Origin of the sequence: Mycobacterium intracellulare ATCC 13950 (genome assembly GCF_000277125.1) — a bacterium.
GTDB classification, from domain to species: domain Bacteria; phylum Actinomycetota; class Actinomycetes; order Mycobacteriales; family Mycobacteriaceae; genus Mycobacterium; species Mycobacterium intracellulare.
In genome coordinates this window covers 1,189,707-1,247,377 of sequence record NC_016946.1, presented here as the reverse complement: position 1 = coordinate 1,247,377, position 57,671 = coordinate 1,189,707, and the positions used below count along the sequence as shown (strand labels likewise).

The window sequence follows — 57,671 nt, the reverse complement described above, 5'->3', positions numbered from 1 at the left end:
GGGCTAACGAGATTTTGAAGTCAGCGTCTGCGTTTTTTGCCGCGGAGTTCGACCGCCCCGCGACGAAATGATCGCCTACATCGATGCTCATCGCGATCAGTTCGGGGTCGAGCTCATCTGCCGAGTGCTGCGGGCAGCTATCCCCGGATTCCTCACCTCGCGGGGTTATCGGGCCGCGCGGACCCGACCACCGTCGGACCGGGAGATCCGCGATGAGCAGCTGATCGCCGACCTTGAGGCGGTGCACCGGCAGAATACTCGGTGTATGGGGTCAAGAAGATGCACGCGGCGATGACACGGCGTGGTTGGCAGCTGGGCCGTGAACAAACCCGCCGGTTGATGCGCAAGGCCGGGTTGCGCGGCGCCCAGCGGGGCAAGCCGGTGTTCACCACGATCAGCGACCCGGCCGCGATCCGGCCGGCCGATCTGGTCAACCGCCAATTCCGGGCTGCTGCACCGAACCGGCTATGGGTCGCCGACATCACGTTCGTGCGGACCTGGCAGGGGTTCTGTTACACCGCGTTCGTCACTGATGCGTGCACGAAGAAGATCGTTGGCTGGGCGGTCTCGGCCACGATGCGCACCGAAGACCTCCCACTTCAAGCATTCAATCACGCTGTGTGGCAGTCGAATACCGATCTATCCGAGTTGGTTCATCATTCCGACCGCGGATCCCAGTACCTATCGCTGGCCTATACCGACCGGCTGGCTGAACTGGGGATCGCGCCCTCGGTCGGGTCGCGTGGCGATAGTTATGACAACGCCCTCGCTGAAGCGGTCAACGCCGCCTACAAGACCGAGCTCATCAACCGCGGCAAGCCCTGGCGGTGCATCGATGATGTCGAACTCTCGACCGCCGAATGGGTGGCCTGGTACAACCAGGAACGCCTGCACGAAGGCCTCGGCTACGTTCCACCCGCCGAGTACGAGGCCGCCCTCACCGGCACCTCACACCATGCGAGCCAGCCGACCCCGGCCCTCGCAACCGAGTAGGAACTAAACCTGGGGTAGTTCACTGTTGCAACCAAACCTTGAAACCACCCGGCGTGTCGCCGCCGTAGGCTCACACTCGAAGCCGTGAGCGCACACTCAACGCGACCGGCTCAGCGCCCGACCAAAGCCCGCAAGAAGAACGTCAGGTTGGCGGGCCGCTCTGCCAGTCGCCGCATGAAGTACCCGTACCACTGCGTACCGAACGGCAGATACACGCGCACGTGGTTACCGGCCCCGGTGAGGCGGCGCTGCTCGTCGTCGCGGATGCCGTACAGCATCTGGTATTCGAATTCGCCGGCGCCACGGCCCGATTCGCGGGCAATGGCGCTGGCCGCGTTGATCACAGCCGGGTCGTGGGAGGCCACCATCGGGTAGCCAGTCCCGGTCATCAGCACCCGCAGGCAGGCCAGGTACGCCTCCGTCACCTCGGCCCGCCCGCGATACGCCACCGACGCGGGCTCGTCGTAGGCGCCCTTGCACAGCCGGACCCGGGCCCCGGACGCCGCGAACTCCTCGCAGTCGCCCGGCGTGCGCCGCAGATACGCCTGCAAAGCCACGCCCAGCCAAGGGAACTCGGCCCGCAGATCGTGCACGATGGACAGCGTCGACTCGGTGGTGGTGTGGTTCTCCGCATCCACCGTCACCCACACGCCCGCGCGCCCGGCCGCATCGCAGATCGACCACGCGTTCTCCCGCGCGATCTTGTGCCCGTCGCGCCCCAGCGTCTGCCCCAGCGCGGACAACTTGATCGAGACCTCCAGCGGCCGCACCACGTCGCCCCCGGCATCGAGGCGCCCCAGCCCATCGATCAGCTCCACGTAGACCTGCACCGCCGCGTCGGCGTCGTCGGCGCTCAGAACGTCCTCGCCCAGATAGTCGACACTGACGAGCCGGCCCGACGAGCGCAGCGCCGCAACGCCATTCAGCGCGGACCCGATCGTCTCCCCGGGGACGAAGCGGCGCACCACGCGACGGGTGACCGGCAACCGCTGGGCGGTGCGGCGCACCACGTCGCCTCGTGCGGCCGCCAGGATCGCCGGGCGCAGGGTGCTCGCGAACACTCCGGGCATCACTCGGCGCCCATGTGCGGGTAGGCGTGCCGGGTGGCCGGGACGAACGTCTCCTTGATGGTGCGGGCCGACGTCCAGCGCAACAGGTTCAGCATCGATCCGGCCTTGTCGTTGGTGCCCGAGCCGCGCGAGCCCCCGAACGGCTGGCGCCCAACGACCGCGCCCGTCGGCTTGTCGTTGATGTAGAAGTTGCCGGCGGCAAACCGCAGCCGGTGCTGGGCCGTCAGCACGGCGTCCCGGTCGTCGGCGATCACCGCGCCGGTCAGCGCGTACCGGGAACCGCGGTCGACGACGTCGAGGATCCTGTCGTAATCGTCGTCGGGATAGACGTGCACCGACAGCAGCGGCCCGAAGTATTCGGTGGAAAACGACTCATCGGTCGGATCATCGGACAGCAGGACGGTGGGGCGTACGAAATAGCCTTCGCGGTCGTCATATTCGCCGCCGACGGCGATGGTCACGTGTGGCGCGCCCTTCGCCCGCTCGATGGCGTCGACGTTCTTGATGAAGGCGCGCCGGTCGATCAGCGCGCCGCCGAAGTTGGCGAGATCGGTGACGTCGCCGTAGCGCAGCGCGGCCGTATCCCCCAAAAAGTCGTCACCCATGCGGCGCCACACCGACTGCGGGATGAAGGCCCGCGATGCCGCCGAGCATTTCTGCCCCTGGTAGTCGAAGGCCCCGCGAATCAGGGCCGTGCACAACACATCCGGGCGCGCGGACGCGTGCGCGACCACGAAGTCCTTGCCGCCGGTCTCGCCGACCAGGCGCGGATAGCTGTGGTAGTGGCCGATATTCGTGCCGACCTGATACCACAGCCGCTGGAAGGTGGCCGTCGACCCGGTGAAGTGAATGCCGGCCAGCCGCCGATCGGCCAGCGCCACATCGGAAACCGCGAAGCCGTCGCCGGCCACCAGATTGATCACCCCGGGCGGCAGGCCGGCGGCCTCGAGCAGCTGCATGGTCAGATAGGCCGACAACGTCTGGGTGATCGAGGGTTTCCAGATCACGGTGTTACCCATCAGCGCCGGGGCGGTCGGCAGGTTGCCGGCGATGGAGGTGAAGTTGAACGGCGTGATCGCGTACACGAAGCCGTCGAGCGGGCGGTACTCGCTGCGGTTCCACTCCCCCGGCCCGCTGATCGGTTGCTGCGCCAGAATCTGTTGCGCGAACGCCACGTTGAAGCGCCAGAAGTCGATCTGCTCGCACGGCGAGTCGATCTCGGCCTGATAGGCGGACTTGGATTGGCCGAGCATCGTCGCGGCGGCGATTTTCTCCCGCCACGGCCCGGCCAGCAGGTCGGCGGCGCGCAGGAACACCGCCGCCCGCTCGTCGAACGGCATTGCCGCCCAGCCGCTTTTGGCGGCCATCGCGGCGTCGATCGCCGCCGTCGCGTCGGCGTGCACGGCGTTGGTCAGGGTGCCCAGCTTCGCGGCGTGCCGGTGCGGCTGGACGACATCGATGCGCTCACCCTCGCCCATCCGGTGATCGCCGCCGATGACGTGCGGCAGGTCGATCGGATGCTCGGCGAGCGCGGTCAGTTCGGCGCGCAGCCGGGTGCGTTCCGGGGAACGCGGCGCGTAGTCGTGGACCGGCTCGTTGGCCGGCATCGGGACCTGAGTGACGGCGTCCATGACGCCAGGATCCTCGCGGCGATCGCGCATGGAGTTAGCTGATCGGACAATACCCGACTGAATTCATAGTAGAATCAGACAACATGGCCGGTGTGGGGCTGGGTCAGCTGTTGCTCGCGCTGGACGCGACCCTGGTCAGCCTCGCCGATGCGCCCCGTGGCCTGGACCTGCCGGTGGGTTCGGCCGCGCTGATCGACTCCGACGACGTGCGCCTGGGTCTCGCGGCCGCGGCGGGCGCCGCCGACGTCTTCTTCCTGTTGGGGGTCGCCGACGACGAGGCGATGCGATGGATGGGCAGGCAGGCGCGCGAGCGCGTGCCGGTGGCCATCTTCGTCAAAGAGCCCTCCCCCGCGCTGGTGAGCACGGCCGTCGCGGCGGGCGCGGCGGTGGTGGCCGTCGACCCGCGCGCCCGGTGGGAACGCCTCTACCAATTGGTCAATCACGTCCTCGAGCATCACGGCGACCGCGCCGACGCGATGGACGACTCGGGCACCGACTTGTTCGGGCTGGCGCAGTCGCTCGCCGACCGCATCCACGGCATGGTCAGCATCGAGGACGCGCAATCCCATGTCTTGGCCTACTCGGCGTCCAACGACGAAGCCGACGAGTTGCGGCGCCTTTCCATCCTGGGCAGGGCCGGCCCGCCCGAACATCTGGAGTGGATCGGCCAATGGGGCATCTTCGATGCCCTGCGATCGGGCACCGAGGTGGTGCGCGTCGACGAGCGGCCCGAGCTGGGCCTGCGCCCGCGGCTGGCCATCGGGATCCACCAGCCCGCGACCGACGCGCGGCGCCCGCGCGAATTCGCCGGAACCATCTGGGTGCAGCAGGGCTCACAACCGCTGGCCGACGACGCCGAGGAGATGTTGCGCGGCGCCGCCGTGCTGGCCGCCCGCATCATGTGGCGGCTGGCGGCCCGGCCCTCCACCCACGCCCGGCGGGTCCAGCAATTGCTGGGCCTGGCCGACGAACCCGTCGACGCCGCGATCATCGCCGGCGAACTCGGACTGGCCGCCGACACCACCGCAGCCCTGATCGGGTGGGACGCCGCCGACACTTCGGCCGGCCAGGCCCGGCTCGCCGACATAATTGCGCTGAGCGCCAGCGCATTCCGCCGCGACGCCCAGGTGGCCTCGAACGGTTCACGAACGTACGTGCTGCTTCCCGTGGCCCGGACCCAGACGCAGCATCGGTCGGTCATCTCCTGGGTGCGGGGCACCATCGGCGCCATGCGCGCCGAGCTCGGGGTGCAGCTGCGTGCGGCCATCGCGGCTCCGGTCGCGGGCCTGGCCGGGGCCGCCGCGGCGCGCGTCGAGGTGGATCGCGTGCTGGACAGCGCTGAGCGCCATCCCATTTCGTTCGGGCAGGTGACTTCGCTGGCCGAAGCGCGCACCACCGTCCTGGTCGACGAGATCGTGACCCTGGTCGGCAGCGACGAGCGCCTGATCGATCCGCGGATCGTGCAGCTGGGCGAAGACGATCCGGTGCTCGCGGAAACGCTGCGGACCTACCTGGACGCCTTCGGCGACATCGCCGCGGCCGCACAGGCATTGCGGGTGCATCCGAATACGGTTCGCTACCGCGCGCGGCGAATCGAGAAGCTGCTGTCGACCTCGCTGGCCGACCCCGAGGTCCGGCTGCTGTTCTCGCTGGGACTGCGGATCCTGGAACGGCGCCGACACACGGGCACGCCGGTCCGCGCCGACCGCCTTGGGACGATTTGACGACATTTGCTCGGAGGGGATGCAAGAATGTCACCCCGTAAGGTGATGACGACGCAGGAAGCCGGTGCGAATCCGGCGCGGTCCCGCCACTGTCATCGGGGAGCGAACCTCAACGGCCACGGCTGAAAAGCTGGAAGGCGAGGCGAGCGGCGATCCGAGAGCCAGGACACTCGCGTCATCGCGTACTGCGACCCGGGGCGGGTGTACCCCGAGAGAGCTGTCAACGTCCATGTTTCGTCCGGCATGGGTGGCCTTCAATGCCGCCGTCACAGCGGCGCGGTGCCGCCGCGCCCACTCCCGTCACACCGATCCGCGCGGCGGCGAGCGATGACCGCCCCGATCTGGATGGCCTCCCCTCCCGAGGTGCATTCGACGCTGCTCAGCAGCGGACCGGGGCCGGGCCCGCTGCTGGCGTCCGCGGCGACCTGGAGCTCGCTGAGCGTGGAATATGCCGAAACGGCCGACGAGCTGACCGCGCTGCTGGACGCCGTGCAGGCCGGCAGCTGGGACGGTCCGAGCGCCGCGGAGTACGCGGCCGCGCACGCGCCGTATCTCGCCTGGCTGGCGCAGGCCAGCGCCGACAGCGCGACCATGGCCGCCCAGCAGGACCTCGCCGCCACCGCCTACACCGTGGCCCTCGCGGCCATGCCGACGATGCCCGAGCTGGCCGCCAATCACGCCGCCCACGCCGTCTTGACGGCGACGAATTTCTTTGGCATCAACACGATTCCGATCGCGGTGAACGAAGCCGACTACGCGCGGATGTGGGTTCAGGCGGCCACGGTGATGAGCACGTACGAGGGCGTGGCGACCGCCGCGGTGGCCACCGCGCCGCCGGCCGAGCCGGCTCCCGAGGTCATGAAGGCCACCGCGCTGGCCGCCACGGCGGAGCAGTCGTCGTCGTATCCCCCCGACACGCAGGACCAGTGGATGGACTGGCTGGAGAAGACCGGGTTCGTCGACTTCTACAACCGGTTCATCCAGCCGTTGATCGACCAGCTGATGAACAATCCGTTCTTCCAGTCCATGTTCTCCGGTTTCGACCCGTGGCTGCCTTCACTGGGCAACCCGTTGAGCTTTTTGAACCCGTTCAACATCGCGTTCGCGCTGGGCTACCCGATGGACTTCGGTTCGTACTTCGCCTATCTCGGGCAGATGTTCAGCTTCGTCGCGGCGGACCTGGCGGCGGCATTCGCCTCGGGCAACCCCGCGACGATCGCGTGGACCATCCTGTTCACCACCATCGAAGTGATCGGCACGGTCATCACCGACACCATCGCGCTGATCAAGACGTTGCTCGAGCAGATGATCGTGCTGATTCCGCTCATCGTGCCGCTGCTGACCGTCGCCGTGGTCCCGCTGGTCGTCCCCACCCTGATCGGAGGCTTGGCGGGCCTGACGGGCCTGGCCGGGCTGCACGCCATCCCGATCGTGCCGATCATCCCGGCCCCGGCACTCGTCCCCGTGGCACCGGCACCCACCCCGCCGCCCACGCCGACCCCGGCGCCATCTCCGGCGCCCACGCCGGCCTCCACACCCGCCGCGGCTCCCGCGTCGCCCGCGCCCGGCGCCCCGCCGCCCACACCGGCGGGACCGCCGGTCGCGGCGATGCAAGGCCTGGGCTACATGGTCGGTGGCCTGGCCGCGGACGCGCGCCGGGCCGCGAGCACCAGCGCCCGCGCCCGAAGGGCGGCGGCGGCCGACGCCGCCGAGGCCGAAGCCGTGGCCCTGCCGGAGGAAGACGCGACGAAGAAGCGCCGGCAACGGGTCAAGGTCTCCCAGCTCGGCCGGGGCTACGAATACATGGATCTCGAGCCCGAGCCGGCGACGACGGCCTCGGACCGGCCCGCGCCGACGATGGGGTTCGCCGGAACCGTCCCCACGAAGACCGCCGCCGCACCGGCGGGATTGAGCGCACTCGTCGTCGACGAGTTCGACGACGGCCCCCGCACGCCGATGATGCCGGGAACCTGGGACACTGGCGCGACGGGTTCTAAAACGTAAGGCGCATAGGCCGTTTGGCCCGCCACGGTTTCTCGCACCCCGGGCCTCGCACGACCGTCATACGCGAAAGGGCCGAGGCGGTAACCTGGCCCGCATGCAACATACGTCCGTCGTCTCCCTGTTGCGGGAACGCGCCGGTCTGCAGCCCGACGAGTTAGCCTTTCGCTATACCGATTACGAGCAGGACTGGGCGGGCGTCACCGAATCGCTGACGTGGGCGCAGCTGTATCGGCGGACCCTGCACGTTGCGCACGAGGTCACGCGGCACGCCAGCAGCGGGGAGCGGACCGTGATCCTTGCCCCCCAAGGCCTCCCCTACATCGTGGCGTTCCTCGGCGCGATACAGGCCGGGCTGATCGCGGTACCTCTGATGGTTCCGCAGCCGGGCACGCACGACGAGCGGGTCAGTGCCGTCCTGGCCGACACCGGGCCGGCCGTCGTTCTCACCACCTCGACGGCTGCCGCGGCCGTGGACGAATATCTGCAGCGGCCGCACGGTGCGACCCCGGCCGTCATCGAGGTCGACGCCCTGAGCCTCGACGATCCGAATCCGCCGGGCATCCGCGTCAGCGACGCCCCGAGCATCGCGTACCTGCAGTACACGTCGGGCTCCACCCGCCTTCCGGCCGGAGTCATGGTCTCGCACCGGAACCTGCACGTGAATTTCCAGCAGCTGATGGCCGCCTACTTCCCGGATTTCAACGGCGTGGCCCCCCGCGACAGCGTGTGCGTGTCGTGGCTGCCCTTCTACCACGACATGGGCCTGATGCAAGGCGTCATCGCTCCGATCCTCGGCGGTTACCCCGGTGTGCTGACGAGCCCGGTGGCGTTCCTGCAGCGGCCCGCACGGTGGATCCAGGCGATGGCCCAGGCCGTTCCGGTCTTCTCGGCCGCACCGAACTTCGCCTTCGAACTCGCGGCGCGCAAGTCGACGGACGCGGACCTGGCCGGGCTCGACCTGGGCAACATCATCAGCATCGTCAGCGGCGCCGAACGAATTCATCCCGCCACGCTCGACCGGTTCTGTAAACGGTTCGCCCCGTACAACTTTCGCGAAGACATGATGCAACCCTCCTACGGCCTGGCGGAGGCGACCGTCTACGTGGCCAGCCGCGCGCAGGCCGGCGCCCCGAAAGTCGTTCACTTCGACCCGGAGAAGCTGGCCGAGGGCAACGCCCAGCCGTCCTCCACACGGACCGGCTCGCCGCTGCTGAGCTACGGCGTGCCACAATCACCAACGGTGCGAATCGTGGACCCCGACACCGGCACGCTGTGCCCGCACGGAACGGTCGGCGAAATCTGGGTCCACGGCGACAACGTGGCCGACGGCTATTGGCAAAAGCCGGAGGAAACGCAGCGCACCTTCGGCGCCGTCCTGGCCGACCCGTCGCCGGGCACCCCCGAGGGCCCGTGGCTGCGCACCGGTGATCTCGGCTTTCTCTGCGACGGCGAGTTGTTCATCGTGGGCAGGATGAAGGATTTGCTGATCGTCTACGGGCGCAACCACTATCCGGAGGACATCGAGTCGACCGTGCAGACGATCACCGGTGGCCGCGTCGCGGCGATCTCGGTGCCGGTGGACGAGACCGAGAAATTGGTGACCATCATCGAACTGAAGAACCGCGGCGATTCCGGCGAGCACGGGCAGCGCGGACTCGACGCCCTCAAGAACGATGTGACCGCGGCGATTTCGGACTCGCACGGGCTCAACGTGGCCGACCTGGTGCTGGTGGCGCCCGGATCGATTCCCACCACGACGAGCGGCAAGATCCGGCGGGCCGCGTGCGTCGAGCGGTACCGACGGCAACAGTTCACCCGGCTGGACGCCTGACCGGTCCGGTATCTGCGATGTTGTTCACCATCGGTGTGATGGCCCTTGCCGTGAGCCTGGAGCCGTTCCGGATCGGCATGACGGTGCTGATGCTGAATCGCCCCAAGCCGCTGCTGCAATTGCTCGCATTTGTGGCCGGCGGGTTCGCGATGGGGTTGACGGTGGGTGCGACCGTCTTGTTCCTCCTCCGGCGCGTACTGCTGCGCTCGACATACTTCACCTTGCCCCGCGTGCAGATCCTCATCGGCGCACTGGCATTGGCGGCCGCCGCGGGACTGGCGGTGAAGATCGTCGCGGACCGGCGGCGGGGATCCCGCGGCGTTCCTCCCGACCGCGACCGCGCCGGGCCCGCCTGGCTGACGACTCGGCTCCGACGACTGCTCGACGGACGTTCCCTGTGGGTCGCCGCCGCCGCGGGCCTCGGCATCGCGCTGCCGTCGGTGGATTACCTGGCCGCCCTGGCGGTCATCCTGGCGTCCGGAGCGCCGGTCATGACGCAATTGGGTGCGCTGCTGATGTTCAACGTCATCGCGTTCTCACTTGTCGAGATTCCATTGGTCGCTTACCTGTTGGCGCCGACGGCGACGCGCGCGGCGATGACCGCGCTGCAGGACTGGATACGGTCGCGGCGTCGCATCGAGGTCGCCGCGCTGCTCGTCGCGGTCGGGCTCGTCCTGCTGGCGGCGGGCTTGGCCGATCTCTGACAGCGGCGGCGGCACTACCGTCGGCTCAGGGCTTCGTTTCCTCGAGGAAGCGGCCCATCACATCCGGACCGGTGGAATGCATCGCGATCGACAGCTCCAACAGCCTGTCCTTGGCCTGCTTGGGCAGCAGCTCAATGGAGCGGGTGGTGGCGGAATCGTACTTGGATCCCGGATAGCGTTGCAGGACAATATTTTTCTGCTCTTCGGTGGTGTATATCTCCAGCAGCTTCATGCCTGCGAAAGCCTCGTTGGCCAGGTCGGCCATCCCGGCGTTCGCCAGCGCCTCCAGCCGCTCCTCGTTGATCCAGACGTTGACCTTGAAGTGTTTGTCGTCGCTGCTCACGAACCCTCCAATTGGTTGAGCGTGAAGACCGGCAGCCTGTCCCGCAAGTACTCCTCGGTGACGAACGGCGAACCCTGACCGTGCTTTGCGGCGCACTCCATCACGACCTCGAACACCTCGTGGCGCATCACCTTCTGCGTCGGCTTGACTTCGTCGGTCAGGATGCTTCGGATCAGGCTGCCGCTAAAGCTTTGCGCTTGTGAATCATGGCCGCACAGGGCGGAGTTGGTGACCTCCAGGCACACCGGGCAATACCAGTTCTCCCGCAGGAACACCGGCTTGATGCCCAGCTGGTCGCGGTACTGCTTGAGGATGTTCTGGGAATCGTACGGGTGGTAGAAATCGCCCACACCCGCGTGGTCTCGCCCGAACATGTGATGCGTGCAGCCCAGGTTCGTCCGCAGGATCGCGTGGAATATCGCCTCGCGTGGCCCCGCATACCGCATGTCCCAGAGGGTGAAGGACACCATGTGCACGTTCTCGCGAAAATATCCGCTGGTGCGTAGGGCGTTCTGCGCCAACAGTATTGCCTCGTCGATGTAATCGCCCACCCGCTTCTGGCCGATGATCGCGTTCACCAGCACGCCGGTGTTCAGATTGTCGACGGGCTGATCCTCGTTCGCGGCCAGCCACGCCTGTTTCATCAACGCCTCGTGCCCGGTGTGCGGAACGTTCCTGGTCTGGTGGGCGACCACCCGCTGCCAATGCCGCTCGGCCAACGCGTCCTGGTGCTGCTTGGGGGTGAGCCAGAAGCCTGCGAAGGGCTCGTTGAAAACGGGTTCGTTGATCAGTGTGACATCCCCGCCGATGAACCGGTTTTCGTAGCCCATGGTCTTCTTCACCCCGGGGTGTCGGGGATCGGTTGTGCCGTAGGTTTTTTCGGCCATGCGCTCGAGGTCGTATTCGTAGATCTCGGTGACGTCGAAGACGGCCATGGGGGCCCCGAGATAGTCGAGAACGACGCTGGCGCCTTCCTTGATATCGAGTTCCGCGATGTCGTCGGCGGACATGTCGAAGACGATCGGAATGCTCCACAACGTTCCGTCCGGCAGCGCGAAGTTGTCCAGGGTCCCGTCGACCTCTTGGCGGCCCATGAAGCCGGTCAGTGGGGTGAAGAAACCGTAGGAAAGGCTGATGACTTCGTGCGCGGTGGCCTTCGAGATCGGCACGCGCGCCAACCCCTCGATCCGGCCGCTCGCGTCGTCCGTGGCCACCCGCTCCACGATCGGCTTCCCGTTGTGACCCGTGTAGCTCATGCCGTGACCTCGCTGCTCTCCAGGTCGTCGTGAACTCGGTGCAAGGCCCGGATGATGCCCGCCCTCTCGAGGTGGGCGATCACCTCGTCGGCCAGCGTGTCCGCGTCCTTCGTTCCGCCCTCGAGGCGCAGCTCCGGGCGCGCCGGGGCTTCGTAGGGGTCGTCGATCCCGGTGAATCCCTTGATTTCACCGGCCCGGGCCTTCTTGTAGAGACCCTTGGGATCGCGCTGCTCGCACACCTCGATCGGGGTGTCGATGAAGATCTCCTGGAAATCGCCGTCACCCAGCGTGGCCCGGATCGCGTCCCGATCACGCACGTAAGGGCTGATGAAGGCCGTCAAAGCGATGACGCCGGCCTCGCAGAACAGCTTCGCGACCGCGCCGATGCGGCGGATGTTCTCCTCACGATCCTCGGCGGAAAATCCCAGCCCGAACCGCTTGGCGAACTCGGGCCCATGGCGTTCCTCGAGCAGCTCCGGACCGGCGTTGAGCCCGTAGCGGACGTTGTCGCCGTCCAGGAGATAGCTCCGGATGCCCCGCTCGTAGAGCTTTTGTTCGACGATGTTGGCGACCGTGCTCTTGCCGCTGCCGCTCAGCCCGGTGAACCAGATGACGCAACCCTGGTGGCCGTTGAGTTCCTCGCGCTCGCCGCGGCTGATCTTGTGTTCGTGCCAGGTGATGTTGTTCGGCATTTCTCGATCCTGTTCGCAACGAAGTCGATGCGCAGCTACGGCGCCGCCGCCACACACCTTCACCATATTGCTTATCAACCAAACCCGATCAGAACCAGCCTACAAGTAAAGATGGTCAACTTACGGAGTTTTTGGCGGCGGGGATCGCGCCCCCGCGGTCCCCGCACGGGGTTCGGCCAGCAAACGAAATCCCCAGGGGTCGAGCGACGCCGGCCGGCGCGGTCTTCGCCGTGACGCGGGAGGCGACCCGTGTTTGCTATAACACCGGCCCGGGGACGCAATTAACTGACGAGCGCGTCGACACTCGGCCCGCTGGTGACCCCGGCTGTCGATCGCTTGTGCGTCAACCGGTTCTGGCCGTCGAATGCGGGTCGTTGGGTTTTACTCAAGCAGAGAAAAATTTGCTTTCGCGCCGCCCCGGGCGCCAAAGGGCCAGGACGCCAGACGCGCAAGCCCGTCATAACCGCGCGTGAGCCTCGATCGTCGACAATCCGGCGAACATGCCGCAACGTCGCCGGCAAATTTGCAGCAGACGAGGCGACGCCGGGGCGGCCGTAAACACCAAGTAAATTTCATTTAACATTCCGATGATCAAGTCCCTTGACTCGCTTGCCATTGCCTGCTTGTCGACGCGCCTGGGCCGCAACGCACGAGGCCGTCGTCGCCCGCGAGAGCTAGCGACGGTCCCGGGTTCACCGCCGGTCGGCTCTACCGCCTGGTGGCGGAATGCTCCCGGGGCCGACCGACGAAGAGGAAGTACCAATGCTCGATTTCGGGGCCCTGCCACCAGAAATCAACTCGACCAGAATGTATGCCGGCCCCGGCTCGGCGCCGATGGTCGCCGCGGCGGCCGCCTGGGACGTGCTGGCCAACGGGCTGGAGACCGCGTCGCGCGGGTACTCCGCGGTGATCGCCCAGCTGGAAGGTGAGAGCTGGACCGGCAGCGCCTCGGCCGCGATGGCCACCGCGGCGGCCCCGTACGTGGCATGGCTGGCGACCGCGGGGGCCCAGGCCGAACAGGCGGCCAGCCAGGCGCGGGCCGCGGCGGCCGCCTACGAGGCGGCCTTCGGCGCGACGGTGCCGCCCGCGCTGGTCACGGCCAACCGCACCCTCCTGGCGCAACTGGTCGCGAGCAACCTCCTGGGACAGAACACCGCGATGATCGGGGCGACCGAGGGCGCCTACGAACAGATGTGGGCCCAGGATGCCGCCGCCATGTACGGCTACGCCGCCTCGTCGTCGGGCGCGACGACGCTGACGCAGTTCCACGAGCCTCCGCGGACCACCAACGCCGACGGCCAGCCCGGGCAAGCCGCCGCGGTCGCCCAGGCCACGAACGGCTCGGCCGCGTCGCAATCTCATGCCGCGTTGTCCCGGACGATGTCGACCGTGCCGCAGAAGTTGCAAAACCTCTCCGAAACGCCACCTTCTGGCGGCACTTCGACAGGCTCCGCCCTCGACGCCGTCGACGATTTCAACACGCTGACGGCGCCGGTGAATCTCGGCGACGCCATGAGCCGCACCGTCACGTCGGCGGGCACCTTCGGCACCGGGGCCTTCCGCGCCAACCTGCAGGCGGCGAGCGAAGCCGCCAAAGCCGCCGCCCCCGCCGCGGCGGCGAGTGTCTCGACCGGCACGGCGGGCGTCGCCGGGCCGACCCTCGCGAGCACGGGCAGCGCGAGCGCGGTGGGGCGGCTGTCGGTCCCGCAGAGCTGGGCGGCGACGAACCCGACGATCGCCACCGTCGCCGAGTCGCATTGGCTGTCGGATGCCGAGCTCGACGGTGGGCCGTCATGGCACGAAGGGCCGGCGACCAATATGTGGGGCGGGGCTCCGGCGGCGGGTGCGGGGGCATCCTCGGCGCTGCTGTCGCGGCCCTCGGTCAACAACGTCTTGCGGGTGGCCCCACGCCAATTCAAGATGCCGCGTCCTTCCGCGGGCGGATAGCCGCCACTTCCACTCTTCAGTGCAGGCATGGACCTGCAGCGACCGCGTGTGCGCTTGTTCAGAAAGGATCGCCGATGCTTGATTTCGGGGCGCTGCCGCCCGAGATCAACTCGGCCAGAATGTATGCCGGACCGGGCTCGGCCCCGATGTCGGCCGCCGCCTCGGCGTGGGACGCGCTGGCGGCGCAACTGGAGTCCCACGCCGCCGGCTACTCCGCCACGCTTTCGGAACTGCGTGGACGCGCGTGGTCCGGCGATGCTGCCACGGCAATGGCCGCCGCGGTCGAACCGTATGTGGCGTGGGCGTCCACCACGGCGGCCCAGGCCGGCCAGACCGCCGCGCAGGCACGCGCAGCCGCCGCCGCCTATGAGGCGGCCTTCGCCGCAACGGTGCCGCCACATGTGGTGGCCGCCAACCGATTTGCGCTCCTCACCCTGATCGCGACCAACTTCTTCGGACAGAACGCCGCGGCGATCGCGGCCACCGAGACCGCCTACGCCGAGATGTGGGCGCAGGATGCCACCGCCATGTACGGCTACGCCGCAACGTCGTCGGCAGCCACCGTTTTCACGCCGTTCACCGAGCCGCCCCGCACCACGAATGCGCACGACCAATCGGCCCAGGCCGCCGCGGTCAACGAAGCCGTGGGCACGGCCGCGGGTCAGGCCCGCGCGGCGCTGGCGTCGGGCGTGGTCACGAACGCTTCCTCGGCCGGCCTTGGCGAGGCGCCGGCGGCCGGATCCGGTCTGTCCCTTATCGGTTCGGTCGACGACTTCAACACACTCATCACCACACCGGGACAGACGTTTCTGGCCGGGGCCCGCACACTGCTGGGATGGGGGCAATTGGGTTACGGGCTAGACCTTTCCGATATCCAGGCCGCCAAGGCCGCCGAGGGCGGGGTGCCCATCGTGCCGGACATCCCCGCGCCCGCGGTGCCGCAAGTCGCGGGCGTCCGCGGTCCCGTGCTGGGTGGCCTGGGCCGGGCGGCACTGGTGGGCAAGCTGTCCGTCCCGCAGACCTGGACGGTCGCGAATCCCGCGCCCACCGCCGGTATCGCACTCAAACCGTTGCCGGACACCATGTTTCGAGCAGCGTCGGCGTCCGCGGCGGACCCTTCCAACGTCCCGGGACCCCTGCCCGCGACGCGCACCGCGGGGCAGGCCGGTGTCCCGGTGTTACGCAACGGACGTCGCATCTTCAAGATGCCGCGCCCGGCGTACGGCGGGTAGCGACACCGCGAGTCAGGACGCCGACGGCGCCGCTTCCAACCCGGCCAGCTCGTCGCACAGGTGGTCCGCCAAACCGCGGACGGTGGTGATCTTGGTGGGGCTGATGCGCACGCCCGTCTCGGTTTCGATGCGGGTCCGCAGCTCCAGATTTCCCAGCGAATCCAGGCCATAGTCGGATAGCGGGCGATCCGGATCGATTGTGCGCCGCAGCAAGAGGCTGATTTGGCCGGATACCAGCCTTCGGATCGCCGACGGCCATTCCTCGCGCGGCAACGCCTGCAGCTCGGCGAGGAACTTGCCCGTGTCCGGATTGCCCTGCCCCACCGACCCGAACGCCTCGGCGAAGCGGCTGCGTTGCGCGAAAGAGGTCAGCCACGGCGTGCCCATGATCGGCGCGTAGCCCGAGTAGGGGCGGTCGTAGCGCAGCAGCGTCTCGAATGCGCGAAAACCCTCGGCCGGCTTGACCGCCATGCCGGCGCCGTCGGCGAGGGACGTCGCGCGGCCGACCTCTGACCATGCCCCCCACGCGATCGCGGTGGTCGGCAGGCCCTGAGCGCGGCGCCAATAGGCGAACGCGTCCAGCCAGCTGTTGGCCGCGGCGTAGGCGCCCTGCCCCGGCGAACCCACCAGCGCGGCGGCTGACGAGAAGGAACAGAACCAATCCAGCGGTTCGCAGGCGGTCGCTTGATGAAGGTTCCACGCGCCGTGCACCTTTGGCGCCCAGCACCGGTCGATGAGTTCATCGGTGACGTTCGCCAGCGTGGCGTCCTCGACGACGGCCGCCGCATGCAGCACCCCCCGCACCGGTAGCCCGGTGGCCGTCGCGCACGCCACCAGCCGTTCGGCGGTCCGCGGCTCGGCGATGTCACCGCACTCCACCACGACATCGGCCCCGGCGGCGCGGAGGCGCTCGATGGCTTGGCGCGCTTGCTCGTTGGGTTGCGAGCGGGAGTTGAGCACGATCCGGCCGCAGCCCGCCGCGCCGCCACGCGAAGCCATCTTCCCGGCCAGGAACAGGCCCAGGCCACCGATCCCGCCCGTGATGATGTAGGCGCCGTCGGCGCGGAACGGCCGGACCTTTTCCGGGGGCACCGTCGCCACGCTGGTGCCCGCGCGCGGCACGTCGAGCACCACCTTGCCGGTGTGCCCGGCGGAGGCGACCAGGCGCACCGCGGCGGCGGCGTCGTGGATCGGATAGCGGGTGCAGCGCGGCAACGGCAACTTGCCCGCCGCGGTGCGCTGGTACACCGTGGTCAGCAGGCGCCGAACGGTGTGCGGGTGGCTGACGGTCAGCAGCGCCAGGTCGACGGCGAACAGCGAGAGGTTGCGGCGGAACGGGAACAGCCCCAGACGGCTGTCGCCGTAGATGTCGCGCTTGCCCAGTTCGATGAAGCGGCCACCCAAGGCCAGCAGTTCGATGCCCGCCCGCTGCGCGGCGCCGGGCAGCGAATTGAGCACCACGTCGACCCCGTATCCGTCGGTGTCGCGGCGAATCTGGTCGGCGAATTCCGTGCTGCGCGAGTCGTAGACGTGTTCGATGCCCATGGTGCGCAACAGTTCTCGCCGCTGCGGGCTGCCCGCGGTCGCGAAGATCTCACAACCGACGGCCCGGGCGATCGCGATGGCCGCCTGCCCGACGCCGCCGGTGCCGGAGTGGATCAGCACCTTGTCCGTCGGGGCGATCCGGGCCAGGTCGTGCAGGCCGTACCACGCGGTCGCCGACGCGGTCGCCACCGCGGCGGCGTCTTCCAGCGGCACCCCGGCGGGCAGTGTCACCGCGTGCCGCGCGTCGGCGATGACGAAGGTGCCCCAGCAGCCGTGCCGGGACACCCCGCCGACGCGGTCGCCGACCTCGTGCTCGGTGACGCCCGGCCCGACGGCGGTGACCACGCCGGCGAAGTCGCCGCCCAATTGCTGCCGGTAGCCCTCGAACGTCGGATAGCGCCCGAACGCCACGAGCACGTCGGCGAAGTTGATGGTCGACGAGGTGACCGCCACCTCGATCTCGCCGGGTCCGGGCGGAACCCGGTCGAACGCGGTGAATTCCAGCGATTCCAGGTCGCCGGGGGTGCGGATCTCTAGCCGCATGCCGTCACGCTCGTGGTCGACGACGGTGGTGCGCCGTTCGGCCGCACGCAGCGGACCGGGCCGCAGCCGGGCGGTGTACCAGTGACCGTCGCGCCAGGCGGTCTCGTCCTCTTCGGAGCCGCTCTTCAGTTGCAGCACAAGCTTTTCCGGGCCGGTGGCGTCGTCGACGTCGATCTGGGTGGCGCTCAGATGCGGGTGCTCCGAATCGATCACCCGCATCAGTCCGCGCAGGCCGCCCTGCGCCAGGTTCGGCGCGTCGCCGGCTGTGACGCTCGCCGCGTTACGGGTCACCACGAACAACCGCGGCGATTCCCCGGGAAGATCCGAGAGTTCGCGGGCGATGGTCACCAGGTGCGACACGTAGTCGCGGCCGCGCCGGCGGCCCTGGGGGTCGTCCGGGTGGTCGCCGGGGGCCGCGGTCACCACGACGACGCGGGCCAGCCCCTTGAGGGGCCCGTGGCCGTCGGGGGCGGTCCGGCCGCCACCGGTCAGCAGCGAACGCAACTGTGCGGTGTCCACCGATCCGACGGGTGCCGTCGCGCATTGCGCCCCATCGGTATTCAGGGCTTCGGCGAGTTGTGCGGCCAGGCGGTCGTGGCCTTCGGCGGCGTCGGACGTGCTGAGCAGCAGCCAGGATCCGCGCTCGCTGTGCGCCGGCTCGGGCAGTTCGCGGGGCTCCCATTCGATGGTCAACAACCGCTCGTTGAGCAGCCGGTGGGCGTGTTCGCGTTCCGACGTGCCGCCGGCCAGCCGTAGCCCCTCGACGGTCAGCAGCACCGTCCCGGATTGGTCCAGCACGTCGATGTCGGCCTCGCACTCGCCGGGGCGCGAGGAGGTGACCCGGGTGAGGCAGTATTGCGCGTTGCGCGTCGAGTGGTGGTTGCGCAGCCGGCGCACCCCCACCGGCAACAGCAGAGCGCCGTCGCCGGCCTGTTGCACCTCCGGTGCGACGACCACGGACTGGAAGCAGGCGTCGAGCAGCGCCGGGTGCGAGCAGTAGGCCGACTGCTGCGAGCGGATCGCCCCCGGCAGCGCGACTTCCGCGAGCACCGTCGTGGTGTCCGCGTCGCCGACCAGCACCGCGGACAGACCCGAGAACGCGGGCCCGTACTGAATGCCGATGGCGTCGAAGGCCTTCCGCAACTCGGCGCCCTCCATGCGGGTCGGGTGATTGGCGATCAGCGTGTCCAGGTCGTGTGGGGGCGGCTCGGGTCCCGCATCGTCGGCGGCGACGCGCAGGACGGCGGTGGCGCGGCGGAGGCGTTCGCCTTCTTCGTGCGTGTCCACCGTGAAGTCGAGGGCCCCGGGCGCGGAGATCGTGGCGGTTGAAGAAGCCCACGTGTGGTCGGCCAGCAACAGCGTCCGCTCGAACGTGACGTCGCGCACCTCGGCGCGTTCGCCGAGCGCCGCGGCGGCGGCCGCGAGCGCCATTTCGCAGTAGGCAGCGCCGGGAAACGCTGCCACTCCGTGGATTTGGTGGTCGGCGAGCCACGGGTGGGCGTCGGTGCCGACCTCCCCTTGCCACACGTGGCGCTCGGGCTCCTCGCGCAGATGCACGTGCGCACCGAGCAGCGGGTGGACGGCCCGCAGCGAGGCTCCGTGCGCCCGCTCCACCGACTCGCGGCTCAGCAACAGCCGGCGATGCGTCCACGTCGGCAGCGGTGCGTCCACCAAACGCCCACTGGGGTATTGGACGGAGAAGTCCACCAGCGCGCCGGCGCTGTGCACGTCGGCGACCAAACCGCGCAAGCCAACTGGGAGCTGTCCCCCGCAAGCGGGTGGTGCCTCCGGCTCGCTTCTGCGCATGGCCGCGAGCGCGGCGATGGGCATGTCCAGGCTGGCGGCGTTCTGCTCGACAGCGTGGGTGAGCAGCGGATGCGGCGACAGCTCAGCGAAGACGCGGAAGCCGTCTTTGAGGGCGGCTTGCACGGCGGCCGCGAATCGCACGGTGTGCCTCAGGTTTTCGGCCCAGTAGCCGGCGCTGAAGGACGGCCGTTCGCGTGGGTCCCACAGGGTGGCGGAGTAGTACGCGACCTCGGGGGCCGCCGGCCGCAGGTCCGCGAGCGCCTCGACCAGCTCGTCGAGGATCGGCTCCACCTGCGGTGAATGCGAGGCGACGTCCACCGCCACCTCGCGTGCCAGCACATCCTGCTCCTGCCATGCCGCGACCAGGTCGCGGATGGCCTGGGCCTCGCCGCCGACGACGGTCGACGTCGGCGAGGCGACCACCGAGAGCACGACGTCGGAGATTCCGCGGATGGACAGTTCCGAAAGGACTTGCTGGCCCGGCAGTTCCACCGATGCCATGGCGCCGCTGCCGGCGACCCGCCCCATCAGCCGCGAGCGGCGGCAGATCACCTTGACGCCGTCGTCGAGCGATAACCCGCCGGCGACCACGGCCGCCGCGGCTTCGCCGAGCGAATGGCCGATGACGGCACCGGGGCGCACCCCGTAGGACTTCATCGTCTCGGCGAGCGCGACCTGCATGGCGAAGATCGTCGGCTGGACCCTGTCGATGCCGGTCACCGTCTGCGGCGCCGTCATGGCCTGGGTGACCGAAAACCCAGATTCGCCGGCGATCAACGGCTCGATGGCGGCGATCGTGGAGGCGAACACCGGTTCGGTGGCCAGCAGTTCGACGCCCATCCGCGGCCATTGCGAACCCTGCCCGGAGAACACCCACACCGGTCCGCGGTCGTCGTGGCCCACGGCCGGCTCGTACGGAAAATCGTTGTCGGAGACTGCGCGTAGCCTCGCGCTCAACTCGTCAAAGGTGTTCGCGCACACCACCGTCCGTACCGGTCGGTGCGCGCGGCGGCGCGATAGCGTGTAGCCCAGATCCCACAGGGCGGCGCCGGTGTCGCGGTCGGGGCCGGCGCTGCGCTGCTCGTCGACCCAACTCGCGAGCCGGGCGGCCGTGACACGCAACTGCTCGGCCGAGGTGGACGACAACGGAAATAGTTGTGGCCCAACGGGTCCGGGCGTGTCCGGACCATCGGGTGCCCGCGCGGGGGCGTCTGCCGGCGCCTGCTCCACGATGGCGTGCACGTTGGTGCCCGACATTCCATAGGACGACACCGCGGCGCGGCGCGGGTGAGCGGAGCCGGTGGGCCACGGCGTATTCGACTGCGGCACAAACAGGTCCGTCTCGATCCGGGCCATCTCATCGGGAAGCCGGGTGAAGTGCAGATTCCGCGGCACCACGCCGTGCTGCAGCGCGAGAATCGCCTTCATCAACCCCAGTGGCCCGGACGTCGACTGCATGTGGCCGAAGTTGGTCTTCACCGACCCCAGCACACAGGGCCCGTCGGTTCCGTACACGGCTGCCAGGCTGGAGAACTCGATCGGGTCGCCGACCGGGGTGCCGGTGCCGTGCGCCTCGACGTAGCCGATTGTCCTCGGGTCGATGTCCGCCACGCCCAACGCCTTTCGGTAAACGGCGACCTGGGCCGTTTCCGAGGGCGCCGCGATGTTCACGGTGCGGCCGTCCTGGTTGGCGGCCGTGCCGCGCAGCACCGCCAGGATGCGGTCGCCGTCGCGTTGCGCATCGTCGAGCGGCTTGAGTAGCAGCATGACGCAGCCCTCGCCGGAGACGAAGCCGTCGGCCCGCACGTCGAAGGCGTGGCAACGGCCGGTCGGGGAGAGCATGCCTTGCAGCGAACCCGAAACGGACTTGCGTGGTTCCAGGGTCACCACCACGCCACCGGCCAGGGCGAGGTCACTTTCGCCGGCGGCCAGGCTGCCGCACGCCTGGTGGACGGCCATCAACCCCGACGAGCACGCCGTGTCCACCGTGACCGCCGGACCGTGCAACCCCAGCGCGTAGGCGACCCGTCCGGACGCGAAGCTGTTGCTGGTGCCGGTGAACCCGTATGGTCCTTCGGCGGCGCCGCAATCGGCGGACAGGAGTTCGTAGTCGCCGTGTGTCAGGCCGACGAACACGCCGGTCTGCGTCTGGGCCAGGGACCCGGGGGCGAGGCCGGCGTGCTCGACGGCATCCCACGACGTTTCCAGCAGCAGGCGGTGTTGCGGGTCGACCGCGATGGCCTCACGCTCGGTCATCCCGAAGAAGTCGCAGTCGAAGCCCCCGACGTCGTCGAGGAACGCCCCCCACCGGGTCACCGAGCGGCCGGGCACACCGGGCTCGGGGTCGTAGTACAGGTCCGCGTCCCACCGGTCCGCGGGGATCTCGCCGACGAAATCGTCACCGCGCAGCAACGCTTCCCAAAGGCCCTGCGGGGAATCGATCCCCCCGGGAAGTCGGCAGGCCATCCCGATGACGGCCACCGGTGTGGCGTTCGCGGCACGCAAAGCGCAGTCCCCTCTTCTCGCCCGACCACCCGTGAGCATCGGGCGCACCATCGCTTCTCACGTGGTCGGGCGTAATTGTGCAGGCGTCAGTTTACCCACCGGAGCCACGTCAGTTAGCGGGATTAAACAATTTCGTCCGCGGCACCAGGGGGCCGCCGCGGCGGGCGGGAGCGCCGGGACAGAAAGTTCGAAATACCTTGCTGCGCAGTGCGTTTCACACTGACGCTAAGACTGGTCGGCTTGTTCGGGGGCCCCGGACTCGGCCTCCTTCGCCGGATCCTCGATGATCTGATAGGTCGGATCGACCATCGACAGGGAACGCTGGCCGGCCTGCCGGGCCTTGCCGCTGATCCGCAACAGTTGACCGGGCTGGATGTCGGCGCCCCCGCGCCCGGGGCGGAACGTCACGGTGATCTCCCCGCTGCTGTCCCCGACGACGATCTCTCGCCGGGTTCGCCCGCGTTCGGCGACGTCTTCGACCTCGCTGACGCGTCCTTCGATGGTGGCGCGCTGCCCGGAGATCAGGCCGGCCACCATGATCACCGACGACGGCCGTTCGGGGTGTTCGTAGGCCTCGACCTTCTCGTCCTCGTCCTGGGAGACCCAGGCCTGGATCTTGTCGATCTGCTGCGCGATGCGCTGTTCGAACGAGTCCGGGTAGGCCTCCCTGATCCGCGATTCCACGTCATAGGGCACGATCGTCGCTGCGGCGTCGGGGATGAGGCTGACGGCCTGGGCGACCTTGTCCGCGGTCCGGTCGTGCAACAGCCGCCCCAGCAGTGGTGCGAATGTCCGGCGCGGCAGGAGGACCGTCACGTTGGTGTCCGGTTGCTCGTCGCGCGCCTTGGCGACCAGCAGCTGCGCCGACCTGCTGATCCGCCGGTCGGGGCAGTCCACGATCCGCAGCGGTGTGTCGAGACCGAAGTGGTCCCAACGGTTTCGCAGTTGCGTGGCGTGGGCGGGGTCGACCATGAAGTGCACGGCAACCAGTTCGTCGGCCCGCAGTCCGCGGCCGTAGCGCAACGCTTCGATCACCGCGAGGTCGACCGAGTCGACGAACACCAGCACCTTGTGCCGCGCGTACTTCACCAGTTCCGGGCGATCGGTGCGGAACATCTCGAGAATGGCGGCCTCGGCGCGGTATTCGCGGTTCAGCCGCGTCAGGACGAACACCAGCAGCGGGAACACGACGACCACCAGCCAGGCGCCCTCGGTGAACTTCGCCACCGCGAAGATGCCCACCACGATCGTCGACAGGATCGCGGCGGACAGGTTGATCGCCAGCCGGTGCCGCCATCCCGGCTCGCGATGCGTCAAGTGGTGTTTGGTCATGCCGTAGCCGGCCATCGAGAATCCGGTGAACACGCCGATCGCGTAGAAGGGAACCAGCGCGTTGACCGAGCCGCCGGTCACCACCAGCAGCGCCACCGACAGCGTGGTGAGCGTGATGATCCCGTTCGAAAACACCAGGCGGTGACCGCGTTTCGTCAGCTGCCGTGGCAGGAAACGGTCTTCGGCGACGAAGCTGGCCAGGGCCGGGAAGCCGTTGAAGCTGGTGTTCGCGCCGGTGAACAAGATGGCCGCCGTCGAGGCCTGGACCAGGACGTAGAACACGTCACCGACCACGCCGTTGCCGTAGACGGCACGACCGATCTGCGACAAGACCGATGGATATTCGGTCAAATACGGGGTGGCGTGGGTGACGTGGGCCAGGTAGGCGACCCCGGCGAGCAGGAAGCCCAGTATGCAGGCCATCGCCGTGAGCACCCGACGGGCGTTGCGGCCCTGGGGCTTTCGGAAGTAGTCGACCGTGTTGGAGATGGCCTCGACGCCGGTCAGCGACGAACCCCCGTTGGCGAATGCGCGCAACAACACCAGAATCGTTGCGCCCAGCACCAACCCGTTGCCCTGATGAACCGACACGGCCCCTGCCGTGTGCGCCGGGTCGTAGAGCGGTAAACCCCCGCCGATTACGCGGACGACTCCGACCAGGATGGTCAGCGCGACCATGGCGATGAACGAGTAGGTCGCCACCGCGAACGGCATTCCCGCTTCCCGCAATCCACGCAGGTTCGCGTAGCAGATGATGAGCACCACGCCGACCGTGATCGCCAGGCTGTAGGGACCCAACGCGGGGATCGCCGAGACCACCGCGACCGTCCCCGCCGCCGATTGCACCGCGACGGTCACCACGTAGTCGATCAGCAGGGCCGCCGCGGCGATCTGAGCGACGCGGGGCCCGAAGTTGTCGCGCGCCACGATGTAGGAGCCGCCGGCCCGGGTGTAGGCCATGACCACCTGCCGGTACGAGGCGGCCACCAGCACGAGGATGAGCAGGATGACGCCGGTGATCGGAAGCAACAGGAGGAACGCCGCCAGCCCGGCGTGCGGCAACAGTTCGATCAGGATCTGCTCGGGACCGTAGGCGACCGATGACACCGCGTCCGGCGAAAGCGCCCCCAGCGCAACGCCATTGGACAACTTCTCCGACGCGATGTCCTCGGTGATCAGTGGCTTTCCCAAAAACACACGCCTGGCGACGTCCCCGACCGAGAGCGGGATGCGCAGCTTGCCGGTCGAACTGGTCACAAGCACCGTCCTTACCCGAGGTTCAAGAACGTGAAACGCCTCCGAAGCATTGTGCACGTTCGGACCGCCCGCGGCGGCGCGCGCACTGCGGACGGTCAGGCGAGCCGGCGCACCGCGGCAGCGATCCGCTCGTCGCTGGCCGTCAGGGCAACGCGCACATGCTGTGCGCCGCGCGGGCCGTAGAACTCGCCGGGGGCCACCAGGATGCCGCGCTGCGCCAGCCAGGCGACGCTGTCGTGACAGGACTCGCCGCGGGTGACCCAGAGATAGAGGCCGGCTTCGGAATAGTCGACCGCGAAGCCGGCCGCGCGCAGGGCCGGCAACAGGGCGGCCCGGCGCCGCTCGTAGCGCTGCCGCTGTTGCAGCTCGTGCGCGTCGTCCTGCAGGGCGGCCACCATGGCGGCCTGCACCGGCCTCGGCACCATCATCCCGGCGTGCTTGCGCACCGCGAGCAGCTCGGCGACGAGCTCGGAATCACCGGCGACGAAGCCGGCGCGGTACCCGGCCAGCGACGAGCTCTTCGACAGGGAATGGATCGCCAGCAGCCCGGTGTGGTCGCCGTCGCAGACCGACGGATGCAGGATCGACAGCGGTTGGGCGTCCCAGCCCAAGCCGAGGTAGCACTCGTCGGAGGCCACCAGGCAACCCCGGTCGCGGGCCCATCCGACGACTTTGCGCAGGTGGTCGACGCCCAGGACCCGACCGGTCGGGTTGCTCGGCGAGTTCAGGTAGTACAGCGCCGGCGATTGCGGGCCCAGCTGGGTGAGCGAATCCGCGCGCAGCACCCGCGCCCCGGCCAGCCGCGCACCGACGTCATAGGTCGGGTATGCCAGCTCGGGCACCACGATCATGTCCGCGGAGCCCAGGCCCAACAAGGTCGGCAGCCAGGCGATGAGCTCCTTGCTGCCGATCACCGGCAGCACGTCGGCCTCGGCCAGCCCGGTCACACCGAACCGCCGGGCCAGGGCTGCGACCGCCGCTTCGCGCAGCCGGGCGGTGCCCGCGGTGGCCGGATACCCCGACGCCGCGCCGGCCCCGGCCAGCGCGTCGGAGATCACCGGGGCGACCGGGTCGACCGGGGTGCCGACGGAGAGGTCGACGATCCCGTCGGGGTGGGCGCTGGCCTGCGCTTTCGCGTCGGCCAGCGTGTCCCAGGGGAATTCCGGCAGGGACGCCGAAACGGCGGGCCGCCGCTTTTTGAGCTGGTGTGGCACCGGGTCGCTCAGTCGCCTTCGCCCTGCGGTGGCAGGTCCTTGACCACCTGCGGGTCGTTCTCGGTCATGCCGACCTTGGCGGCGCCGCCGGGCGATCCCAGCTCGGCGAAGAAGTCGGCGTTGATCTGCGTGTACTGGCTCCACTGGTCCGGCACGTCGTCTTCGTAGTAGATCGCTTCGACGGGGCAGACCGGCTCGCACGCGCCGCAGTCGACGCATTCGTCGGGGTGGATGTAGAGCATCCGGGCGCCTTCGTAGATGCAGTCGACCGGGCACTCCTCGATACAGGCCTTGTCCTTGATGTCGACACAGGGTTCGGCGATCGTGTACGTCACAGACGTCTCCTCCATGTACTACTCAATGTGGGCTGCTGTTCAGCTCGCACCGGCGCGTCCGTCCTCTTCCGGTGAAGCTTTCGGTTACTGATACTAGACGTTGCAGATACAGGTCAACCATTTGGCGCGCCTGTCGAAATACCGATTTAAGACTGACAGTCTCGGGGCCCGCACGCGGCCCCCGTTTCGCCAAGGGCGAACACCACGACCAACGCGCTGACCTGCGCAGAGTCTCGGCCCCGGGGTAGGCTTCGATATCTGTTGCGTTGCAAGCACGCTCGCGGGGCCTGGTAATCTCATCGGAAGGACGGCAACCGCTGGGCAAGTTTTCTCGCCGTAAGAGCGGTGCATTAACTGGGGAAGGTGTCCACACATGAGGGTGTCGTTGAGCAAATTGGGCGTTGCGGTTGGCAGCGCGGCAGTGGCGTTGACCGCCGCGGCCGGGATCGCTTCCGCCGACCCCACGGACGCGATCATCAACACCACCTGTAACTACGGACAGGTGATTGCGGCGCTCAACGCGACCGACCCGGCAGCTGCCCAGCAGTTGAACTCGTCGCCCGTGGCGCAGTCCTACATCCGCAACTTCCTGGCGGCGCCGCCGCCCAAGCGCGAGCAGATGGCCCAGCAGATCCAGGCCATGCCGGCGGCGCAGAAGTACTACAACACGATCAACCAGGTCGCGGTCACCTGTAACAACTACTGAGCCGATCGCTTCGTACGAAGCAGTTCAGTAGCCGCCGAGCAGGCGGCGCACGCGTCCCAATGTTTCCGGTCCGACGCGGCTGCGAATGCGTGACGGGTCGGCGGGCCTGCGCCCCCACAGCAGCAGCACCCGCGCGGCCGCATCGGTATCCAGGGTCGCCGGGCCGTCCGGCTCGGCGAACCCGATGGTGACCTGATCCGCGCCGGCCGTCAGAACGATGTCGTCGGTGCCCTCGGCCCGCAGCCGAGCGTCGATCCGCTCGCCGGCCTCCAGCTGTCTGGCGCCTTTGGCCAGCAGCGGCTTGCCAACGGCGAGCACGCTGTGCGTCGTCATCCACGGTTCGGCCAGCCTCGCCTGGGCCGCGGGCTCGTCGCCGGTGATGTCCCAGCTGTGCAGGACGAGCTCTTCGCGCATGTGCTCGGCGAACCACGGCACCTTCATGGTGCGGCCGGTCCAGGCGACGTCGGTGTCGGCGGGCACCCCTTCGGCCGCCTCCGCGACGTCACCGAGGGCGGCCATTCGGTCCAGCAGCGCGTCCCACAGGTCCGCGTCGTTCAAGGCGCGCAACGGGCCCTCGCGCTCCTCGAACCCGCGGGTGGCCACCGGCTGGCCGGCGAGGTGGCCGCCGAGCACCCGGGCGAGCTCTTCGGCGTTTCCGGCCTGATGGACGACGATGTCGCGCACCGTCCAGGCCTCACACCAGGTTCCGGCGTCCGGGCCGTGCCGTTGCACGGCATCCGCGAATGGCCGCCACTCCGGGAACCGGTCGTCGTCAACTCGTCGCGTCACGGTGTCGGGTATACCCGTCGCGCCCGGCCGGCAAGCGGTCAGGCGGCCAACGGTGTGTAGTCGGTGGTGCGCTGGCGCGCGGGTCGCCCGATGCCCTCGGCGATCGCGGTCAGCTCGGCGACCGTCTTGGCCGACCCGTGTTCCGAACCGGCCATGCGCGAGATGGTTTCTTCCATCAGCGTGCCGCCCAGGTCGTTGGCGCCGCCGCCCAGCATCACCTGCGTGCGCTCGACACCGAGCTTGACCCAGCTGGTCTGGATCTGGGAGATGCGGCCGTGCAACATGATTCGCGCCAGCGCGTGTACGGCTCGGTTGTCGCGATGGGTGGGTCCGGGCCGGGCCGCGCCGGCCAGATACAGCGGCGAACTCTGGTGCACGAACGGTAGCGGCACGAACTCGGTGAAACCGCCGGTGCGGTCCTGGATGTCGCGCAGCACGTTGAGATGGCCCACCCAGTGGCGCGGGCTGTCGACGTGGCCGTACATCATCGTCGACGACGACCGCAGCCCGACCTCGTGCGCGGTGGTGACGATCTCGATCCACATCGACGTCGGCAACTTGCCCTTGGTCAGCACCCAGCGCACCTCGTCGTCCAGTATTTCGGCGGCGGTGCCCGGGATGGTGTCCAGGCCCGCCTCGCGCAGGCTGGTCAGCCAGTCGCGAACGCTCAACCCGCTCTTGGTCACACCGTTGGCGATCTCCATCGGAGAGAACGCGTGCACGTGCATCGACGGCACCCTCGCCTTGACGGCCCGGACCAGGTCGGCGTAGCCGGTGACCGGCAGCTCGGGGTCGATGCCGCCCTGCATGCACACCTCGGTGGCGCCCTCGACGTGCGCCTCCCAGGCGCGGTCGGCGACCTCGTCGGTGGACAGCGAATACGCGTCGGCGTCGCCCTTGCGCTGCGCGAACGCGCAGAACCGGCAGCCGGTGTAGCAGATGTTGGTGAAGTTGATGTTGCGGTTGACCACGAACGTCACGTCGTCACCGACGGTGTCGCGGCGTAACGAATCCGCCAGTGCGGCAACCGCTTCCAGCGCGGGACCGTCGGCGGTGGCCAGTGACAGGTATTCGTTGTCGCTGCACCCGGCGGGGTCGCGTTCCGCGGAGCGCAGCGCGGCAAGCACGTCGGTGTCCAGGCGTTCTGGCGCTTTGGCGCCCTGCGCGGCCAACTCGTGGACGTGCGCCCGGATCGATTCCCAGTCGCCGAACGCGCTGTCGATATCGCTGCGGGTTTCTGTGTTGCGGCCCTCGCTGTCGATCGCCGCGTTGAGGTCGACCCGGCCCACCGAACCGACGTCGTCGGGCTCCTGCCACGGCAACCCGACCGGGTTGACGTCACGGGCCAGGCCGGTCGCCGGGTCGGCCAGCGCCGCCACGTGTCCGGACACCCGCGGGTCGATCCAGGCCGCGCCGCCCTGCACGTATTTGGGTTGCGCGGTCAGCCGCTGGACCAGCTCGTAACCGGCTTCGGCGGTGACGGCGGCCAATTCGTCCAGGGCCGGCCACGGCCGCTCCGGGTTGACGTGGTCGGGCGTCAGCGGCGAGACACCGCCCCAGTCGTCGACTCCGGCGCCGACCAGCGCCAGGCACTGCTCGCGCGAGACCAGGTTCGGCGGCGCCTGGATACGCATCCCCGGGCCGAGCACCAGCCGCGCCACCGCCACCGTCGCCAGGTAATCCTCGATGCCGGCGTCGGGGACCGCGGCCATGGCGGTGTGTTCCTTGGCCCGGAAGTTCTGCACGATCACCTCTTGCACATGGCCGAACTCCTTGTGCGACTTGCGGATCGCATGCAAGGTGTCGGCGCGTTCGGCGAGTGTCTCGCCGATGCCGACCAGCAGGCCGGTGGTGAACGGAATCGACAGTCGGCCCGCATCGGTCAAGGCGCGCAACCGGACCGCCGGATCTTTGTCCGGGCTGCCGTAGTGCGCAAGCCCTTTCGTCTCGAACAGCCGCCGCGAGGTCGTCTCGAGCATCATGCCCATCGACGGCGCCACCGGCTTGAGGCGCGCCATTTCCGACCAACTCATCACGCCGGGGTTCAAGTGTGGCAACAACCCGGTTTCCTCGAGCACCCGGATCGCCATCGCCCGCACGTAGGACAGCGTCGAATCGTAGCCCCGTTGACCGAGCCACTCACGCGCCTCCGGCCACCGATCCTCCGGCCGATCCCCCAGCGTGAATAGCGCTTCCTTGCAACCGAGTTCGCCGCCGCGGCGGGCGATGTCGAGGATCTCGTCGGGTTCGAGGTACATGCCGGCGCCCTGGGCGCGCAGCTTGCCGGGCACGGTGACGAAGGTGCAGTAATGACAGGTGTCGCGGCACAGATGGGTGACCGGGATAAAGACCTTGCGGGAGTACGTGATCGGCAGCCCGCCGCCGGGGCCGCGCCGTCCGGCCGACTCCAGGCCCGCGTCGCGCACCCGCGCCGCACTCGCGCACAGGTCGGCCAGATCCGCGCCGCGCGCGGTCATCGCGAGCGCCGCCTCGTCGACGTTGAGTGCAACGCCATCTCGGGCCCGCCGCAATACCCGTCGCAGCGCCGACGCGTCGGCCCTCGACGCACTGGCCTTCGCCGGAATCTGTGGATCAGGCAAAGCGGTAGGCTCCTCGCCCGGAGTCAACAGCACCTTGGTGTAACTTCCCCACGATCGAATTTCATCCGTGCGTCCCAACATGTGAATTCGTGACACCCATGGCGGGTCCCGTATGGGCAACAGTCAACAGTAGACCCACGCCCGTAGGCGCAAGCGGGCGACATCCCGGCCGAAATGTCCACTCGCCACAGGCCGAGATCAACCGCCGCGGCCGCGCCGCCACAGCACCCAGACCGGCGGCACGACGCCGAGCACCAACAGCAGCAGGGCCCCGTAGGCCATCAGGCCGCGACCACCCAGGATGACGTCGTCGGCCGGTCCGCCCATGCTGATCACCGCCACCGTCAGCAACCACGTCCACAGCGGCAGCGCCGCCAACCGGGGTGACCGGGTCCACCGCCCCGCGGCCCACACCAGGGCCGCGTTGACCAGCCCGGAAATCAATCCGCTGAGGGGAAACGGAACCGTCCCGATATAGAAAGGCAGCAGCAGGGCCCCGGCTAGTGCGGACAGAACCCCATCGACCGCCAGGAGGGACAGGACAACGAAACGGATCGCGGGGTCTGTGGCGCCGCCGTCCTCGACGGACGCGACGCGAGGCTGGGTGTCGGTCAGGTCGGAACGCTGTCGATGTTGGAGAGTATCGAGCCGATAACCCACTGCAGGCTGTCGAGCCGGTCCTGCCAGTGCTGCTGATTAGGGTCCAGGTCGGGGTCCATGCGAATTCCTTCCGTGGCTGCCTGTTTGGCAGCCTACCGCGTACGGGTCGCGGTCAGATCGAGCCCTGCGAGCAGATCCGTCTCCCAGCCACGCCCGTCGCGCTCCCCCGCGTCGCCGGCGGCCAGGACGTAGTGCTCCTCCCCCACGATCGGCAGGGCCACGTTGTTGGACAGGGCGCAGGCGCGACCGGTGGGCCCGACCACCACTTGGGTGGCGTGCGCCGCGAGCGCCACCCGCTTGGCGGCCAGCGCATCCTCATCGGTCTCGACGACGGCGTCGATGTCGCCGTCGTCGTATCCGAACGTGAACTCCTCTTCGGACGGGAGCGACCACTCCGGCCGCAGATCCTCGGGCGTCAGCGCGGCCAGGCCGGCCTCGAACGCCCGGGTGGAAAAGACCGACCAGTAGAACTTCGGCACGGCCCACGGCTCGCCGGGAAACGCGGCAGCGCCGCCCGACGAGCCGGCCGCCGCTACGGCCGCCGTCGTCACCGTGTGCGCGTGCACGTGATCGGGATGGCCATAGCCGCCCGCCGGGTCGTAGGTGACGACGACGTGGGGGCGCTGCTCGCGGATCAGGGCCACCAGCGCGCCGACGGTCTCGCGCTCGTCGGCGTCGATGAATCGTTGCCGGTGCCGCGTGGGGGTGCCGCGCATGCCCGAATCGCGCCACCGGCCCGCGCCGCCGAGATATCGGGGTCCACCGACCCCGAGCGCCCGCAACGCGGCGGTCAATTCGCCGATCCGGTAGCCGCCGAGCTGGTCGGCGCGATCGACGGCGAGTTCGGCCCACCGATCGCCGATCACCTCGCCCTCCTCGCCGAGCGTGCAGGTGACCACGCGGACGTCGGCGCCGCGGGCGGCGTAGTGGGCGATGGTGGCGCCGGTGCCGAGGCTTTCGTCGTCGGGATGTGCGTGGACGAACAGCAGCCGCGGCGTCTCAGGCATGGACGGCACCCTACCGACAAGCAGCAGATAGGAACGCGCACGGCTACTATCAAGAAATGCCTCAGCTCACGGACGCAGACCGGACCGGCAACCGGAGCCGCCGGCGAGGCGAGGTCCTCGAACGCGCCCTCTACGAGGCCACCCTGGCCGAACTGACCGAAGTCGGGTACGGGAGCCTGACCATGGAGGGGATCGCGGCGCGCGCCCACACCGGCAAGGCCGCGCTCTACCGGCGCTGGGACACCAAGTGCGAGCTGGTGCACGCCGCTTTGGTTTTCGCGCTGCCACCGGTGCCCGAGCTGCGGTCCGGCCGCTCGGCCCGGGAGAACCTGCTGGCGATGTTCACCGCCCAGCGTGACCTGCTGGCCGGAAAGACCGCCTTCCCCAGTTTGGACGTCATCCATCAGCTCCTGCACGAACCCGAGATGCGGGCCATCTTCGCCGATGCCGTGGTGCGCCCGCGCCTGCAAATCGTCGAATCGATCCTGCAGGCCGCCGTGGACGACGGCGACCTCGATCCGACGGCGATCACACCGCTGACAGCCCGGATCGGCTCGGCGCTGATCAACCAGCACTTCCTGCTGAACGGGTCGCCGCCGAACCGCCGCGAGCTGGCCCTCATCGTCGACACCGTGATCCCGCCGCGGGCGTCACGCCCGCCCGCCGACTGAGCGCGGTTACGGCCCCGTCTTGATCCACTGGCCGGCGTCGCCGACGATGCCGACCGGAACCGCTCCGGACAGGCTGACGTTCTGCACGCTCGGTCCGGCCGCGACGATCGTGGTGTCCTGCAGGATCGGCAGCACCGTGGACATGTTCCACAGCCGCGGTTCGACGGCGGTGATGACGTCGTTGATGCTCTTGGTGCCGTTGAGGGCGGCGTCGATGTTCGACTGGACGCTGCGATCGCAGATGCCGGTGAGGTTCGACGGCGCCTGCACCAGGGCGTTGGGATCCGCGGGGCGGCTGGGTGGGGGCGCCGACGTCGGTGTCGCGGTCGTGGTGCCCGGCCCGGTCGACGGTGGGGGCCCGGCGGGAGCGGACGAGACCGGCGTCGTCTCGCCGGTGGACGGGACCTGGGTCGATTGCAGCGCGGGACAGCCGTAGCGGGAGGCGAGCCGGGTGGCCAGGTTGCCGCCGGCCTGATGCCAGCCGACGATCGCGTCCACGCGGCCGTCGTTCAGCGCGTCGCGGTAGAGGGTGACCGGGTCCAGCGCCAGCACGGTCGCGGCGATGCCGACGTTGCGCAACTGGTCGGCGGCGGTGTTGGCGACCGCCACCGAGGTCGGGTCGTTGGCCGCCACCCCGATCGCCAGCGACAGCTGTTGGCCGTCCTTGCTGATCCGGCCGCGGATGACCTCGGGCGGCCCGGTGTTCGCCGGGGTCGGCGCGGGGGAAGCGGACGAGTTGGGTTCGACCCGGTACCCGGCCCCCTGCAGCAGGGTCAGCGCGGCCGCCGTCGTCATCGCCGGCGGCGCGGTCGGCTCGTAGCCGGGGTCGCTCGGCGCGCGGATCTGGGCCTGATCCAGCGTGACCGTGTTGTCGCTGCCCGCGCCGACGGCGGCCAGCAGGTCGACGTCGAGCAACCCCAGGATCGCCTTACGGACTTGGGTATCAGACAGTTTGGGCTCGTTGGCCCGCAGCGTGAGCTGCATGACCCGCGGCGTCACGATCCGGGCGGTGCGGACGTCGGGAATGGCGGACAGCTGCGCGAAGGCCGCCGAGCCGCCGTGGACCTGCGCCACCTGGGTGTCGCCGTTGCGCACGGAGTCCGCCAGGGCGGCGGGCGCCCCGGCGCGCCGAAAGAGGATGAGCGCGGGTTTGGCCGGCGGCCCCCAGTAACGGTCGTTGCGGGCGACCAGGATTTCGTCGCGCTGCGGGTCGATGCTCTCCACCCGGAACTGCCCGCCCGTGACTGGAAGGGCCCGGGCCAGCCCGGCCGCGAATCCGCCGGGCACGTCCTTGACGATGTGCGCCGGAAGGATGTTGCTGAACAACTCCTTCCACGCCGGATACGGCTGCGCGAAGGTCACCACCGCCTGCTTGCCGCCCTCCAGCGACTGCACGCCGGTGATGAGGTCATACCCGGCCGGGTCGACGACCCCGGGCTGGCTGACCATCTGGCGCCACAGGTACCAGAAGTCGTCGGCGGCGATGGGGGCGTTGTCGGTCCACTGCGCCTCCGGCCGGATCTTGTAGGTCACCGTGAACGGGTTCTGGCTGGTCACGTCGGCGGACACCAACAGCGTCGGGTCCATCTCCCAGCGCGAGCCCGTCGGCGCGGCGGTGTCCGGAACCGGCCGAAAGGCGCTGGGCAACACCAACGCGCTGATCGCCGCGTTCACCGGGGACAGGTCGGACAGCAGGTGCGGATTGAACCCCGCGCCGATCGAGTCGATGCCCATGATGATCTCGCTGACCCGGGGCGGCGGAGGCACCGAGTTGTGCGGCGTGTCGGTGCTCTGCGGCGCCGGCGGCGGGTTGACCGTGCACGCCGAAACCACCAGCCCGACCAACGAGACGAGGCCGCCGAGCACCATGAACAAGCGACGGACGCGTCTCGGCACGCTGATCAGGGTATCGAGCAGCCGCACAGCGGCCCGTCCGACCACCAGGTGTTAACCCCGGGCCTTGGCGCGCGACCGGCTGCGGGCCCGGGAGGTGGCGTCCAGCTCGACCTTGCGCACCCGCACGATCTCCGGGGTCACCTCCACGCATTCGTCTTGCGCGCAGAATTCCATGGCCTGCTCGAGATCGAGTTCGAGCGGCCGGGCCAACGTTTCGATGACATCGGCGGTCGACGACCGCATGTTGGTCAGCTTCTTCTCGCGGGTGACGTTGATGTCGAGATCCTCTGCGCGCGGGTTGATCCCGACGACCATGCCCTCGTAGGTGTCCTGGCCGGGCTCGACGAAGAACTGGCCCCGGTCGGCGAGCTGGATCATGGCGAACGGGGTGATGGTGCCCGCGCGGTCGGACACCAGCGACCCGGTGTGGCGGGCGCGGATCTCCCCGGCCCACGGCCGGTAGCCGTCGAACACCGCGTTGGCGATCCCGGTGCCGCGGGTCAGCGTGAGGAAGTCGGTGCGGAAGCCGATCAGGCCGCGGCTGGGCACGATGAAGTCCATCCGGACCCACCCGGCGGCGTGGTTGGTCATCTCTTCCATGCGGCCCTTGCGGGCGGCCATCAGCTGGGTGATGGCGCCGACGAATTCCTCGGGGCAGTCGATGGTCATCGCCTCGAAGGGCTCGTGCAGCTTGCCGTCGATCGTCTGCGTGACGACCTGCGGCTTGCCCACCGTGAGCTCGAAGCCCTCGCGGCGCATCTGTTCCACAAGGACCGCCAGCGCGAGCTCGCCGCGGCCCTGCACCTCCCAGGCGTCGGGCCGGTCGATGTCGACGACCTTGATGGAGACGTTGCCCACGAGTTCGGCGTCCAGGCGCGACTTCACCATGCGAGCGGTCAGCTTGTGCCCCTTCACCTTGCCCGCCAGCGGCGAGGTGTTGGTGCCGATGGTCACCGAGATCGCGGGCTCGTCGACGGTGATGCGCGGCAGCGCGTGCGCGTGGTCCGGGTCGGCCAGCGTGTCGCCAATCATGATCTCCGGAATGCCCGCGACGGCCACGATGTCCCCGGCGACGGCCTCGTCGGTCGAGGAACGCTCGACGCCCTCGGTCACCAGCAGCTCGGTGATCTTCGCGTTCGTGATGACGGGGTGGCCGTCCACTTCCCGCATCCAGGCCACCTGCTGGCCCTTGCGGATACGGCCCTTGTAGATGCGGATCAGCGCGAGCCGGCCCAGGAACGCCGACGCGTCCAGGTTGGTGACCAGCGCCTGCAGCGGGGCTTCGGGATCACCCTGCGGCGGCGGGATGTGCTCAAGCAGCACGTCGAATAGCGGATCGAGGTTGTCGCCCTCGGGGTTCTCGCCATTGGCCGGTTCCGTCGTGCTGGCGATGCCGGCCCGTCCCGAGGCGTACAGCGTGGGCAGGTCCAGGGCGGCCTCGGCGGCCTTCTGCGCGTCCTCGTCGAGGTCGGAGGCGACGTCGAGCAGCAGGTCGTGGCTTTCGGAGACGACCTCGGAGATCCGGGCGTCCGGCCGGTCCGTCTTGTTGACGACCAGGATCACCGGAAGGTGGGCGGCCAGGGCCTTACGCAGCACGAACCGGGTCTGCGGCAGCGGCCCCTCCGAGGCGTCGACCAGCAGCAGCACCCCGTCCACCATCGACAGGCCGCGCTCCACCTCGCCGCCGAAGTCGGCGTGGCCCGGGGTGTCGATGACGTTGATGACGGTCGTCGTTCCGTCCGGGTTCTTGCGATGCACGGCCGTGTTCTTGGCCAGGATCGTGATGCCTTTTTCCTTCTCTAGGTCCCCGGAGTCCATCAGGCGTTCGACCGCGTCGTCCCCCCGGTGGTGCAGCGCACCCGACTGCCGCAGCATCGCGTCAACCAGGGTGGTCTTGCCGTGGTCGACGTGGGCGACGATGGCGACGTTGCGAAATGACACGTCGGAGATTGTGGCAGCGGGGGCCGTGGATAGCGAACTGGCAGGTCGCCGGCGGCGGCGTTGAGTGTGCGTCAGCGGCGTTGAGTGTGCGCTTGCGGCGCGGCGGATCGGCGTGTCGCCGGCGCGGCTTCACAACCAGCGCCCACGTTGCACACCGAACGGCGAGGCGGGGCCTGCGCGCGCCTTGGCCGTCGGCTACCAGCCCCGGCGGCGCGGCGCCGTGCCCACCAGTTGTTGGCCCTTGCCCGTCGCCTCGCGGCTGCGATAGACGATGTAGGGCCGGAACAGGTAGACGACCGGGGCGCTGAACACGTGCACCAGCCGGGTGAACGGCCACAGCGTGAACAGCACCATGCCGATCAACGCGTGCAGCTGGTAGTCCAGCGGCGCGTTGATCATCACCTCGCCGTGCGGCTGCAGTATCCAGATCCGGCGGAACCACAAACCGACCGTGTAGCGGTAGTGGAATTCGCCGCCGTGCGGGCCGGTGCCGATCAGGTCGCAGTACAGGCCCACCACGATCGCCAGCACCAGCACCAGATACATCACCTTGTCGCTGCGGGTGGTGGCCATGGACACGGCGGGACGGGTGAACCGCCGGTAGACGAGCAGCCCGATCCCGACGAGCGTGGCGACGCCGGCGATCGAGCCGGCGATGACCGCCTGCATGTGGTAGACGTGGTCGCTCATCTTCATCAGCTGCGTGACCTTCGGCGGGATGAACAGCCCCACCACGTGTCCGGCGAAGACCGCCAGGATGCCGAAATGGAAGATGGGGCTGGCGATGCTGAGCAGTCGCGACTCGTAGATCTGCGAGGACCGTGAGGTCCAGCCGAACTTGTCGTAGCGGTAGCGCCACCAGGTCCCGACGATCAGGACCGACAGCGTGACGTATGGGGCGATATCCCAGAACAGGACGTTGCTAAACACCTGGCGTTCCTTTGCGGGGTGGCACGGTCAAGGTAAACGGTTGCAGCCCAACGGCTTCGGCGGGCGGCCCGGCCTGCGCCAGTCGCTCGGCGCGGCGCACCTCCTGATCGGTGGCCGCCGGCAGGGTCTCGCAGATCGCGGCCACGACCGGCTCGTACGGTGACTCGGCCTCGGCCAGGGCGCCGCGCAGCACGTCGATCGGCACACGGTGCTGGGTCAGCAGCCGCCGTCCGGCCTCCGGGTCGACGGTGGCGGCGAATTCGAGCACCACGGCCAGATGATCGGGGGCCTCGCCGCTCGGTGGCTGCGCACCCGCCTCGCGGTAGGCGGTGGCGAACGCCAGCATCTCCCGTCCGCGGTTGCGGGTGTCCCCCGCGGTCCAGTACGTCAGATACATGGTGGCGCGCCGGCGCATATCGAACGTCGCGACGTAGTCCATCGCCGCGGCCATCGGCTCACGGGCACGCAGCGCCGCGACCGTCTGCCCGAGGAGCGTCGCCGCGGGACCGCTGATGTGGCCGAGGATTTCGTCGACGGCGTCCAGGCGTTCGGTGAACCCGTCGTCCGGGTAGGCCAGCAGCAGCGACGCCGCCTGCCACACCAGGCGGTCCTGCATCGCCCGGCCGGTGGAACGCTCCCGGAGCGCGGACAGCAGCCTCACCGCTTCTGCTCCTCGGGGAACATTCCCGCGGGCACCTGGCCGCCGTCCCAATTGAGCAGGTTCACCCGCGGCCGGGCGTGAGCGGGTTCTGCTTCCGCGGAGCCGCCGCGCTGGAGCGCGTGGAAGGTTTCCACCGACACCGGTATCGGTTCGGATTCGTACATACCCGGGCCGCCTTCGCCCGTCAACGAACAGCCCATCTCCTCGAGCTCGCGGGCCTGCGGGGCGAACGCCGTCGGAATCACGTAGCGCTCTTCGTATTTCGCGATGGCGAGCAGCCGGTACATCTCGTAGATCTGCTCTTCGGTCATGCCGACCGAATGCGGGATGTGTGGCTGGGTGTCGCGGCCGAGGTTGATGTCGCGCATGTAGGAGCGCATCGCCGCCAGCCGCCGCAGCACCCCTTCCACGACGGCGGTATCGCCGGCGGTGAACAGTTCGGCGAGATATTGCATCGGGATGCGCAGCGCGTCCAGCGCGCCGAACAGGTTGCCGATGTCCTCCCCGTCGTGCCCGTCGCGGCTGACCGCGTCGACCACCGGCGACAGCGGCGGGATGTACCAAACCATCGGCATGGTGCGGTATTCCGGGTGCAGCGGCAACGCCACCTGGTAGGTGTGGATCAGCGCGTAGATCGGGGAACGCTGCGCGGCCTCGATCCACTCGTCGGGGATGCCCTCGGCCCGGGCACCGGCGATGACGTTCGGATCGTTAGGGTCCAGCAGGATCTCGCACTGCGCCCGATACAGATCGGTGTCTTTTTCCACCGACGCCGCTTCCAGCACCCGGTCGGCGTCGTAGAGCACCACGCCGAGGTAGCGCAGCCGGCCCACGCAGGTCTCCGAGCAGATGGTCGGCAGCCCGACCTCCATGCGCGGATAGCACAGCGTGCACTTCTCGGCTTTGCCCGTCTTGTGGTTGAAATAGACCTTCTTGTAAGGACATCCGGACACGCACATCCGCCAGCCGCGGCAGCGGTCCTGGTCCACCAGCACGATGCCGTCCTCGCTGCGCTTGTACATCGCGCCCGACGGGCACGACGCCACGCAGGAGGGGTTGAGGCAGTGCTCACAGATCCGGGGCAGGTAGAACATGAAGGTCTCTTCGAGCTTGAGCTTGATCTCCTCGTTGACCTTCTTCAAGATCGGGTCCCCGGCCAGGATCTCCGACGAGCCGGCCAGGTTGTCATCCCAGTTCGGCCCCCACGAAACCTTCATCGGCTCACCGCTGATCGCGCTTCGGGGCGCGGCGGTCGGGAACGTGTCACCCGCGGGTGCCGTGGTCAGGTTCTCGTAGTCGTAGGTCCACGGTTCGTAGTAGTCGCCGAGGACGGGCAGCCTCGGGTTGGCGAAGATGCGCAGCAGCTTCTGGATGCGGCCGCCGTCGCGCAGCCGCAGCCGGCCCTTCTTGTCGCGAATCCAGCCGCCCCGCCAGCGCTCCTGGTCCTCGTAGGTGCGCGGATAGCCTTGGCCGGGACGGGTTTCGACGTTGTTGAACCACACGTATTCGGTGCCGGGCCGGTTGGTCCACGCCTGCTTGCAGGTCACCGAGCAGGTGTGACAACCGATGCACTTGTCGAGGTTCATCACCATCGCCAACTGCGCCATGACCTTCATCAGTACGTCACCTCCTGGCTGCGGCGCCGCACGACGGTCACCTCGTCGCGCTGGTTGCCGGTCGGCCCCAGGTAGTTGAACGCGAAGGCGTGCTGGCCGTAGCCGCCGGCCAGGTGGCTGGGCTTGATCCGCACCCGGGTGAGCGCGTTGTGGTTGCCGCCCCGCTTGTTGTTGGTTTCGGTGCGCGGGGTGTCGACGGTGCGCTCCTGGACGTGGTAGACGTACACCACCCCGTCGGGCATCCGGTGCGAGACGATCGCCCGGCACACGTAGATGCCGTTGACGTTCACCGCCTCGACCCAATCGTTATCGCGCACTTGGATTTTCGCTGCGTCGCCAGGGCTCATCCACATCGTCGGGCCGCCGCGGGACAACGAGAGCATGTAGAGGTTGTCCTGGTAGGTGGAGTGGAAGGACCACTTCGAGTGCGGCGTCAGGTATCGCACCGTGAGCCCGATTCCGTCCTCGGTCGGCCCGAGTGTCGGTGCGCCGAACAAGCGCGCCATGTCCAGCGGCGGGCGGAAGACCGGCAGGTGCTCGCCGAGTTCCTCGACCCAGTCGTGGGCGAGATAGAAATGCATCCGCCCGGTCAGGGTGTGGAACGGCTTGAGGTTCTCGATGTTGATGGTGAACGGTGCGTAGCGGCGACCGCCCGTTTCGCTGCCCGACCATTCCGGGCTGGTGACCACGGGCACGGGCCGCGCCTGGGTGTCGGCGTAACTGATGCGCTTGTCCTCGCTGCCCTCGGCCAGGTGCACCAGCCGCTGTCCCGTGCGCTTTTCCAGCTCGTGGAAACCCTCGACCGCCAGGCGCCCATTGGTCGTCCCCGACAGCAGCAGCAGCACGTCGGCCATCCGAGCGGCGGTGGTCACGGCCGGGCGGCCCGCTGCCACACCGGATTTGAGCACGCCGAACTTGGCGGCGAGCTCCTCGACCTCCCGGAACGGGTGCACGGTGATGCCCTTGGTGGTCAGCCCGAACTTGTCGACCAGCGGCCCCAGCGTCAGCCACTTGTCGTAGATGGCGCCGTAGTCACGTTCCACCACGGTGAGCTTGCCCATGGTGCGGCCCGGCACCGGCGTCGCACCGGTGCGCAGCCAATCGGATTCGGTGCCATCGGGATAGGCCATCGCGTCGGGCGTGTCGTGCTGCAGCGCGCTGAGCACCACGTCGGTGCGGGTGCCCAGATGCTCCTTGGCCATGGCGCTGAAGGCGCGGGCGATGGCGCCGAAAGCGTCGAAGTCCGAACGGGTTTCCCAGGGCGGGTCGGTGGCGGCGCTGAACGCGTGCACGTAGGGGTGCATGTCGGTGCTGGAGATGTCGGACTTTTCGTACCAGGTCGCCGCCGGCAGCACGACATCCGAAACCAGGGTCGTCGACGTCATCCGGAAGTCGATCGACATCATCAGGTCGAGCTTGCCCTCGGGGATGTCCCCCTCGCACGTCACGTCGACGGGCCGCACCCCGTCCTCGGGCGGCAGCGCCGATGCGTTGGAGTCGGTTCCCAGCAGGTGGCGCAGGAAGTATTCGCCCCCCTTGCCCGACGACCCGATCAGGTTGGCGCGCCACACGGTGAGCACCCGGGGCCAGTTGACGGGGTTGTCGGGATCGGTCACCGCGAGTTTGAGTTCGCGCTGGCCGAGCTGCTCGGCGACGTAGTCGGCGACGTCGCGACCCGCGGCGCGCGCCTCGTCGGCGACGTCCAAACTCGACCGGTCGAACTGCGGGTAGTACGGGCTCCATCCCATGGCCACCGACGACGCCAGCAGGTCCATGGTGTGCTTGCCCGCGAAGCGCCCCCGGCCCACCGGGCTGGACAGCTTGTCCGCGCCGTAACCGTCATAGCGCCATTGGTCGGTGTGCGCGTACCAGTACGAGGCGCCGGGCACCTGGCGCGGCGGGCGCACCCAGTCGGTGGCCATCGCCATCGTGTGGAATCCGGTGAGCGGGCGCACTTTTTCCTGGCCCACGTAATGGGCCCAGCCGCCCCCGTTGCGACCCATCGACCCGGTGAGCATCAGCAGCGCCAGCACCGCACGGTAGATGGCGTCGGCGTGGAACCAGTGGCAGATGCCCCCGCCCATGATGATCATGGAGCGGCCGCCGGATTCCTCGGCGCTGTGGGCGAATTCCCGCGCGACGCGGATGGCTTGGGCGGCCGACACACCGGTGATCGCTTCCTGCCACGCCGGGGTGTTCTGCTGCGTCGCGTCGTCGTAGCCGGTGGGCCATTCGCCGGGCAACCCCGCGCGGGCGACGCCATACTGCGCGAGCATCAGGTCGAAGACGGTGCACACCATGTGCTTGCCGATGCGGCGCACCGGGACACCGCGCGCCACGGTGGTGCCCTCGCCGTCGACGGTGTCGAAGCTGGGCATGTGCACCAGCGCGGTGCTGCCCTCCCCGTTGGAGCCGTGCGCGTCGCGCACGCTGAGCGCCGGCACCAGGTCACCGAGGTCCAGGTTCCACTTCCCGACACCGGATTCGCCGTACCGAAATCCCAGCGAACCGTGTGGCACCACAACGGAATTGGTCGTTTCGTCCAGCACCGCGGGCTTGAGCGCCGCGTTCTCGACCGCCTCGCCCAGGTCCGCCGCCGTCAGGTTCTTGCCCGGCACCAGCATGTCGCCGCGTTCTTCCAGCTTGATCAGGAACGGCAGATCGGTGTAGCGACGCGAATAGTCGACGAAGAACGGAACCTGCTTTTGCACATAGCATTCCGAGAGAATGACGTGCCCCATCGCCATGGCCAGCGCCCCGTCGGTGCCGGCCGCGCACGGCATCCACTCGTCGGCGAACTTGGTGTTGTCGGCGTAGTCGGGGCTGACGGTGACGACCTTGGTGCCGCGGTAACGCGCCTCGGCCATCCAGTGCGCGTCGGGGGTCCGGGTGATCGGCACGTTGGAGCCCCACATCATCAAATACGCTGCGTCCCACCAATCTCCGGATTCGGGGACGTCAGTCTGGTCGCCGAACACCTGCGGTGAGGCCACCGGGAGGTCGGCGTACCAGTCGTAGAACGACGTCATCGGAGCGCCGATCAGCTCGAAGAATCGCGAGCCGGCGGCATACGACACCATCGACATCGCCGGGATCGGGGAAAATCCGGCGACCCGATCCGGGCCGTAGGTCTTGATGGTGTGCACGTGGGCGGCGGCGATCAGCTCGGTGGCCTCGGCCCAGGTGACGCGGACCAGTCCGCCCTTTCCGCGCGCCCGCTGATAGCGCCGGCGGCGTTCGGGGTCGGCCTGGATGTCGGCCCACGCCAGCACGGGATCACCCAGGCGCGCCTTGGCCTCCCGGTACATCTCGACCAGCACGCCGCGGGCGTAGGGATAGCGCACCCGGGTGGGCGAGTAGCTGTACCAGGAGAACGACGCACCGCGGGGGCAACCGCGCGGCTCGTACTCGGGGCGGTCCGGACCCACCGACGGATAGTCGGTCTGCTGGGTTTCCCAGGTGATGATCCCGTCTTTGACGTAGATCTTCCAGGAGCAGGACCCGGTGCAGTTCACGCCGTGCGTGGAGCGAACCACCTTGTCGTGGCTCCACCGGTCGCGGTAGAACACGTCGGCCTCGCGGCCGCCCCGCCGCGTCACGGTGCGCAGGTCGGCCGAGATCTCGCCCGGCGTGAAGAACCGCCCGCTGCGCTCCAAGAGCTCCTCGAGCACTCCACCAATGTGCGGTGTGGCAGTCAAGAAGTACTCCTCCTCGTCGGTAGCGTCGCGCCGCGTCGCCCGGCCCTGTGCGTGGCCCCAGTTGAGTTGTGTCCGGCGATCAGCCCCGTGAGCCGCCCGTCCGCACCAACTCGGATCGGCTCAGCCATCGGCATTTCGGGCCCGCGGGCCGGGCGGTGATACCGCACCAGCATAGGTCGATGTGCGCGGGGCGATCACCTTCGCCGCGCGCGGTGAGTCTGCGAGAAACAGGGTCATGAGCATCGGTTTTCGCGCACGCGAAGGCCTCCCGGTCGGGCACCGAGCCGGGACGGCAAAGGTCTGGACAACCATCTGGCTAGTTATCGGCACGCACATCCAGGGCAGATTCGTGTGGCGTTATTACAAGTCATTTTGTTGCCTTCAGTTCACTGTGGCGACCTGCAACGCGGCTGTACATCAGCTGCGGGAAGTCTGTGGACTTGTTATGAGGGCCGTTCACAGGGCGCCGGCCAGGGCCGGAAGCCAGCCCCGGTCGGCCGGCACCCAGTCGAGATCGTGCAGCTCAGCGGCGGTGATCCAGCGCAGGGCCCGGTGCTCACGCGCGTCCGGACGGCCGCCGAGCAAATGCACCCGGTAGGCGCGCAGCGTGATCCCGCCGTCCACCGCGATGTCCGCGCCGAGCCGCTCGCCCACCGCGACGTCGCCCGCCGCCAAACCGAGCTCCTCGACCAGCTCGCGGGCCAGCGCGTCGCGCTCGGTCTCACCGGGCGCGACCTTGCCCCCGGGCAGCTCCCAGCGCCCGGCCAGCTCCGGCGGGCGTACCCGCTGTGCCACCAAGACGCGCGCGTCGCGGATGAGGGCGCCCGCGACGACGATCTGGGTCGGCATGGCCAGTGACGGTATACCGTCGCGTCCTGGCTGTGTTATCGCGCGGCCACCACGGCGGGCACCGAGGTTGGCGCACTCATTCGCGGCGCGCTGTGAAGGCCGGCGTTGTCTGGGTATGCACTAGGTCGGCCGATCGCACTCAGTGAGGAGAAGCGCCATGCCCAACGTGTTCATCGAACCGCGACCAAAGGGCCGCGACGGAGACCCGATCACGCACTACGTCGTCGAGGACCACGGCGACAGCGAGCTCCACCAGAGCCAAACCCAGCAGGAGGCCATCGACTGGGCGAAGCAGCAGGGCCATTCACCCCTCGTCGCCCGCGTCCGCCATCTCAGCGACAAACAGAAGCCCGACCAGTGGCGGGGAGTCTAGGTCCTGACGTCCCGGATCTCCGTAACATTCTCGGTAGCAAGGATTTTGGACAACAGAACGGTGACGAGTCATGGCTGTGTTAACGGATGAGCAAGTAGACGCCGCATTGCCCGATCTGGACGGATGGGAGCGTGCCGACGGCGCCCTGCGCCGCTCGATCAAATTCGGAAGCTTCCTGGCCGGCATCGATGCGGTGCGCCGCGTCGCCGAGCACGCGGAAAGCAAGGACCACCACCCCGACATCGATATACGCTGGCGGACAGTGACTTTCGCTCTCGTCACCCACTCCGAGGGTGGCATCACCCAAAACGATATCGACATGGCCCGCGACATCAACGGGATCGTCGACAGCTAGCCGGCGGCCCGTACCCCGGGCGCGGCGTCTCGGCCGCGGTTGCCGGTGGCCGCGATCCAGATCAGCGTCGCCACCGCGGCCGCGGTGTAGATCAGCCCGGCCCAGGCCAGATACCACGGGCGGCCGATCTGCCAGATGGTCGGTTGAGCGAAGCTCAGCAACCACGGCACGCCGATCAGGGTGAGCGCCAACCACCCCCAGCCGGCGATTCGCGCCCCGCACAGCGTGCGTCCCGCGCCGTGGATCGCCCAGATCATCAACGGCACCAGCCACACCCAGTGGTGGGTCCAGGAGATCGGCGACAGCAGCAGCCCGAACAGCTCGACCACGATCAGCCTGCCCAGCTGATCGGCGGCGTCCAGCGCGCGCCAGGCCAGGACGGCCAGCACCGCGGTGACGACGAGCGCGACCACCAGCGGCGGCCCGAATCCGACGTCGTGGCCCAGGATGCGTGAGATGGCGCCGCGCCACGATTGATTGAACGAGGTGGCGATGGGACCCACCCGGTGAGCGTCGCCCAGTAGTTCGGTGAAGTAGTAGCGGGTCTGGTCGCCGACGACCACGACCGAAATCCCAACGGTGGCAACGAAAACGACCGCCGAGAACACCGCCGCGCCCCACCGCCGGGCGCCGGCCAGATAGACCCCTGAGATCGCGGGGGTCAACTTGATTCCGGCGGCCGCGCCGACCAGCAATCCCGACAGCCACCATCGCGTGGTGTAGACCGCCCACAGCACCGCGGCCATGAGCAAAACATTGACCTGACCGTAGTCGAATGTGCTGCGCAGCGGCTCAATCCAGATCGTGATCGCCGTCCACGCCATCGCCAGTCGGCGGCCGCGGGGACCGGCCGGCGCGGCCGTCAGGCGCTGGCTGATCCGGATCGCGCCGTACAGGGCGGCCATGGTCGCGATCTGCCACAGGAATGCGACGAGCCCGAACGGCAGCAGGTGCAGCGGGTAGAAGACGACGGCCGCGAAGGGCGGGTAGGTGAACGGCAGCGGGAAGTCCGGCGTCTGGTCGGCGTAGACGTAGCTGTACAGGGTGCCGGGATGGTCGATCGCGGCGGCTCCGCCGAGGTAGACGTGCAGGTCGACGAAGTTCGCGCCGTTGGGGGCCAGGTACGTCCAGGCCAGCCGCGCCGCGACGCTCGCGATGAGCAGGATCGGCCCGGCCACGACGAGGCGATTCGCCAACCGCTGGGTGATGGGTGCCGCCGGGGCGGCCGAGATGGTGTCTATCCGCCCGACTTTAGCGATCGGACCATGCGGCGCGGCCCCGTCGGTCCCCCGATGACCCATGCACATCTATGCAGTGCGCGCCATTTCGCGCGTTCGGTCACCGCTCCCACTCGTATCCGTAACGAATAAATAAATGCCACACGTGTCACTTGAGTCCCATCTGCATCAAAGTAGCTTCAGCGACGGGACCTGTAATCGATCAATCAGGGAGAGTCATGCCAACCATCTGGACTTACTTGCGTGCAGCCGCCGTCCTGGCCGGTTCGTCCGCAGCACTATTGACGGGCGGTATCGCCCACGCCGACCCCGTTCCGGCTCCGGCGGTGCCGAACATTCCGCAGCAGCTGATCAGCTCGGCGGCCAACGCACCGCAAATCCTGCAGAACCTCGCGACCGCGCTCGGCGCCACGCCGCCCGCGGCGCCCGCCACACCGGGCATCAGCTTCCCGGGTGTTCCCGCGGCCGCCTCGCCGGCATCGGCGACCACGGCGGGCATCCCGTCGATCCCCGGCCTGATGCCGGCGGCGCCCGCCGCTCCCGCGTCATCTCCGGCGGCGGTACCGTCCATTCCGGGGCTGGCGCAGTCGGCGACGCCCGCCGCGCCGGCGTCACCCTCCGCGGCGAGCGGCATTCCTGGGATGATTCAGGGCCTGACCGGCGCACAGCCGGCGGCCGCGAGTCCGGCCGCGCCGGCCTCGTCGATCCCGGGCCTGCCCGCGATCCCGGGGCTGTCGGCGCCGAGCGCGCCGGCCACCCCGCCCGCACCGCAAATCCCGCAGGCGCAGGTCAACATGCCGGCGATGCCGGCGGGCCTTCCGGTCAACGTCCCCCCGCAGGTGCGGCTTCCGCAGGATCTGCCGGCGCTGGCCTCGGGCCAGACCCCGGCGACACCAGCCGCTCCGGCCGCACCCGCGCCGGCCGCCAGCCCGGCCGGACCGGCAGCGCCGCTGCTCGCCGCACTGCCTTGAGCAGCGTCGTCATCGGCCTAACCCACCACTGAGAACCGGAGGACAACCGTGGCAACCACTTGGAATCTGTCCAAAGGTTTGGCCGCTGTCGTCACGGCATCGGTTGCCGCGCTCGGGCTTTGCCCGAGCGCGGCAGCCGACCCGGCGGCGCCGCAGCCGACACCACAATCCAGCGCGGCCCAACAGCTGCCGGGGCTGCCTGCCCTGTCGCAGCTCAGCCCGCTCATCCAGCAAGCGGCCGGCGACCCGCAGCAGGCGACACAGCTGCTCATGGCCGCCGCGCAAGCCTTCGCCCACAGCCCGACCGCTCCCAGCGAGTCCAAAAACGTGGCGGCGGCGGTGAATCAGTTCGTCCAAGAGCCCACCGCGCCGGTGCAACACGTTCCGGCGACCGGGGTGGAACCCGGTGTGCAGGCGCACCTGCCGGCAGGGATCAACCCGGTGCACGCGGCGGGTCCCGCACCCCAGCCGGCACCCGAGGCGCACCTGCCGGCCGGCGTCGACCCGGCGCACGCGGCCGGGCCCGCACCCGCCGCCGCGCCGGCGCCCGCGCCCGCCCCGCCCGCGAATGTGCCCGTCGCGGCGCCGATTCCGGCACCACCAGCACCCGCCGCCGCACCCCCGGCACCCGAGGCCGCCCCGGCGCCCGCACCCGCGCCGGACGCCGCCCCGACCGCGGCCGCCCCGGGATTCGGCGCCGACACGCCGCCCACGCAGGACTTCATGTATCCCTCGATCGGCACCAACTGCCTGGCCGATGGCAGCAGCGCGATCGCCACCGCGCTGTCGGTCGCGGGCCCGGCCAAGATTCCGCTTCCCGGCCCGGGGCCCGGCCAGACCGCCTACGTGTTCACCGCGGTCGGCACGCCCGGACCCGCCGAGGTGCAGAAGCTGCCGTTGAACGTCACCTGGGTGAACCTGACCACCGGCAAGTCAGGCACCGTCGCCCTCAAGCCGCGACCGGACATCAACCCGGACGGGCCGACGACGCTGAGCGCGATCGCCGACACGGGCTCGGGCAGCATCATGTCGACGATCTTCGGTCAGGTCACGACCAAGGAAAAGCAGTGCCAGTTCATGCCCACGATCGGCTCGACGGTGGTGCCGTAACACACCGGCGCCGTCACCGTTTCGCCGCCTGCGAACGCGCGTGTCCCCGCACCGGGGTCACGCGCGTTCGCTTTAGTACGCCATGAACAGGATCGCGTCGCGGTCGTATTCGAGGCCGGGATGAACGCTGGCGAGATGAGCCTGGGTCAGTTCGACCAGCTCGTCCTCGTCCTTGCCGACAATGGCCTCGCCGCACGGACACGTTATGTGTGTCTTCACGTTGCTGCCCTTCCCTTCTGTGCACCGACTACTTCGCCGCTTTGGCTGCCGCCTTCATCTGCTTCTTATAGGCACGCACCGCGCCCATCGACTCGGCGTCGACGATATCGGCGACGGAGATGTGCGTGCCCGCCTTGCCGAACTCGCCGGCGGCCGCGCGCCAGCCCTTCGGCGTCACGCCGTACTGCTTGCCCAGCAGCGCCAGAAAGATCTGCGCCTTGACCGCACCGAAACCGGGCAGCCCCTTGATGCGCCGCAGCAGCTCCTCGCCGTCGGGGTCACCCGAGGTCCACAAGCCCGCGGCGTCACCGTCGTAGCGGTCCACGATGATCTGGGCCAGGGTCTGGATACGTTTGGCCATCGATCCCGGAAAACGGTGTATCGCAGGTCTTTCCGAGCACAGCGCGGCGAACTTGTCCGGGTCGTACTCGGCGATCTCGTGAGCGCCGAAACCGCCCATGCGGTCCGCGATCTTCTTCGGTCCCGAAAAGGCGGTCTCGAACGGCACCTGCTGATCGAGGACCATCCCGATGAGCAGGGCCAACGGATCCTCGTCCAGCAGCGCGTCGGCCTCGGGATCTTGAGCCAGCCAAAGTTTCACCGTCAACGACCTTCCTTTCGGTGAACACCCTACGACCGAGGCCGGTTGGTGCGACAGCAACCGCCGAAACCGCGCCTACGACCAGCACCCTAACCGTCGAGTTATCGTGACGTGGTGGTGGATGAGGCCCGATTGGAGCTGATGCTGGCCCGCGACGAACTGCACGCGCTCGTCACGTCCTACTGCCGCGCCGTCGACCGCGCCGACTACGAAGGCCTGCGGGAGATGTATCACCCCGACGCGACCGACTCGCACGGCTCGTTCTCGACCGGCGGTGTCGAACAGTTCATCGCGCAGTTGCAGGCCGCGCAGCCGTATGTGCGTGTCTCCCAACACAACATCACCACGACGAACTTCGTGGTCGCGGGCGAAAAGGCCCACGGTGAGGTCTACTGCCTGGTGTTTCACACCTTCGCCGGTCCCGACCACGACGTCGACGTCATCATCGGCGGCCGGTACCTGGACGAGTACACCAGGCACGACGGCCGTTGGAAGTTCAGCCGGCGCACCATCGTGGCGGACTGGGCCTACCAGAACGACCCGTCCCGACTGGACTTCGGACATCCCAGCACCCGAGGAAGCCTGCGCGGCAAACCGGGGCGAGACGACCCCTCGATCGGCCTGTTCTGCCCACCCAGCGGCTAGGCGAATCGGGCCGTCTACCAACGAGTCTCGGGGGTCAGCCGCTCTTGCGGCGGAACTCGCGCCGGTTACCCGCCGCGCCGTGCGCCCGGGACTGCTTGCCGGCGCCGTCCTTGTGGTCGGATCCGGTCGAGGATTTCGCCATCTTGCGGTCGAGCGCTTCGCGGAACTTGCGCTTGGTGTCCTCGTCCGACCCGGGCGGTTCAGAAGCCCCCGAAGCCTTGGACGACTGTGAACCCTGCCGGGCATTCGATGCGGCCATAGGGGCAGCTTAGCCCCGGTTTGACGGGCGGGCGCGCAGGCGGCGCGGCTACCGCATGCCGGGCGGCATGCCGTACAGGTGCGAGATCGGCAACGTCAGCAGCACCCGCCGATCGGTGACCATCGCCTGCCGGTATTCGTCCCAATCGGGATGTTCGCCGGCGATGTTGCGGTACAAGGCAATCAACGCCTCCACGGTGCTGTCGCCGGGCGCGGCCGCCGGGGGGGTCAGTTCGGCGGTGCCCTCGGCGACGGCGTACGACCAGCCGTCGTCGGCGTCGACCAGGATCGACGCCCGCGGGTCTCGGCGCAGGTTGCGCGTTTTGGCGCGCGGCTCGGTGATCGACACCTGGATCGCCATGCTGCGCGGGTCGAAGTGGTAGCTCACGTTCGACAGTTGCGGTCGCCCGTCGCGCTTGATGGTGGCCAGCACCCCGAGGGAATGTCCGCTTATCAAGGCCAGCAGCTTGTCGTCGAAGACTTGGCGTCCCATGACGAAAGCCTACGTCGCGCGCCGCCCGGGCGGCCCGGGATGGTCGTCCCCCGGCCGGGCTGGTGGAATCGGGGCATGACCAAGTACGCGGCGTTTCTGCGTGGCGTGAACGTCGGGGGCGTCAATCTGAAGATGGCCGAGGTGGCGGCCGCGCTGACCGACGCGGACTTCACCGAGGTGCGAACCGTGTTGGCCAGCGGCAACGTCGTGCTGGAGTCGTCGGCCGGCGTGGCGGCGGTGCGCAGGAAGGCCGAGGCGGCGTTGCGCGAACGGTTCGGCTACGACGCCTGGGTGCTCGCCTATGACATCGGCACCGTGCGCGAGGTGGTCGACGCCTATCCGTTCGAGCGCGACGCCGACGGCTACCAGTCCTACGTCACGTTCGTCGCCGATAAGGCGGTGCTCGACGAGCTCGCCGCGCTGGGTCAGGAGGCCGGCCCGGACGAGCGGATCAGCCGCGGTGACGGCGTGGTCTACTGGCAGGTCCCCAAGGGCGGCACCCTGGACAGCACCATCGGCAAGACGATGGGCAAGGCGCGCTACAAGTCGTCGACCACGACGCGCAACCTGCGCACGCTCGACAAGGTGCTGCGCTGAGCGGTACTACCGCATGGGCTGCGCGCCAACGCTTTTCGATGCCGAACGGTAGCGCTTACTCGTCGGGCACCGATTCGATGTAGCGCAGGGCATCGGCTTTGTCCAACCCGAGTCCGCGTGCTACCCGGACGTACTCGCGTGCGGCGGCGGCCATGGCGGCGTCGGTCGGGTCGTAGCGCGCGACGAATGTGCCGAAGCGGCCGCGGGTTTCGATGATGGCGGCGGTCTCCAGCTCGCGGTAGGCGCGAGCCACGGTGTTGACCGCGACCCCGAGCTGGCCGGCCAGGTCCCGCACGGTGGGCAGGCGCGTGCCCGGCGGCAGCGCGCCCTCGCGGACCCCGTCGATAACCTGCGTCCTGAGCTGGTCGAACAACGGCTTGCCCGCCTTCACGTCGACCCGCAACCAGTCACCCAGCTCCACCCGTTCAGTATCCCCCACCTCCGGCTATCTTGGTGGGATGCGCGTAGCGGTGCTCAGCGGCGCGGGGATCTCCGCGGAAAGCGGTGTGCCGACGTTCCGCGACGACAAGAACGGGTTGTGGGCCCGCTTCGATCCCTACGAGCTGTCCAGCACGCAAGGGTGGCGCGACAACCCCCAGCGCGTCTGGGGCTGGTACCTGTGGCGGCATTACCTGGTCGCCGACGTGCAACCCAATGCGGGTCATCGCGCCATCGCCGCCTGGCAGGACGACGCCCGAGTCACCGTCATCACCCAGAACGTCGACGACCTGCACGAGCGCGCCGGCAGCGGCTCCGTCCACCACCTGCACGGGAGCCTGTTCGAATTCCGTTGTGCGCGTTGCGCTGAGCCATACAGCGGCGCGCTCCCGCACATGCCCGAACCGGCGCTCGAGGTGGAGCCCCCGGTGTGTCATTGCGGCGGCCTGATCCGGCCCGACATCGTGTGGTTCGGTGAACAGTTGCCCGACGAGCCGTGGCGGCGCGCCGTCGAGGCGACCGAGACCGCCGACGTGATGGTGGTGGTCGGGACGTCGGCGATCGTCTATCCGGCGGCCGGGCTCGCGGAGCTGGCGCTGGCGCGCGGCGCCGCCGTCATCGAGGTCAATCCCGAAGTCACGCCGCTGTCGGCCAACGCCACCCTCAGCATCCGCGAGTCGGCGAGCCAGGCGTTGCCGGGACTGCTGCAGCGGCTGCCCGCCCTGCTGAACTAGGCGGGCCGGCGCGCGCGGCCCAGCAGGAGTTCGGACACCGGCATCGGCGCCCAGGCCGGCAGCGTCCACTCCCGCCGCGAGGTGTCGACTTCGAATCCCGCGTCGAGGATCGAGCGTTCGGTGTCGCGATGGGTGTGGCAGTTGCCAAACAGCCGGGGCCACAACGTCGCATCGACGAAACGCTGAAAGCGGCCCCGCGCGCCGGCACTGGCGATGTGCTCGAGGTAGCGCAGTTCCCCACCCGGTCGCAGCAACGAGTACAGGCGCCGCAGCACGGCGCCCGGGTCACGGACCGAGCACAACACCAGCGAGCACACCACCGCGTCGAACGGCTCACCGGCGCTGAGGCTTTCGGCCGTCTCGCCGGAAACGATCACCCGGGCGGGGGCCGCGTCGGCGGCGGCGCGGGCCCGCGCCGCCAGCCGCGGTTCGGGCTCCACCGCGATGACCTCGTCGACCGACGCCGGGTAGTGCGGAAAGTTCGTCCCGATCCCCGCGCCGACCTCCAACACCCGGCCGGACAACCCGGCCAGGTTCTCCCGCCGCAGGACCCGGATCGCCTCGGCTTCATGGTTGGCGACGAAAGGCCAGACGCGCGCGAAGAAGGGATTGTCGACGACCGCCGTTGTCATACGTGTGTGAACCTTCCGTCTCGGATGACGCCCAGAATAGGGTTCGGCGCCGGGACAGGCCGGACGTTAACCGATATTGGGCACCGGCTCCACGAGCGCCGCCCCGGCGACGGGCTCGGGGGTGGGCGGGCGGGGCGCGGGGTCGACGCCTTCGCTGATCCCGAACCGATCGTGCAGCCACGCCAGGGGCCGGGGCGCCCACCAGTTCCAGCGGCCCATCACGTGCATGAAGGCCGGGACGACCACCATCCGCACCAGGGTGGCGTCGGCGAAGACGGCCAGCACCAGGCCCAGACCGAACATCCGCATGAACGAGACGTGCGCGGCGATCAGCGCGGCGAACGACATCGACATCACCAACGCGGCCGCGGTGATGACCCGACCGGTGCGGGCGACGCCGAGGGCCACGCTCTCGTCGTTGGCGGCGTGGGCCTGCTTCGGGGTGGGCCGGGCGGGCCGGGCGGCGCCGGACGCCAGCCAGTATTCGCGAATCCGGGAGAGCAGGAAGACCTCGTAATCCATCGACAGTCCGAAGGCGATGCAGAACAGCAGCACCGGCATGTTGGCCACCAGCGTCCCGCTCGGCGTGGTGCCCAGCGCACCGAGATGGCCGTCCTGGAAGATCCACACCAGCGCGCCGAACGCCGCGGTCAACGACAGGAAGTTGCACGCGAGCGCCTTGATCGGCAGCAGCACGCTGCCGGTGAGCAGGAACAGCAGCACGAAGGTGATCGCGGCCATCAGCCCGAGGACGAGCGGAAGCCGTTCGGTCACGGCGTCGACGCTGTCGCGGTTGACCTGCGCCACCCCGCCCATCTCGACGGCCCGCCCGGCCGGTCCGGGGACGTCGTGCAACCGTGCGAGCTGGGCGTCGTTCGCCGCGGAGAACAGCGGCGCCGTGCTGCTGACGGTCAAAAAGGCGCTGCCCTGGGCCAGCCCGGTCGCCCCGGCCGGTGGCCCCACCCGATTTCCGCCCGTGAAGGTGCCCCCGGGCGCGGACACGGCCGCCACGTCGGGCACGCGCGAGAGCGCGGCGGCGTAGCTGTCGAAATCCCCGGGATTCAGGCCGGAGGCATCGGGGACGACGACGGGCACCGACGTCGCGGAATCGTCGGCGAAGTCGTTGCGCAACCGGTCACCGACCTGGTGCGCCGACGCCGAGCGCGGCAGCACCCGGTCGTCCGGGAACCCCCACTTCACCGAGAAGAACGGCAGCCCGAGCAGCAGGAGCAGGCCGACGACGGCCAGGCCGACCGGCGCCCAGCGGCGCATCACGAACTTGCTCGACCGATACCAGAACAGTTGCTCGACGGGCTTTGGCGCCGGCTCGGGTCGCCGCAGCATCCGCCGCAAGAACCGACGCACATTGAACGCGTCCAGCCGGTCGCCCAACAGCACGATCGCGGCGGGGGTGATCACGATCGAGGCGGTGGCGACGAAGGCGACCGTGGCCACCCCGGCGTAGGCGAACGACTTGAGGAAGTACATCGGGAAGGCCACCGTCGCCGACATCGACAGCGCCACGGTGACCGCGGAGAACAGCACCGTGCGGCCGGAGGTGGCCATCGTCCGGATCAGCGCCTGGTCGCGGTCGTGGCCCTCGGCCAGTTCGTCGCGGTAGCGGCTGACGATGAGCAGCGTGTAGTCGATTGCCAGCGCCAGGCCCAGGGCGGTGCTGAGGTTGAGGGCGAAGATCGACACCTCGGTGGTGAAGGTGATCAGGCGCAACACCGACATCGAGCCGACGACGGCAAGCGCGCCCAGCGCCATCGGCAACGCGGCGGCCAGCAGCCCACCGAACACCCAGATCAGCACCACGAAGCTCAGCGGCAGCGCGATCATCTCCATCACCAGCAGGTCGTCCTGGTTCTGCTTGTTGATCTGGGCGTACTGCATGGCCGCGCCGCCGGCGCGGACGGTCACCCCGTCGCGGTCGTAGACGAACTGGTCCGACAGGGTCTGCGCGTTGTTCTGGACGAAGTTTTCGCCGCCTTTGAGGTTGACCACGATGAGGCCCGACTTGCCGTCGCGGCTCACGAGATCGGCTGGGGCCGCGCCGGTCCACGGCGAGGACACGTTGTAGACCAGCGGGGACCCTTGGAGTTGGTGGACGAGGTCGGTGCCCACCGCGCGGGCCTGTTCGCTGTTGGTGCCGCCGGGGGCCGTCACCAGGATCAGCATCTGCTGACCGCTCTGCCCGAACTTGTCGGTCAACACGGCGATGGCGCGGGCGGACTCCGAGTCCGGATCCTGGAAGCCGCCGGGAGACAAGCTCTTGGCGACGGGAACGCCGAAGACGGCCGCGGCGATGAAAACCAGCACCCCGATCGCGATGATCCGGCGCGGCGCCGCGATAGCGACTCGGGCGATTTTCTGCAGCATTGTGAGCCCTTCCGCTGCCGGTGCCCCGTTGCGCTGGCGGCTGGCTAGTCCGCGACAACGTAACAAACGCTAATGTCCACGCGTCGAACAGTGTTGTCCTTAAGCACGCAGGCGGGCGGGTGGATCGTTCAACGCCGCATTTTTTAAACCGGTAGAACGGTAAGAGTCCGGCCAGAAAAATGTGTCGCAAATAAGCAGCTCAGGGCGCAAATCCCAGCGGAAAAGGCGGCCACCCTACCCGCGGGTAAATTGCCACCATTTTCCGAATCGTGACTCAAAGTTTCCTTAAGGGTGGCCCATACGCTCAGTGTCATGTGGATCGACGACACAAGTGCCGACGTCATCAAGGTCGACTTCGAGGCCCTCTACCACGGCGACGTGCTGGTGGAAGGCGAGACCTCGGAGCAGTTCGACGAACTGCAAGCGGCGAGCTGAGGCAGACCATGAGCATGCTCGCACGGCTGTTAATGGCCGAACCCTCCGTCAGTCGGTGGTTCCGCAAGTAACCATCGATCGTGGTCATCACGAAAGCCCCCCGCCGACGCGGGGGGCTTTCGTTTTGTCCGACGGCGGCACGCGCCTAGCGCGGCGCCATGCGAATGGCGCCGTCCAGGCGGATGACCTCGCCGTTGAGCATCGGGTTCTCGACGATGTGCACAGCCAGCGCGCCGTACTCGTCGGGGTCGCCCAGCCGGGCCGGGTGCGGCACCTGCTTGCCCAGCGAGGCCTGCGCCTCCTCGGGCAGCGAACCCAAAAGCGGGGTCTTGAACAGCCCGGGCGCGATGGTCACCACGCGGATGAGCTCGCGCGAGAGGTCGCGGGCGATCGGCAGCGTCATGCCGACCACGCCGCCCTTGGATGCCGAGTAGGCGGCCTGGCCGATCTGGCCCTCGAACGCCGCGACGGAGGCGGTGTTGATGATGACGCCGCGCTCTGGGCTCGTTTCGGGCCCAATGGGTTCGGTCTTGGCGATGCGCTCGGCGGCCAGTCGCAGCACGTTGAAGGTGCCGATCAGGTTGACGCCGATGACCTTCTTGAACCCGTCCAGCGGGAACGGGCCGTCCTTGGACAGCGTCTTGATGGCGTTGCCGATGCCGGCGCAGTTGACGTTGATGCGCAGCGTGCCCATCGACTCCGCGGCGTCCAAGGCCTTACCGACGGCGGCCTCGTCGGTGACGTCGGCCTCGACGAAGCGGGCGCGCTCGCCCAGCTCGCGGACGGCGTCCTCGCCACGCAGGTCGATCACCACCACCTGGGCGCCGCGGTCGAGCAGCCGCTTGGTGGTGGCCAGGCCCAGCCCTGAGGCGCCCCCGGTGACGACGGCGACGGCGTCTTTGATCTCCATGCGAGTCCTTCCCTGATTTCCTGGATTCCAGCCAACTGGTTGGTTGGGACTATACCCAGTCGTTGAGTACGGCTTCGGCGTCGGCCACCGGCGTCGCGGGGCGCGGTGTCTCGGGCGCCGTGCGGGAGAACCTTGGCGCCGGCCGCGGCTGCAGGCCGCCGTCGACCTCGTAGAAGGTGTCCCGCTCGGTGATGTGCGGCTCGGTCTGCACCTCGCCGAAGGCCAGCACCGGCGTCACGCACGCGTCGGAGTCGGCGAACACCTTGGCCCAGTGGTCGCGGTCCTGGCTGGCGAATTTCTCGGTCAGCACCGCCCGCAGTTCCGGCCAGCGGCCGACGTCGTTCTGCCCGGGCAGGTCCGCGCCGTCAAGCCCCAGCCCGGCGAGCATAGCGGCGTAGAACTGCGGCTCGATGGCGCCGACCGCGACGTAGCGCCCGTCGGCGCATTCGTAGGTGTCGTAATACGGGGCGCCGCCGTCGAGCAGGTTGGTGCCGCGCGCGTCGGTCCACATGCCCGACGAGCGCATCTGCCACATCATCTGGACCAGCACGCTCGAGCCGTCCACCATCGCCGCGTCGACGACCTGCCCCTTGCCGGACGTCTGCCGCTCCCACAGCGCCGACAGGATGCCCAGCAGCAGGAACATCGAGCCGCCACCGAAGTCCCCGACGAGGTTCAGCGGCGGGACGGGCCGTTCGTTCACCCGGCCGATGGAGTGCAGGATGCCGTTGAGCGAGATGTAGTTGATGTCGTGGCCGGCCTGCTGGCTGCGCGGGCCGGTCTGACCCCAGCCGGTCATCCGCGCGTAGACGAGGCGGTCGTTGACCTTCGCGCAGTCCTCGGGGCCGAGGCCGAGCCGCTCGGTGACGCCTGGGCGGTAGCCCTCGATCAGCACATCGGCGTTGGCGATCAGTTTGAGGACGAGACCGCGGCCTTCGTCGGTCTTCAGATCGGCGGTCACCACGCGGCGGTTGCGCATCATGGCGTCCTTGGCGACACCCCCGGGGCCCGAGGAAGGACGATCGATGCGCACCACGTCGGCACCCAGATCCCCCAGGATCATCGCGGCGTGTGGGCCCGGCCCGATGCCGGCCAACTCGACGACACGCAAACCCTTCAACGGTCCAGCCATGATCCACCGACCTTTCGTCCGCTCTGACGACTCCGACCGTTCGTGCTCAAACAACCGGTCGTTCGACATCTTCGCAGCCGTGCCCGTGGCCCGCGCAGCCCGGTCACTTATGGTGAGCCCATGCCTTCATCCGCGATCGCCACCCTCGCCCCCGTCGCCG

47 protein-coding genes, 1 pseudogene, 1 riboswitch and 1 other annotated feature (2 of these 50 cut by a window edge) are annotated in these 57,671 nt (G+C 68.9%); of the genes and pseudogenes, 18 read left to right on the top strand and 30 right to left on the bottom strand.

Annotated elements, in window-relative coordinates:
- Positions 1 to 993, top strand: a pseudogene (locus OCU_RS50215) (IS3 family transposase) (it extends 247 nt beyond the left edge of the window).
- Positions 29 to 146, top strand: a sequence feature (AL1L pseudoknot). It overlaps the preceding pseudogene by 118 nt.
- A gap of 110 nt (positions 994 to 1,103) precedes the next feature.
- Here OCU_RS50215 and OCU_RS31060 read toward each other — a convergent pair.
- Complete coding sequence (locus tag OCU_RS31060; protein ID WP_026071442.1) at positions 1,104 to 2,063, bottom strand: proline dehydrogenase family protein; 960 nt, start codon at positions 2,061 to 2,063, stop codon at positions 1,104 to 1,106.
- On the bottom strand, positions 2,063 to 3,694 hold the full coding sequence (pruA, locus tag OCU_RS31055; RefSeq protein ID WP_026071441.1) for an L-glutamate gamma-semialdehyde dehydrogenase: 1,632 nt from the start codon (positions 3,692 to 3,694) through the stop codon (positions 2,063 to 2,065). Before pruA ends, OCU_RS31060 begins: the two co-directional genes overlap by 1 nt.
- Before the next feature lie 83 nt (positions 3,695 to 3,777).
- Between pruA and OCU_RS31050 the strand changes: the two genes are divergently transcribed.
- The 4 genes from OCU_RS31050 (at position 3,778) to OCU_RS31035 (ending at position 9,957) form a co-directional block, all read left to right on the top strand.
- Positions 3,778 to 5,418: a PucR family transcriptional regulator gene (locus OCU_RS31050; protein WP_014379440.1), complete on the top strand. Its 1,641-nt coding sequence runs from the start codon at positions 3,778 to 3,780 to the stop codon at positions 5,416 to 5,418.
- Positions 5,419 to 5,428: 10 nt separating this feature from the next.
- Positions 5,429 to 5,610: riboswitch (cobalamin riboswitch) on the top strand.
- 135 nt (positions 5,611 to 5,745) lie between these two features.
- The gene (locus OCU_RS31045; protein WP_014379439.1) at positions 5,746 to 7,422 is read left to right on the top strand and encodes a PPE family protein; all 1,677 of its coding nucleotides are present in this window, start codon (positions 5,746 to 5,748) and stop codon (positions 7,420 to 7,422) included.
- Between the two features lie 94 nt (positions 7,423 to 7,516).
- Entirely contained in the window at positions 7,517 to 9,253 is a 1,737-nt protein-coding gene (gene fadD21 / locus OCU_RS31040; protein ID WP_014379438.1) for a fatty-acid--AMP ligase FAAL21/FadD21, read from the top strand.
- A 17-nt stretch (positions 9,254 to 9,270) separates the two neighbouring features.
- On the top strand, positions 9,271 to 9,957 hold the full coding sequence (locus OCU_RS31035; protein WP_009952334.1) for a GAP family protein: 687 nt from the start codon (positions 9,271 to 9,273) through the stop codon (positions 9,955 to 9,957).
- Between the two features lie 25 nt (positions 9,958 to 9,982).
- On the opposite strand, the gene OCU_RS31030 is transcribed toward OCU_RS31035, so the two are convergent.
- Genes OCU_RS31030 through cysC form a run of 3 tightly spaced genes read right to left on the bottom strand, consistent with a single transcriptional unit; the run spans position 9,983 to position 12,248 of the window.
- Positions 9,983 to 10,300 (bottom strand): DUF6955 family protein, encoded by a 318-nt coding sequence (locus tag OCU_RS31030; RefSeq protein ID WP_008254554.1) that lies wholly within the window; start codon positions 10,298 to 10,300, stop codon positions 9,983 to 9,985.
- Positions 10,297 to 11,556, bottom strand: coding sequence for a sulfate adenylyltransferase (sat, locus tag OCU_RS31025; protein ID WP_014379437.1), 1,260 nt, complete (start codon positions 11,554 to 11,556; stop codon positions 10,297 to 10,299). Before sat ends, OCU_RS31030 begins: the two co-directional genes overlap by 4 nt.
- Positions 11,553 to 12,248, bottom strand: coding sequence for an adenylyl-sulfate kinase (gene cysC / locus OCU_RS31020; RefSeq protein ID WP_026071439.1), 696 nt, complete (start codon positions 12,246 to 12,248; stop codon positions 11,553 to 11,555). Before cysC ends, sat begins: the two co-directional genes overlap by 4 nt.
- Before the next feature lie 762 nt (positions 12,249 to 13,010).
- Here cysC and OCU_RS31015 point away from each other — a divergent pair.
- Positions 13,011 to 14,195: a PPE family protein gene (locus OCU_RS31015; RefSeq protein WP_014379435.1), complete on the top strand. Its 1,185-nt coding sequence runs from the start codon at positions 13,011 to 13,013 to the stop codon at positions 14,193 to 14,195.
- Positions 14,196 to 14,269: 74 nt separating this feature from the next.
- On the top strand, positions 14,270 to 15,427 hold the full coding sequence (locus tag OCU_RS31010; RefSeq protein WP_014379434.1) for a PPE family protein: 1,158 nt from the start codon (positions 14,270 to 14,272) through the stop codon (positions 15,425 to 15,427).
- Between the two features lie 12 nt (positions 15,428 to 15,439).
- On the opposite strand, the gene pks2 is transcribed toward OCU_RS31010, so the two are convergent.
- The 4 genes from pks2 to fdxA form a co-directional block, all read right to left on the bottom strand.
- On the bottom strand, positions 15,440 to 21,826 hold the full coding sequence (gene pks2 / locus OCU_RS31005) for a sulfolipid-1 biosynthesis phthioceranic/hydroxyphthioceranic acid synthase (RefSeq protein ID WP_041787037.1): 6,387 nt from the start codon (positions 21,824 to 21,826) through the stop codon (positions 15,440 to 15,442).
- A gap of 225 nt (positions 21,827 to 22,051) precedes the next feature.
- Complete coding sequence (locus OCU_RS31000; RefSeq protein ID WP_014379432.1) at positions 22,052 to 24,415, bottom strand: APC family permease; 2,364 nt, start codon at positions 24,413 to 24,415, stop codon at positions 22,052 to 22,054.
- Positions 24,416 to 24,510: 95 nt separating this feature from the next.
- A complete protein-coding gene (gene dapC / locus OCU_RS30995; RefSeq protein WP_014379431.1) occupies positions 24,511 to 25,629 on the bottom strand; it encodes a succinyldiaminopimelate transaminase in 1,119 nt (372 codons plus the stop codon).
- A gap of 8 nt (positions 25,630 to 25,637) precedes the next feature.
- Complete coding sequence (gene fdxA, locus OCU_RS30990) at positions 25,638 to 25,964, bottom strand: ferredoxin (RefSeq protein ID WP_007773662.1); 327 nt, start codon at positions 25,962 to 25,964, stop codon at positions 25,638 to 25,640.
- 373 nt (positions 25,965 to 26,337) lie between these two features.
- Here fdxA and OCU_RS30985 point away from each other — a divergent pair, with 373 nt between their 5' ends.
- Positions 26,338 to 26,670, top strand: coding sequence for a hemophore-related protein (locus OCU_RS30985; RefSeq protein WP_008254522.1), 333 nt, complete (start codon positions 26,338 to 26,340; stop codon positions 26,668 to 26,670).
- 24 nt (positions 26,671 to 26,694) lie between these two features.
- Here the strand turns inward: OCU_RS30985 and OCU_RS30980 are convergent, their stop codons facing one another.
- The 4 genes from OCU_RS30980 to mshB form a co-directional block, all read right to left on the bottom strand.
- Positions 26,695 to 27,459, bottom strand: a complete 765-nt coding sequence (locus OCU_RS30980) for a maleylpyruvate isomerase N-terminal domain-containing protein (protein WP_009952345.1) — start codon at positions 27,457 to 27,459, stop codon at positions 26,695 to 26,697.
- Positions 27,460 to 27,497: 38 nt separating this feature from the next.
- Positions 27,498 to 30,140 (bottom strand): bifunctional FO biosynthesis protein CofGH, encoded by a 2,643-nt coding sequence (locus tag OCU_RS30975; RefSeq protein WP_014379429.1) that lies wholly within the window; start codon positions 30,138 to 30,140, stop codon positions 27,498 to 27,500.
- A 117-nt stretch (positions 30,141 to 30,257) separates the two neighbouring features.
- Complete coding sequence (locus OCU_RS30970) at positions 30,258 to 30,719, bottom strand: hypothetical protein (protein ID WP_008254516.1); 462 nt, start codon at positions 30,717 to 30,719, stop codon at positions 30,258 to 30,260.
- Positions 30,720 to 30,811: 92 nt separating this feature from the next.
- The gene (mshB, locus tag OCU_RS30965) at positions 30,812 to 31,726 is read right to left on the bottom strand and encodes an N-acetyl-1-D-myo-inositol-2-amino-2-deoxy-alpha-D-glucopyranoside deacetylase (protein WP_009952347.1); all 915 of its coding nucleotides are present in this window, start codon (positions 31,724 to 31,726) and stop codon (positions 30,812 to 30,814) included.
- A 56-nt stretch (positions 31,727 to 31,782) separates the two neighbouring features.
- On the opposite strand from mshB, the gene OCU_RS30960 reads away from it, so the two are divergent.
- Complete coding sequence (locus OCU_RS30960) at positions 31,783 to 32,397, top strand: TetR/AcrR family transcriptional regulator (RefSeq protein ID WP_014379427.1); 615 nt, start codon at positions 31,783 to 31,785, stop codon at positions 32,395 to 32,397.
- Between the two features lie 6 nt (positions 32,398 to 32,403).
- On the opposite strand, the gene OCU_RS30955 is transcribed toward OCU_RS30960, so the two are convergent.
- The 7 genes from OCU_RS30955 to OCU_RS30925 all read right to left on the bottom strand — a co-directional run bounded on the left by OCU_RS30955 (position 32,404) and on the right by OCU_RS30925 (position 43,988).
- A complete protein-coding gene (locus tag OCU_RS30955; RefSeq protein ID WP_162130207.1) occupies positions 32,404 to 34,299 on the bottom strand; it encodes an ABC transporter family substrate-binding protein in 1,896 nt (631 codons plus the stop codon).
- Between the two features lie 45 nt (positions 34,300 to 34,344).
- Positions 34,345 to 36,234 (bottom strand): translational GTPase TypA, encoded by a 1,890-nt coding sequence (gene typA / locus OCU_RS30950; protein WP_014379425.1) that lies wholly within the window; start codon positions 36,232 to 36,234, stop codon positions 34,345 to 34,347.
- A gap of 195 nt (positions 36,235 to 36,429) precedes the next feature.
- The gene (narI, locus tag OCU_RS30945) at positions 36,430 to 37,164 is read right to left on the bottom strand and encodes a respiratory nitrate reductase subunit gamma (protein ID WP_008254506.1); all 735 of its coding nucleotides are present in this window, start codon (positions 37,162 to 37,164) and stop codon (positions 36,430 to 36,432) included.
- Complete coding sequence (gene narJ, locus OCU_RS30940; RefSeq protein WP_014379424.1) at positions 37,157 to 37,825, bottom strand: nitrate reductase molybdenum cofactor assembly chaperone; 669 nt, start codon at positions 37,823 to 37,825, stop codon at positions 37,157 to 37,159. Before narJ ends, narI begins: the two co-directional genes overlap by 8 nt.
- Positions 37,822 to 39,441, bottom strand: coding sequence for a nitrate reductase subunit beta (narH, locus tag OCU_RS30935; protein ID WP_014379423.1), 1,620 nt, complete (start codon positions 39,439 to 39,441; stop codon positions 37,822 to 37,824). Before narH ends, narJ begins: the two co-directional genes overlap by 4 nt.
- Positions 39,441 to 43,139, bottom strand: coding sequence for a nitrate reductase subunit alpha (locus OCU_RS30930; RefSeq protein WP_009952353.1), 3,699 nt, complete (start codon positions 43,137 to 43,139; stop codon positions 39,441 to 39,443). Before OCU_RS30930 ends, narH begins: the two co-directional genes overlap by 1 nt.
- A gap of 456 nt (positions 43,140 to 43,595) precedes the next feature.
- The gene (locus OCU_RS30925) at positions 43,596 to 43,988 is read right to left on the bottom strand and encodes a (deoxy)nucleoside triphosphate pyrophosphohydrolase (protein ID WP_009952355.1); all 393 of its coding nucleotides are present in this window, start codon (positions 43,986 to 43,988) and stop codon (positions 43,596 to 43,598) included.
- Between the two features lie 157 nt (positions 43,989 to 44,145).
- Here OCU_RS30925 and OCU_RS30920 point away from each other — a divergent pair, with 157 nt between their 5' ends.
- Together OCU_RS30920 and OCU_RS30915 are read left to right on the top strand one after the other, a co-directional pair.
- A complete protein-coding gene (locus tag OCU_RS30920) occupies positions 44,146 to 44,361 on the top strand; it encodes a hypothetical protein (RefSeq protein ID WP_008254496.1) in 216 nt (71 codons plus the stop codon).
- 70 nt (positions 44,362 to 44,431) lie between these two features.
- On the top strand, positions 44,432 to 44,716 hold the full coding sequence (locus OCU_RS30915; RefSeq protein WP_009952356.1) for a 4a-hydroxytetrahydrobiopterin dehydratase: 285 nt from the start codon (positions 44,432 to 44,434) through the stop codon (positions 44,714 to 44,716).
- Here OCU_RS30915 and OCU_RS30910 read toward each other — a convergent pair.
- On the bottom strand, positions 44,713 to 46,023 hold the full coding sequence (locus OCU_RS30910; RefSeq protein WP_026071437.1) for a mannosyltransferase: 1,311 nt from the start codon (positions 46,021 to 46,023) through the stop codon (positions 44,713 to 44,715). The two genes, OCU_RS30915 and OCU_RS30910, sit on opposite strands and share 4 nt — an antisense overlap.
- A 149-nt stretch (positions 46,024 to 46,172) precedes the next feature.
- Here OCU_RS30910 and OCU_RS30905 point away from each other — a divergent pair, with 149 nt between their 5' ends.
- Both OCU_RS30905 and OCU_RS30900 read left to right on the top strand, forming a co-directional pair.
- Positions 46,173 to 46,925, top strand: a complete 753-nt coding sequence (locus OCU_RS30905) for a hypothetical protein (RefSeq protein WP_020415586.1) — start codon at positions 46,173 to 46,175, stop codon at positions 46,923 to 46,925.
- A gap of 48 nt (positions 46,926 to 46,973) precedes the next feature.
- The gene (locus OCU_RS30900; protein ID WP_014379418.1) at positions 46,974 to 48,035 is read left to right on the top strand and encodes an Rv1157c family protein; all 1,062 of its coding nucleotides are present in this window, start codon (positions 46,974 to 46,976) and stop codon (positions 48,033 to 48,035) included.
- A 72-nt stretch (positions 48,036 to 48,107) separates the two neighbouring features.
- On the opposite strand, the gene OCU_RS50210 is transcribed toward OCU_RS30900, so the two are convergent.
- Both OCU_RS50210 and OCU_RS30895 read right to left on the bottom strand, forming a co-directional pair.
- The gene (locus OCU_RS50210) at positions 48,108 to 48,254 is read right to left on the bottom strand and encodes a hypothetical protein (RefSeq protein WP_003875447.1); all 147 of its coding nucleotides are present in this window, start codon (positions 48,252 to 48,254) and stop codon (positions 48,108 to 48,110) included.
- A 28-nt stretch (positions 48,255 to 48,282) separates the two neighbouring features.
- The gene (locus tag OCU_RS30895; protein ID WP_014379417.1) at positions 48,283 to 48,855 is read right to left on the bottom strand and encodes an HhH-GPD-type base excision DNA repair protein; all 573 of its coding nucleotides are present in this window, start codon (positions 48,853 to 48,855) and stop codon (positions 48,283 to 48,285) included.
- A gap of 111 nt (positions 48,856 to 48,966) precedes the next feature.
- Here OCU_RS30895 and OCU_RS30890 point away from each other — a divergent pair, with 111 nt between their 5' ends.
- The gene (locus OCU_RS30890) at positions 48,967 to 49,500 is read left to right on the top strand and encodes a nuclear transport factor 2 family protein (RefSeq protein ID WP_009954635.1); all 534 of its coding nucleotides are present in this window, start codon (positions 48,967 to 48,969) and stop codon (positions 49,498 to 49,500) included.
- 34 nt (positions 49,501 to 49,534) lie between these two features.
- Here OCU_RS30890 and OCU_RS30885 read toward each other — a convergent pair whose 3' ends face one another.
- Positions 49,535 to 49,759, bottom strand: a complete 225-nt coding sequence (locus OCU_RS30885) for a DUF5302 domain-containing protein (protein ID WP_009954636.1) — start codon at positions 49,757 to 49,759, stop codon at positions 49,535 to 49,537.
- 48 nt (positions 49,760 to 49,807) lie between these two features.
- A complete protein-coding gene (locus tag OCU_RS30880) occupies positions 49,808 to 50,251 on the bottom strand; it encodes a PPOX class F420-dependent oxidoreductase (protein WP_008254475.1) in 444 nt (147 codons plus the stop codon).
- Positions 50,252 to 50,326: 75 nt separating this feature from the next.
- On the opposite strand from OCU_RS30880, the gene OCU_RS30875 reads away from it, so the two are divergent.
- A complete protein-coding gene (locus tag OCU_RS30875) occupies positions 50,327 to 50,848 on the top strand; it encodes a DUF1697 domain-containing protein (protein WP_036458337.1) in 522 nt (173 codons plus the stop codon).
- Between the two features lie 55 nt (positions 50,849 to 50,903).
- On the opposite strand, the gene OCU_RS30870 is transcribed toward OCU_RS30875, so the two are convergent.
- Positions 50,904 to 51,269, bottom strand: coding sequence for a GntR family transcriptional regulator (locus tag OCU_RS30870; protein WP_008254464.1), 366 nt, complete (start codon positions 51,267 to 51,269; stop codon positions 50,904 to 50,906).
- A 37-nt stretch (positions 51,270 to 51,306) separates the two neighbouring features.
- Here OCU_RS30870 and OCU_RS30865 point away from each other — a divergent pair, with 37 nt between their 5' ends.
- Positions 51,307 to 52,020 carry an NAD-dependent deacylase gene (locus tag OCU_RS30865; protein ID WP_041787036.1) on the top strand — a complete coding sequence of 238 codons (714 nt, stop codon included), beginning with the start codon at positions 51,307 to 51,309 and terminating at the stop codon, positions 52,018 to 52,020.
- On the opposite strand, the gene OCU_RS30860 is transcribed toward OCU_RS30865, so the two are convergent.
- Together OCU_RS30860 and OCU_RS30855 are read right to left on the bottom strand one after the other, a co-directional pair.
- Positions 52,017 to 52,652: a class I SAM-dependent methyltransferase gene (locus tag OCU_RS30860; RefSeq protein ID WP_014379414.1), complete on the bottom strand. Its 636-nt coding sequence runs from the start codon at positions 52,650 to 52,652 to the stop codon at positions 52,017 to 52,019. The two genes, OCU_RS30865 and OCU_RS30860, sit on opposite strands and share 4 nt — an antisense overlap.
- A 66-nt stretch (positions 52,653 to 52,718) precedes the next feature.
- Positions 52,719 to 55,034 carry an MMPL family transporter gene (locus tag OCU_RS30855; RefSeq protein ID WP_014379413.1) on the bottom strand — a complete coding sequence of 772 codons (2,316 nt, stop codon included), beginning with the start codon at positions 55,032 to 55,034 and terminating at the stop codon, positions 52,719 to 52,721.
- A 312-nt stretch (positions 55,035 to 55,346) separates the two neighbouring features.
- On the opposite strand from OCU_RS30855, the gene OCU_RS51765 reads away from it, so the two are divergent.
- Positions 55,347 to 55,469, top strand: coding sequence for a hypothetical protein (locus OCU_RS51765; RefSeq protein ID WP_003878506.1), 123 nt, complete (start codon positions 55,347 to 55,349; stop codon positions 55,467 to 55,469).
- Positions 55,470 to 55,614: 145 nt separating this feature from the next.
- On the opposite strand, the gene OCU_RS30850 is transcribed toward OCU_RS51765, so the two are convergent.
- Together OCU_RS30850 and OCU_RS30845 are read right to left on the bottom strand one after the other, a co-directional pair.
- Positions 55,615 to 56,379, bottom strand: coding sequence for a 3-hydroxyacyl-CoA dehydrogenase (locus tag OCU_RS30850; protein ID WP_009954646.1), 765 nt, complete (start codon positions 56,377 to 56,379; stop codon positions 55,615 to 55,617).
- Between the two features lie 49 nt (positions 56,380 to 56,428).
- Positions 56,429 to 57,511 (bottom strand): CaiB/BaiF CoA transferase family protein, encoded by a 1,083-nt coding sequence (locus OCU_RS30845; protein ID WP_036458380.1) that lies wholly within the window; start codon positions 57,509 to 57,511, stop codon positions 56,429 to 56,431.
- Between the two features lie 120 nt (positions 57,512 to 57,631).
- Between OCU_RS30845 and OCU_RS30840 the strand changes: the two genes are divergently transcribed.
- A protein-coding gene (locus tag OCU_RS30840) for an enoyl-CoA hydratase (RefSeq protein ID WP_014379411.1) crosses the window boundary here: on the top strand, positions 57,632 to 57,671 show its start. The gene runs 773 nt beyond the window's last position; 40 of the gene's 813 nt are visible here — the first part of the coding sequence; its start codon is at positions 57,632 to 57,634; the stop codon falls past the right edge of the window.

Coding starts and splice junctions, on each gene's coding strand:
- OCU_RS30910 (WP_026071437.1), bottom strand. CDS start 46,023: ATGTGCATGGGTCATCGGGGGACCGACGGGGCCGCGCCGCATGGTCCG.
- OCU_RS31045 (WP_014379439.1), top strand. CDS start 5,746: ATGACCGCCCCGATCTGGATGGCCTCCCCTCCCGAGGTGCATTCGACG.
- OCU_RS31010 (WP_014379434.1), top strand. CDS start 14,270: ATGCTTGATTTCGGGGCGCTGCCGCCCGAGATCAACTCGGCCAGAATG.
- narH (WP_014379423.1), bottom strand. CDS start 39,441: ATGAAGGTCATGGCGCAGTTGGCGATGGTGATGAACCTCGACAAGTGC.
- pruA (WP_026071441.1), bottom strand. CDS start 3,694: ATGGACGCCGTCACTCAGGTCCCGATGCCGGCCAACGAGCCGGTCCAC.
- OCU_RS30875 (WP_036458337.1), top strand. CDS start 50,327: ATGACCAAGTACGCGGCGTTTCTGCGTGGCGTGAACGTCGGGGGCGTC.
- OCU_RS31015 (WP_014379435.1), top strand. CDS start 13,011: ATGCTCGATTTCGGGGCCCTGCCACCAGAAATCAACTCGACCAGAATG.
- OCU_RS30865 (WP_041787036.1), top strand. CDS start 51,307: ATGCGCGTAGCGGTGCTCAGCGGCGCGGGGATCTCCGCGGAAAGCGGT.
- OCU_RS30920 (WP_008254496.1), top strand. CDS start 44,146: ATGCCCAACGTGTTCATCGAACCGCGACCAAAGGGCCGCGACGGAGAC.
- OCU_RS31050 (WP_014379440.1), top strand. CDS start 3,778: ATGGCCGGTGTGGGGCTGGGTCAGCTGTTGCTCGCGCTGGACGCGACC.
- OCU_RS30960 (WP_014379427.1), top strand. CDS start 31,783: ATGCCTCAGCTCACGGACGCAGACCGGACCGGCAACCGGAGCCGCCGG.
- OCU_RS31060 (WP_026071442.1), bottom strand. CDS start 2,063: ATGCCCGGAGTGTTCGCGAGCACCCTGCGCCCGGCGATCCTGGCGGCC.
- OCU_RS30845 (WP_036458380.1), bottom strand. CDS start 57,511: ATGGCTGGACCGTTGAAGGGTTTGCGTGTCGTCGAGTTGGCCGGCATC.
- OCU_RS30985 (WP_008254522.1), top strand. CDS start 26,338: ATGAGGGTGTCGTTGAGCAAATTGGGCGTTGCGGTTGGCAGCGCGGCA.
- OCU_RS30880 (WP_008254475.1), bottom strand. CDS start 50,251: ATGGGACGCCAAGTCTTCGACGACAAGCTGCTGGCCTTGATAAGCGGA.
- OCU_RS30925 (WP_009952355.1), bottom strand. CDS start 43,988: ATGCCGACCCAGATCGTCGTCGCGGGCGCCCTCATCCGCGACGCGCGC.
- OCU_RS51765 (WP_003878506.1), top strand. CDS start 55,347: ATGTGGATCGACGACACAAGTGCCGACGTCATCAAGGTCGACTTCGAG.
- cysC (WP_026071439.1), bottom strand. CDS start 12,248: ATGCCGAACAACATCACCTGGCACGAACACAAGATCAGCCGCGGCGAG.
- OCU_RS31035 (WP_009952334.1), top strand. CDS start 9,271: ATGTTGTTCACCATCGGTGTGATGGCCCTTGCCGTGAGCCTGGAGCCG.
- sat (WP_014379437.1), bottom strand. CDS start 11,556: ATGAGCTACACGGGTCACAACGGGAAGCCGATCGTGGAGCGGGTGGCC.
- OCU_RS30855 (WP_014379413.1), bottom strand. CDS start 55,034: ATGCTGCAGAAAATCGCCCGAGTCGCTATCGCGGCGCCGCGCCGGATC.
- OCU_RS30975 (WP_014379429.1), bottom strand. CDS start 30,140: ATGTTGGGACGCACGGATGAAATTCGATCGTGGGGAAGTTACACCAAG.
- mshB (WP_009952347.1), bottom strand. CDS start 31,726: ATGCCTGAGACGCCGCGGCTGCTGTTCGTCCACGCACATCCCGACGAC.
- OCU_RS30860 (WP_014379414.1), bottom strand. CDS start 52,652: ATGACAACGGCGGTCGTCGACAATCCCTTCTTCGCGCGCGTCTGGCCT.
- OCU_RS30915 (WP_009952356.1), top strand. CDS start 44,432: ATGGCTGTGTTAACGGATGAGCAAGTAGACGCCGCATTGCCCGATCTG.
- OCU_RS30850 (WP_009954646.1), bottom strand. CDS start 56,379: ATGGAGATCAAAGACGCCGTCGCCGTCGTCACCGGGGGCGCCTCAGGG.
- fadD21 (WP_014379438.1), top strand. CDS start 7,517: ATGCAACATACGTCCGTCGTCTCCCTGTTGCGGGAACGCGCCGGTCTG.
- OCU_RS30885 (WP_009954636.1), bottom strand. CDS start 49,759: ATGGCCGCATCGAATGCCCGGCAGGGTTCACAGTCGTCCAAGGCTTCG.
- OCU_RS30905 (WP_020415586.1), top strand. CDS start 46,173: ATGCCAACCATCTGGACTTACTTGCGTGCAGCCGCCGTCCTGGCCGGT.